Here is a 57671-nt window from a genome sequence, read left to right as displayed (position 1 = left end):
CGAGGACCCGTCGCCCGAGCCGCGGACCACGACGATCGGCACCCTCGACTTCGGCGACGGCCGGATGGGCCTCTACGACTTCGTCGACAACCAGTGGTGGAACCCGCTGCTCAGCCGGCGGATCGTGATCCGCGGCTCGCTCGGCGAGATCGCCGACGACAGCGTCACCCACCTCACCGAGGAGGGCGTGATCGTCTCGCCGATCTCCTACCGGCGCACCGGCATCGACATGAACCTCGAGGGCAACGAGGTGGTCACCGCCTCCTTCGAGGGCCGGATCGTCTGGCGGAACGAGTGGGTCGGGACCCGGCTGTCCGAGGACGACCTCGCCGTCGCCGACCTCCTCGAGGCGACCGGGCGGTGGGCCCGCGACGCCGGCCCCGCGCCCTACCCGCTGGCCGAGGCCTGCCAGGACCATCTCCTCGGTCTCGCGATCGAGGAGTCCGCACGAACCAGCGCCGATGTGCGCGTGAGCAAGGAAGCGTGGGCCTGATGCCTCTCGTCACCATCGAAGTCGCCGACACCGTCCCCGAGGAGACCCGGTTCGCCTACGCGGAGGCCGTCAACGCGGGCCTCGTCGAGGGCCTGGGCATGGATGCGGAGGACCGCTTCCAGGTCATCCATCCGCTGCCCGCGAGCCACCTCGTCGCCGACCCGCACTACCTCGGCGGCGACCGCCGCGACGTGGTCTACGTGCGCGTCCTGATGGTGCGCATGTACGACAGGGAGACCAAGGCCGCGATGTTCGAGGCGGTCGCCCGCCGGCTCGAGGCCGAGGGCGTCCGCCCGGACGACGTGTTCATCGCGATCACCGAGAACACGCTGGACGACTGGTACCCCGGCGCTCGGGGCGAGCGTGGCTGACCTCGGCGCGCGCACCCTCACGACCGACGTCCGGGTCGTCGACGAGCAGGGCCGGCCGGTCGCCGGCGTGGAGGTGACCACCGAGCAGCTGCGGCACGCGTTCGGCTTCGGCAGCATCGGCTTCGACTTCCTCGACTGGCTGGGCGGCCCGCCGCTCTCCACCGGCGGCGACGCCTCGGAGTTCTTCGGCGGCAGGGTCGACTCCGATCCGCAGCTGCTCGCCGACGCCTGGCTCGGCGTCTTCGACACGGTGACGCTGCCCTTCTACTGGCGGGCGTTCGAGCCCGAGCGCGGGCGCCCCGAGACCGAGCGGCTGCGCCGGACGGCCGAGTGGTTCGCCGCGCGCGGCGTCCGGGTGAAGGGCCACCCGCTGGTCTGGCACACGCTGGCGCCGGAGTGGCTGCTGCCGCTCGAGGACGCCGAGGTGGAGGAGGTGCTGCGCGCGCGGGTCCGCCGCGAGGTCGCCGACTTCGCCGGGGTCGTCGACGTCTGGGACGCGATCAACGAGACGGTGATCCTGCCGCGCTTCACGGCGGAGGAGAACGCGATCACCCGGCTCGCGCAGCGCCTCGGCCGGGTCGGCATGATCCGGCTGGCGTTCGAGGAGGCCCGCTCGGTCGGCTCGGGCGGGCGCTTCGTCCTCAACGACTTCGACCTCTCCAGCGAGTACGAGCACGTGATCGAGGAGTGCCTGGACGCGGGGATCGCGATCGACGCGATCGGCCTGCAGACCCACATGCACCAGGGCTACCGCGGCGAGGACCGGATCGCCGAGGTGCTCGAGCGCTTCTCCCGCTTCGGCCTGCCGCTGCAGATGACGGAGACGACCCTGCTCTCGGGCGACCTGATGCCGCCGGAGATCGGCGACCTGAACGACTACGTGGTCGACTCCTGGCCGAGCACCGAGGAGGGCGAGGCGCGGCAGGCGGACGAGCTCGTCCGGCACTACCGGAGCGTCCTCGCGCATCCGGCGGTCGAGTCGCTGACCTACTGGGGGCTGACCGACGACGGCGCCTGGCTCGGGGCGCCCTCCGGGCTGCTCCGCCGCGACGGCAGCCGGAAGCCCGGCTACGACGCGCTGCAGGACCTGATCCGCCGCGAGTGGTGGCACGCGGAGACGACCGCGAGGACCGGGGCGGACGGCTGCGTCCCGCTCCTTGGCTTCGCCGGGCGCTACCGGGTGACCGCCGGCGGCAGGTCTGTCGAGGTCGAGGTGTCGGCCGGGAGCGGCCCGATCGCGCTCGTGGTGCCGCGATGAGCATCGAGGCGGACGAGGAGCGCGTGCAGGCCGCGGCCGGGACCCGGCTCACCGAGCTGCGCGTCGCGGCGGCGGCGGCCGCGACTCCGGCGATGCTCGCCTCCTCGCGGCAGGAGCGGGCGGGCTGGCTCACCCGGATCGCGGCGCGGCTCGACGAGGCGCGCGACGAGCTGGTCGAGGTGGCCGAGGCCGAGACGCACCTCGGCGTCGAGCGGCTGCGGGGCGAGGTGGCGCGCACGACCGGCCAGCTGCGGCTCTTCGCGGACGTGCTCGAGGAGGGCTCGTACCTGGAGGCCTCGATCGACGTCGCCGGCACGATCGGCGGCGACGGCTCGCAGGAGATCCGCCGCTTCCTCCGCCCGGTCGGGCCGGTCGCGGTCTTCTCGGCCTCGAACTTCCCGTTCGCCTTCTCGGTCGCCGGCGGCGACACCGCGTCGGCGCTCGCCGCGGGCTGCCCGGTGCTGGTGAAGGCGCACCCCGGGCATCCGGAGCTGTCGCGGCGCACGGCCGCGGTGGTCGACCGGGCGCTCGAGGAGGCCGGCGCCCCGCGCGGGACCTTCGAGCTCGTGGAGGGGCGCGAGGCCGGGCTCGTCCTGGTCGCAGCGCCCGAGGTGCGCGCGGTGGCGTTCACCGGCTCGCTGCCGGGGGCGACCGCGCTGATGGACGCGATGTCCGAGCGCGCCGAGCCGATCCCGTTCTTCGGCGAGCTCGGCAGCGTGAACCCCGTGGTGATCACGCCCGGCGCGGCCGAGGAGCGCGGGTCGGCGCTCGCGGAGGCGCTCGTCGCCTCCTTCACGCTCGGCGGCGGGCAGTTCTGCACCAAGCCCGGCGTGGTCTTCGTGCCGGCCGGTGGCGGCACCGGGGCATGCTGGTCGAGCAGCGCGCAGCGCGTATCGAGACCCGCGTTCCGCCAGGCGGTGGCCGAGCGGGTCGAGAGCCTGCCGGGGACGGTGCTGCTCACCGAGCGGATCGCCGACTCCTTCGCCGCGGCCGCCGGCCGGCTGCAGTCGGCGGACGGGGTCCGTGTCCTCGCCCGTGGTGCACAGGCCGACGGGACGACGCCCGTGGTGCTCGTGACGACGATCGACGACTTCGTCCGGGACAGCGACGTCCTGCTCGAGGAGTGCTTCGGCCCGCTGACGCTGCTGGTCGAGTACCGCTCGCCGGAGGAGGTGCTCACCGCGCTCACCCACCTGGACGGATCGCTGACCGCCACCGTGCACAGCGCGCCGGGCGAGGACATCGGCGCGCTCGTCGCCGTCCTCGCCGAGCGCTCCGGCCGCGTCGTCTTCGGCGGTTGGCCCACCGGTGTCAGCGTCACCTGGGGCCAGCACCACGGCGGACCGTGGCCCGCCACGACCTCGCAGCACACCTCGGTCGGCGCGACCGCGATCCGGCGCTTCCTCCGTCCGATCGCCTACCAGGGGGCACCGGCCTCCGCGCTCCCGGCCGACCTCACCGACGCGGGCCTGGCCCGCCTCCCTCACCGCCGCGACGGCAGATCGGTCCCCCGATGAACGACGAGAACCCCGGCCGGCCCACGGGCCTCGGCCCGGTGATCCGCACCGGCCGCGCCGTCCGCAGCGCCCAGTGGTACGGCGGCGACGACCGCAACACGTACCTGCACCGGGCGTGGATGCGCCGCGGCACACCCGACCACGCCTTCGACGGCCGGCCGCAGATCGCGATCGCGAACACCGCCTCCGACCTCTCGCCGTGCAACTCGCACCTCGACGAGGTCGCGCAGAGCGTGAAGAACGGCGTCTACGAGGCCGGCGGGATCCCCTACAACCTGCCCGTGATCTCGCTCGGCGAGACGACCGTCCGGACCACCGCGATGCTCTGGCGCAACATGGTCGCGATGGCGGCGGAGGAGCTGTTCCGCGCCAATCCGATCGACGGCCTGGTGCTGCTCGGCGGCTGCGACAAGACCATCCCGGCGCTGCTGATGGCCGCCGCCAGCGTGGGGATCCCGGCGATCGTGGTGCCCGGCGGGCCGATGCTGAACGGGACCTTCCGCGGCAGCACGCTCGGCTGCGGCACCGACGTCTGGCGCCTGAGCGAGGAGGTGCGGGCGGGCGCGCTCGACAGCGACTACTTCGTGCAGTCCGAGTCCTCGATGATCCGCAGCCGCGGGCACTGCAACACGATGGGCACCGCGTCCTCGATGGCCTGCGTCGCGGAGGCGCTCGGCATGACGCTGCCCGGCGTCGCGGGCGTCCCCGCCTCGGACAGCCGGCTGCTGCAGTTCGCGCACGCGACGGGCAACCGCGTCGTCGCGATGGTGGCGGAGGAGCTCGCGCCGGCGGACGTGATGACGAAGGCCGCGTTCCACAACGCGATCGTGGCGCTCGCCGCGATCGGCGGATCGACGAACGCCGTGGTGCACCTGCTCGCGATCGCCGGCCGTCTCGGCGTCGAGCTCGACCTCGACGACTTCGACCGGATCGGCGCCGACGTCCCGCTGCTGGTCAACCTCCAGCCGGCCGGCGCGCATCTGATGGAGGACCTGTTCCGCGCGGGCGGCTTCCTCGCCGTGATGAACGAGGTGCGGCCGCTGCTGGATCCGACGGCGGTGACCGTGCTCGGCACGCCCTTCGTCGACGAGCTGCCGGGGCACGAGGTCTGGGACCGCGACGTGATCCGCACGGCCGAGGCGCCGCTGCTGCCCGCGGCCGGCATCGCCGTGCTGCGCGGGAACCTGTCGCCGACCGGCGCGATCATCAAGCCGGCCGCGGCCACGGCGGCGCTGCTGCGGCACCGCGGTCCGGCGGTCGTCTTCGACTCGGTCGAGGACATGCACGCGCGGATCGACTCGCCGGAGCTCGACGTCACCGCGGACTCGGTGCTGGTGCTGCGCGGCTGCGGTCCGCGCGGCTACCCGGGGATGCCCGAGGTCGCGAACATGCCGCTGCCGAAGCGCCTGCTCGACGCGGGCGTGCGCGACATGGTGCGGATCTGCGACGGACGGATGAGCGGTACGGCCTACGGCACGATCGTGCTGCACGTCACGCCGGAGTCGGCGGTCGGCGGCGCGCTCGGGCTGGTGCAGGACGGCGACCTGATCGAGCTCGACGTCCCGGCGCGGACGCTGACGCTGCTGGTGACCGACGAGGACCTCGCGGCCCGCCGTCCCTCCGCCGCGACCACGGCCGCCTACGCGGCGCCGGTCCGCGGCTGGGAGCGGCTGTACGTCGACCACGTCGAGCAGGCCGAGCGCGGCGCGGACCTGGACTTCCTGACCGGCGCGACCGGGCCCGGCGTCATGCGGGAGTCGCATTGATCGGGGCGCTGCGGAACCGCCCGATGCACGACGAGGGGACCACGATGACCGGCACGACAGGAGGACCGCGATGAGCACGCGGATGCGCGCGGCGGTGCTGCGGGAGTTCGGCGCGCCGCTGGCCGTCGAGGAGCTCGACGTCGCCGATCCCGGCCGGGGCGAGCTGCTCGTCGAGATCGACGCGGCGGGCGTCTGCCACTCCGATCTGCACTACCTGCGCGGTGATCTGCGCTGTCCGCTGCCGGTGGTGCCCGGCCACGAGGGCGCCGGCCGCATCGTCGCCCTCGGGCCGGACCTCCGCGAGGGCTTCGCCGTCGGCGACCGGGTGGCGCTGCTCTGGCGGCCGAACTGCGGCCGCTGCCGGCAGTGCGTCGCCGGCCGGCCGATCATGTGCGAGTACGGACCGGTGCAGGCCGCGTCCGGCGGGCTCCTCGACGGCACCAGCCGGCTCAGCGCCGCGGGCGAGACCGTGCACCACCTGCTCGGGGTGTCCTGCTTCGCGGAGCGGGTGGTCGTGCCCGAGCGGAGCGTGGTGCGCGTGCCGGACGACGTGCCGGCCGAGATCGCGGCGATCGCCGGCTGCGCGGTGATCACCGGGGTCGGCGCGGTGCTGAACGTGATCGGCGCGTGCCTCGGCGACGCGGTCGTGGTGATCGGCGCTGGCGGCGTCGGCCTCTCCGCGGTGATGGGCGCGCGGGCGGCCGGGGCGACCACCGTCGTCGCGGTCGACGTGGATGCGGACCGGCTGGCGCTGGCGAGGCGGCTCGGCGCGACGCACGTGATCGACGGGTCCTCCTCCTCTTCTTCGTCCGGCTCCTCCGGCGGCGACGCGGTCGAGCAGCTGCTCGCCCTCGTCCCCGGCGGGGTGCCCTGGGTGGTCGAGGCGGTCGGGCGGCCGGAGACGCTGGCCTCCGCCGTCGCGATGCTGCAGCCGGGCGGGACGGCCGTCGCCGTGGGGCTCGGCCGGGTCGGGCAGAGCGTGGGCATCCCGGTGAACGACCTGGTGCAGAAGCAGAAGCGCGTGGTCGGCTCGCTCTACGGGTCCTCGATCCCGCAGCTGGATCTGCCGCGGATCTTCGAGCTGTACCGCAGGGGTGCGCTGCCGCTCGACGAGCTGGTGGGGGAGCGGTTCGCCCTCGAGGACATCGGCGCGGCCTTCGAGGCGCTGGAGCACGGGAGCGTCGGGCGCTCGATCGTCGTCCCCGCGCGGGAGGGTGTGCGGTGAGCGCGTACGCCCGGTATCCGAGCCTCGAGGGCCGGACCGTGCTCGTGACCGGCGGCGCATCCGGGCTCGGCGCGGAGTTCGTGCGTCAGTTCGCGGCGCAGGGCGCGCGGGTCGGCTTCCTCGACATCGACGCCGAGCAGGGCGCGGCGCTCGCCCGCGAGCTGGGCGGAGCCGTCCGCTTCGCCGCCTGCGACGTGCGCGACGTCGCGGCGCTCGAGGCCGCGATCGAGGGGCTCACCGCCGAGCTCGGCCCGGCTCACGTGCTCGTCAACAACGCGGCGAACGACGCCCGGCACACCGTCGAGGACCTCGATCCGGCCTACTGGGACGACCGGATGGCGGTGAATCTGCGCCACCAGTTCTTCGCCGCGCGGCTCGTCTCGCGGGGGATGCTGCGCGCGGGCGCCGGCTCGATCATCAACCTCGGCTCGATCAGCGCGCACATCGACCTCGTCGAGCTGGTCGGCTACATCACCGCGAAGGCCGCGATCGAGGGCATGACTCGCGCCCTCGCCCGCGAGCTCGGCGCAGGCGGTGTGCGGGTGAACTGCGTCATCCCCGGCTGGATCATGACCGAGCGGCAGCTCGAGCAGGTCGTCACCCCGGAGGCGGAGCAGCAGATCGACCGCAGCCAGTGCCTCCCCGGCCGCCTCGTCCCGGCGGACGTCGCCCGCCTGGTCCTCTGGCTCGCGGCCGACGACTCCGCGATGTGCACCGCCCAGAACTGGGTCGTCGACGGCGGCTGGCTCTGACGCGCGCCGCCGCCCGAGGAGCCGCGGAGCGGCACGCCCCCCCCTGCATGCTGGCCGAGCAGCGGCGCAGCCGCCCCTGCATGCTGGCCGAGTAGCGGCACAGCCGCGTATCGAGACCCGGCGTCTTCATGCGTGTGGATCTCGATACGCCCTCTGCGAGGGCTGCTCGATCAGCATGGCTTCGCCGGCCCGGCATCGCAGGGCGGCGTCCCTCCCTTGCCGGTCGAGTAGCGGCACAGCCGCGTATCGAGACCGGACGTCTCCGCTCAGACGCCCCGCGGCGTCTTGTCGCGCAGCGACCACACCGCCGCGCTCGCGACGAGGAGCAGGAGGGCCCCGCCGCCGAGGGTGAGCGCGCTCAGCGGCACGCCGAGGTCACCGACGGCCCGCGGCTGGAACCCGCCGTGGAAGACGAGCCACGGCGCCGCGACGCTGGGAACGAGGTTCCGCGGGTCCCACGGCCCCAGGATCGGCAGCAGGTAGTAGGCCAGGGCGAAGACGGTGAGCGAGAACGCGCGCTCCCGTGTCAGCGTGGCGACGAGGAAGCCGAGCGCAGCGAACGCGATCCCGATCAGCGCGAAGGCGGCCGCCACTGCGCCGATCGCCGCGGGATCCGCGGACGGCGGCGGCGACGATCCGTCGACGGGGAACGGCCTCAGCTGCGCGGTGACGAGTCCGGCGACGGCCGCCGTCAGCACGAGCGCCGCGCCGAAGGTCAGGACGGCCACGACGAGGAGCGCCGCTTTCGCCGCGACGAAGGTGCGCGCCCGGCGGACCTGCGTCCATCGCACGATGATCGACCCGCCGCGGAGATCCGTGGTCGCCGCGAAGAGCCCCGTCGCGTAGCCGAGGAGCGGGGTCACGAGGAACACCGCGAGGCTCAGCCCCGTGCCGACCGCACCGAGCGGAGTCAGCGCCGCCGAGGCCGCCGTCGCCGCCTCGAAGTCGTAGCGCAGCGGATTGTCGATCTCCGTCCGCCCGTCCTCGTCCGTGGTCACGCTCACGGGCTCCGCCAGTGCCTCCTCGACGGAGTGCCCGGCCGAGCGGTACTCCGCGGCGGTCCTCTCGAACAGCGCCGCCGTCGACCGCGCGTTGCCGACGTCGGTCACCGCGCTCCAGACCGCGAAGACGGCGCCGGCGAGCAGGACGACGAGGAGGAGCCGGGAGGCGACCGCGCCGCGCAGCTCCCTCCGCACCTCGCCGCCCAGGGACCTCATCGCTCCTCGTCCCTCCTCTGCATCCGTCTCCTCCTCCTCGTCGAAGAACGACCGACCGGTGATCAGGCCTCATCGGCGTGGCCTTCTGTGTATGGCCACAAGCGTCCCCCAAGCCATCGGGGTCGGCAAGGGCGTGACGTGGAACGAGGGGCCGCAGCCGCGCCGCGTCGCGTCAGCGGCTCAGGGTGCGAGGGAGCAGCTGCAGGTGTGACCCGTCGTGCCCGGAGGGGTGGATCTCGATACGCGCCCTGCGGGCGCTACTCGATCAGCATGCTGCGGGCCCCCTGCGGTCTGCCGATCGGCATGGTCCGGCCGCTGTGCGGCCGGTCGATCAGCAGGCTGTCGCCGGCGGAGTGCCGTGGGGCGGGCGGGCCGTTCATGCTGGTCGAGTAGCGGCGCAGCCGCGTATCGAGACCCCACGTCTCCATGCCGGTGGATACGCCCTCTGCGAGGGCTACTCGATCAGCATGACTCTGCCGGCCCGGCATCCTAGGGCGGCGCCTCCTCCATGCCGGTCGAGGAGCGGCGCAGCCGCGTATCGAGACCCGCTGCCCCGGCGCCGCTACAGTGACCGGCATGACCCCCTCGCGCGTCCTCGCACCGGAGCCTCCCGCCGACGGCTCGAAGCCGAAGGGACCCGCGTCGTACTTCCCGAGCATCGAGACCACCTACGGCCGTCCGATCCAGGAGTGGCTAGACCTGGTGGACGAGCGGCTCGACTCCGAGACGCACATGCAGGTCGTCGCGTGGCTGAAGACCGCGCACGGCCTCGGCCACGGGCACGCGAACGCCCTCGTCGCGTACGTCAAGGCGGCCCGCGCCTGACCGTCGCCCCGTCTGCGCCCGATCCGGCTGCTGCTCTGCCGCCGAGGTCGCGCACAACATCAGCTGAGACGGGGGTCCCTCCTCTGACAGGGGAGGCCGGGTGCTCTCAGCTGATGTTGTGCGCCGGAGCCGGTGCCGTCGTCGGTGAGAGGTCCTCGAACGGCCGAGGCGTCCCCGTGCGACGGGCGGCCTCGGCTCCTCGGAGACGTCTCGCGGACGGCCCAGCACGGGCCGGTCAGCGGCCGGCGCGGCCGAACTCGAGGAGCTTCGCGAAGAGGTCCTCGAGGAGCCAACGGGTGTCGAAGGACTCGCAGACGCGGATCGGGTGGGGGCCGACGCCGGGCTGGAGGTCGCCGGCGGGGGTGAAGCGCGGGGCGGGGACGGCGCGCCAGCGGCCGCCGGCGGGGTTCATCACGGCGCCGATCGCGGGGCTGTCGCCGAGGGAGCGGAAGTCGAGCGGGCCGTAGGGGATCGTCGCGTTGAAGGCGATCAGCTGGTCGACGAGGTAGTCGCCGAGCGGGCTCGTGCCGCCCAGCCGCGTGCGCAGCTCGGCGTGACCGACGCCGACCATCGTGTAGACGGGCATCGGGATCTGCCAGACGGCGACTCCGGAGGCGAGCACGGCGTTCGCGGCGGCGACGTCGTTGATCAGGTTGAACTCCGGGTGGTAGGCCGCGATGCCCTCGTAGGGCGGGCCGCCCACCCAGACCACGACGACGTCGCGCTCGGCGATCGACGGCTCCGCCAGCAGCGCCGCGGCGACGTCGGTGAGCGGGCCGAGCACGGCGATCCACAGCCGGCCCTCGCTGTGAAGCGCCTCCTCGACGATCACGCGCGAGCCCTCGGACGCCACGGACTCCGCGGAGCTGCCGGCGACCAGCGCCGCGGACGCCCCGTCGACGACCCGCACGTCGGCCCCGGCGAGGGCGACCACGCGATCGATCTCCGCACGCGACTCCCGCAGGCTCCCGGGCCGGCCGAAGTGCGCCGCCACGAGCGCCCGGACGTCGAGCGTGGCGCTCAGCAGCGCCTGCACGATCGCGAACTGGTCGTCGGCCTCGTTCGCGGCGTCGGTGCTGACGATCAGCCGGTGCGGTGCCGGCCTGGCACTCACGCCGACTCCCGCTGCACGAGCGTCGTCGCGAGGATCGGCTGCCGGTCGACCTCGCGGCCCGCCACCACGGCGACCACGGTCTCCGCGGCGACGCGCCCCATGTCCTCGAGCGGCTGGCGGATCGTGGTCAGCGTCGGATCCGAGGTGGTCGCGATGACCACGTCGTCGAAGCCCACGACCGAGATGTCGGCGGGCACGCGCCGGCCGGAGGCCTGCAGCACGCGGATCGCGCCGTTGGCCATCAGGTCGGAGGAGGCGAAGACGCCGTCGAGGTCGGGGTGGCGCTGCAGCAGCCGCGCCATCGCGGCCGAGCCGCTCTCGAGGGTGAACTCGCCGTGCACGATCGGGCTGTGGTCCAGCCCCAGCTCGGTCAGCTCGTCGCGCCAGCCGCGGATGCGGTCGCGGGCCGGCTCCATGTCGTGCGGGCCGGCGATGATGCCGAGCCGGCGCCGGCCGGAGTCGGCGAGCGCGCGGGCGGCGAGCCGGCCGCCGCCGTAGTTGTCGGAGTCGATCACGATGGCGTCCTCGGCCAGCGCGACTCGCGGCCGGCCGACCCAGGCGATCGGCACGGGGGAGTCGGCGAGCGCCTGCGCGAGGTGCGTGATCTCGTGCTGAAGGATCACGATCGCCCCGTCGACCGCGCGCGAGCGGAGGAACTTGGGGATGCGGTCGCCGTCGTCGTGGTCCGCGGGCAGCAGCACCGGCTGCACCTCGGCGGCGTAGAGCCCCTTCGCGGCGCCCTTGAGCACCGAGGTGAAGAACGTGCCGGTGAGGCTGTCGAGCTCGTTGAAGGCGACGATCAGCGCGATCGCGCCGGAGCGGCCGCCGCGCAGCATCCGCGCGGCGCTGTTGGCCTCGTAGCCGAGCTGCTTCGCGGCGTGCTCGACGGCGGCCGACATGCGGACGTCGACGTTCGTGCCGCCCGCGAGAACCCGGGCGGCGGTGGCGCGGGACACGCCCGCGGCCCGTGCGACGTCCACGAGCGTGGGTCGGGTCATGGCTGCATCCTTCTGAACGAGGAGGGGAGCCGGCCGGGGCGCCGGATGCTCGATCTCCAGAGTCCCACGGGGACGCCTTCCCCGGGGCCGAAGCGGTCCGATTTGCGAAACTTCTTACAGATACTAGGGGAGATCGATATCTCACGCTGCGGTAACGACTCCGTGATCGCGCTTGCACGAGGGGGAAAGGCCAGCTACCTTGGCGTCCAAGAGATCGTTCTCTTGCTCCCGGTCTCCTCCAGCGAGACCCCCCGCGAATCCCCGACGAAGAGGAACAATCGTGAAAAGAAGACTGACGGCCGTGGCCGCAGCAGCCGCCGCCGTGGCCCTCGCCCTCACCGGATGCTCGTCCGGAAGCGGTGGCGGCGCGTCCGACGACCCGAACGCCGAGGCGACCTTCTGGTCCTTCACCGGCATCAACGCCAAGGACAGCGTCGCCGAGTACCTCGCCAAGATGCCCGACGCGAAGATCAAGCTCTCCGAGGTCGGCAGCACTACCGAGACCGCCACCGCCCTCACCGCGGCGCTGGCCGGCGGCAAGGTGCCCGACCTGGTCATGATCCAGAACGACGACCTGCCCCAGTTCGTCGCCAACAGCTCGAACTTCCTCGACCTGCGCACCCTCGGCGGCGACGACGTCGCCTCCGCCTACCTCCCGTGGGCCGCCTCCGCGGCGACCGCCGACGACGGCTCCGTCGTGGGCGTGCCCACCGACGTCGGCGGACTCGGCTTCGCCTACCGCGCCGACCTCTTCGAGGCCGCCGGTCTGCCGACCGACCCGGCCGAGGTCGCCGAGATGTGGAAGGACTGGCCGTCCTTCATCGCCATGGGCGAGAAGTACACCGAGGCGACCGGCAAGCCGTTCGTCGACAACATCGAGACCAGCGTCTTCTTCTCGACCGTCAACCAGGTCTCCGAGAAGTACTACTCGCCCGACGGCGAGCTCGTCTACGACACCAACCCGCAGGTGAAGGACGCGTTCCAGGTCGCCGTGGACGCCAAGGACGCCGGCATCAGCGCCGGCATCGCCGCCTGGTCCTCGGGCTGGGCTCCCGGCCGCGCCAACGGCGCCTTCGCCGTGACCATCGCGCCGTCGTGGATCCTCGCCGGAATCAAGACCGACGCCCCCGACACCGCCGGCAACTGGCGCGTCACGAGCGTCCCCGGCGTCGGCGGCAACTGGGGCGGCAGCGTCATCGCCATCCCGGCCCGCGCCGAGCACCCCGAGGCCGCCTGGCAGTACATCGAGACGATGATGTCCGCCGAGGGCCAGACCGACCACTTCGCGGCCTCGGGCACCCTGCCCGCCGCCACCGAGGCGGTCGCGAGCGACGAGGTCCGCAACTACACCGACCCGTTCTTCGGCGACTCGAAGATCGGCGAGGTCATGGCCACCTCGGTCGAGCAGTTCCCCTCCTTCTACAACGGTCCCGACACGACGCCGATCAACGGCGCCCTGCTGAACACCCTCGTCGAGCTGGAGGCGGGCAACGTCACCTCCGACAAGGCGTGGACGACGGCCCTCGACACGGCCAAGCAGGCCATCGGCGGCTGATCGCCCCACCCACCCGAGCGGCCCGGCGCCTCGCGCGCCGGGCCGCCCCTTCGACGGAGGTAACCCACGTGTCAACGGCGACAGCCATACGTCCCCCCAGGCAGCGCAAGCAGCCCAGCGTCCCGGTCCAGAAGGCCGCGAGGATCCGCAACTCCCTCTCGGAGCGGATCGCCCCCTACGCGTACGTCGCGCCCTTCTTCCTCATCTTCATCGTGTTCGGGCTCTTCCCGCTGCTCTTCACGTTCTACGTCTCGCTCTTCGACTGGAACCCGATCGGCGAGCAGACCTTCGTCGGCCTCGCGAACTTCCAGCAGCTCTTCGCGGACAGCCGGTTCTGGAACGCCCTGGTCAACACCTTCGGCATCTTCATCATCTCGACGGTGCCGCAGCTGCTCTTCGCGCTCTTCCTGGCGCACCTGCTCAACCACGCGCGACTGCGCTGGGCGAACTTCTGGCGCATGGCGCTGCTGGTGCCCTACATCACCTCCGTCGCGGCGACCGCGATCGTCTTCGCGCAGATCTTCGACAAGAACTTCGGCCTGATCAACTGGTTCCTCGGCGTCTTCGGACTGCCGTCGATCAACTTCCTGGCCACCAACTACGGCTCCTGGATCGTCATCTCGACGATGGTCTTCTGGCGCTGGTTCGGCTACAACACGCTCCTCTACCTGGCGGGGCTCCAGTCGCTCCCGCGCGAGATGTTCGAGGCCGCCTCGGTCGACGGCGCCTCCAGCTGGCAGCAGTTCCGCCACCTCACCATTCCGGCGCTGCGCCCGATCATCGTCTTCACCGTGATCATGTCGACCATCGGCGGTCTGCAGATCTTCACGGAGGCGCTCCTGGTGGCTCCCGAATCGGGCCTCACCTGCGGCGCCGGCCGGCAGTGCCAGACGCTCGCGCTGTTCCTCTACGAGCAGGGCTTCGGCCAGTTCAAGTTCGGCTACGGCTCCGCCATCGGCGTCGTGCTGTTCGTGATCGTCGTGGTCGTCTCGCTGATCAACTTCTACCTGTCCACCCGCACCCGGAAGGCGTCCGTCTGATGTCCGATGTGATCGATCAGGCCCTCCCGCAGGCCCGGGCCGTCGCCACCGGCGACACCCCGAAGACGCTGCCGAAGCGCCGCGGCAAGGGCGGCGGGGTCGGCTGGCCGACGTACGTCTTCCTCGTCGTCGCCGTGCTCGTCTCGGTGTTCCCTCTCTATTACATGTTCGTCATCGCGTCGGTCGGAGCGACCGCCGTCACGTCGATCCCGCCGCGCCTGTACCCGGGCACGAACTTCTTCGCCATCGCGGAGAAGGTGTTCGACACCGTGCCGTTCATCGCGTCGCTGTTCAACTCGCTGATCGTGTCGCTGAGCGTCGCGGTCCTCTCCGCGATCCTCTGCGCGATGGCCGGCTTCGCCTTCGCGAAGCTGCAGTTCCCGGGCCGCAACGTGCTGTTCCTGATCGTGCTGCTGACCATGACGGTGCCGGCACAGCTGAGCATCATCCCGCAGTACCTGATCGTCTCGGCCCTCGACTGGGTCGACACCCTCCAGGCGATCATCGTCCCGGGCCTGGCCAGCGCCTTCGGCATCTTCTGGATGCGCCAGCACATGTCCACCACGGTCAGCGACGAGCTGATCCAGGCGGCCCGCATCGACGGCGCCAACTCCTGGCAGCTGTTCTGGCGCATCGCCTTCCCGGTGGTCCGCCCGGCGGCGTTCGTGCTCGGGCTGATCACGTTCACCGCGGTCTGGAACGACTTCATGTGGCCGTTCATCGTGCTGAAGTCGCCGGAGCTGTTCACGGTGCAGATCGCGCTGAAGCAGCTGCAGGCCAACCGCTCGATCGACGTCGCCCTGGCGATGGGCGGCTCGTTCATGGCCACGCTGCCGCTGCTGATCGCGTTCTTCTTCGTCGGCCGCCGCATGGTGTCCGGGATCATGGACGGAGCGTTCAAGGGCTGATGCACGACGCCTCCACCACTCTCGTCCCCTCCGACCGCACCGACGAGACCGGGGATCGGAGCGGTGGTCGCGACTGGCGGGACCGCTCCCTCTCCGCGAGCGAGCGGGCCCGCCTCCTCACCGCCGAGCTCACGCTCGAGGAGAAGGCGGCCCAGCTCGGCTCCGTCTGGCTCACCGACTCCGCCGACGACTTCGCCCCGAAGCTCGAGGGCGGCCCCGAGACCGCGGCCGACCCGTTCGACGGCGGCCTCGGTCAGCTCACCCGCGTCTTCGGCACCGAGCCCGTCTCGGTGCCGGAGGGCGTGCGCCGGCTCCGCGAGCTGCAGGAGCGGGTCGTCGGCTCGCAGCGCCTCGGCATCCCGGCGATCGCGCACGAGGAGTGCCTGACCGGGCTCGCCGCGTACGGCGCGACCGCCTTCCCGACGCCGCTCGCCTGGGCGGCCACCTTCGACGAGGACCTCGTCGGCGAGATGGCGGAGGCGATCGGCTCCGACATGCGCGCCCTCGGCATCCACCAGGGGCTCGCGCCCGTGGTCGACGTCGTGAAGGACTACCGCTGGGGCCGCGTCGAGGAGACCCTCGGCGAGGACCCGTACCTGGTCTCGCAGCTCGGCACCGCGTACGTCGCCGGGCTCGAGTCGGCGGGGATCATCGCGACCCTCAAGCACTTCGCCGGCTACGCGGCCTCCCGCGGCGCCCGCAATCACGCTCCCGTGAGCATGGGGCCGCGCGAGATCGCGGACACCGTGCTGCCGCCGTTCGAGGCCGCGCTGCGGCACGGCGGCGCGCGCAGCGTGATGACCTCGTACACCGACATCGACGGCGTGCCCAGCAGCGCGAGCCGGCACCTGCTGACCACGATCCTGCGGGAGAAGTGGGGCTTCGAGGGGACGGTCGTGGCCGACTACTGGGCCGTGCCGTTCCTCCAGGCGATGCACCACGTCGCGGTCGACACCGCCGACGCGGGGCGCTTGGCGATCCGCGCCGGCGTGGACGTCGAGCTGCCGCAGACCGCGGCCTACGGCGAGCTGCCGCGCCTCATCCGCGAGGGCGTCGTCGACGAGCGGGATCTGGATCGCTCCGTCGAGCGGCACCTGCGGCACAAGTTCGAGGCCGGGCTGCTCGACGGCGGGCCGCTCGTCCCCGAGGGTGCAGAGTCGGTGGACCTCGACAGCGCGCGCAACCGGGCGATCTCGCTCCGGATCGCGGAGGAGTCGGTCGTGCTGCTGCGCGACGACGACGTGCGTGGGCTGCTCGCCTCGGGCACGGTCGCCGTGGTGGGTCCGGCGGCGGACCAGTTCCGCAGCCTGGTCGGCTGCTACGCCTTCCCGAACCACGTGCTCTCGAAGCACCCGGGGCACGACCTCGGGATCGAGATCCCGACCGTGCTGAGCGCCTTGCGCGCCGAGCTCGGCGAGGAGCGGGTGCGCTTCGCGGCCGGCGGGTCGATCACCTCCGCGGACACCTCCTCGATCGCCGAGGCCGTCATGACGGCGCGCTCGAGCGATGCGGCCGTGGTCGTCGTCGGCGACGTGGCCGGGCTGTTCGGCGACGGCACCTCGGGCGAGGGCTGCGACGCCGCCGACCTGCGGCTGCCGGGTGCCCAGGACGAGCTGGTCGCGGCGGTCCTCGCGACCGGCGTGCCGACCGTGCTCGTCGTGCTCTCGGGCCGGCCCTACGCGCTCGGCGCGTACGGTGCGGCGCGCGGGGTCGTGCAGGCGTTCTTCCCCGGAGCGGACGGGGCGGCCGCGGTCGCCGGCGTGCTCTCGGGGCGGGTCTCGCCGACCGGGCGCCTGCCCGTGCAGATCCCGCGGCTCCCCTCGGCGTCGACGACGTACCTGCAGCCGTCGCTCGGGCTCTCGAACCCGGGCATCACGGCGCTCGACAACACGCCGCTGCACCCGTTCGGCTTCGGGCTCACGCGGGGGGACATCTCCTACGAGGCGCTGTCCGCACCGGCCGTGCTGGCGGTGGACGGGGCGCTCGACGCCGCGGTCACCCTCCGCAACAGCGGCGAGGACACCGTCGAGGTCGTGCAGCTGTACGCCGCCTACCCGACCTCGCCCGTCGTGCGGCCGGCCGCGCAGCTGCTCGGCTACGCGCGCGTGCCGATCGCCGCGGGGGAGTCGCTGACCGTGCACTTCCACGTCGAGGCGGCGCGGCTCGCGGCGACCGGCGAGGACGGCGCGCTCAGCGTGGACCCGGGGCCGCTGCGCCTCATCGCCGGCCCGTCCGCGGCCGACGCGGCGCAGACCGCCGACGTCGCCCTGACGGGCGCGCGCCGCGTGCTCGCCGAGCGCGCCCTCCGCACCCCGTGGTCGGTGACCCGCGGCTGACCCACCGCCTGCCGGTCGAGCAGCCGCCGAGCGGCGGCCGCACATGCTGGTCGAGCAGCCGCCGAGCGGCGGCCGCACATGCTGGTCGAGCAGCCGCCGAGCGGCGGCCGCACATGCTGGTCGAGTAGCCCCGGAGGGGCGTATCGAGACCCACCCTCCTGGTGACGTCGGATCTCGATACGCGCCCTGCGGCCGCTACTCGATCAACATGAGGCGGAACGCCCCTTCATGGCGGTGGAGCGGCCGCAGCGCCCCCTTTCATGCTGGTCGAGTAGCCCCGTAGGGGCGTATCGAGACCCACCCTCCTGGTGACGTCGGATCTCGATACGCGCCCTGCGGGCGCTACTCGATCAACATGAGGCGGCTCCGCAAGGGGCCTGCGCCCGCCGCCCCGCGCGCCTACCGTGAACAGCAGCACCCCCGGCGCGAGGACGCGCGCGGGGCCGGACTTCTCGAGGAGAGACATGCCTGCACTGACCGACACCTTCACCCTGTCCAACGGGGTCGAGATCCCGAAGATCGGCTTCGGCACCTGGCAGATCGAGGACGGCGCCGACGCCTACGACGCGGTGACCACGGCGCTCGAGGCCGGCTACCGCCACATCGACACCGCCCGCGGCTACGGCAACGAGGCGAGCGTCGGCCGGGCCCTGCGCGACAGCGGGATCCCGCGCGACGAGGTCTTCATCACCACGAAGCTGCCCGCCGAGGTCAAGGACCACGCCGGCGCGAAGGACAGCTTCGAGACCACGATGGCGGCGCTCGAGCTCGAGCACGTCGACCTGTACCTGATCCACGCGCCGTGGCCGTGGTCGGACATGGGCTCGGACCACCGCGACGGCAACATCGCGGCCTGGAAGGCGATGGAGGAGATCTACGACTCCGGCCGCGCCCGCGCCATCGGCGTCTCCAACTTCTCCGTCGACGACCTGGAGTCGCTGATCGCGGCGACCGACGTGAAGCCGCACGCCAACCAGATCCGCTGGTTCGTCGGCAACACGCAGGACGAGACGACCGACTACTGCCGCACCAACGGCATCCTCGTCGAGGGCTACTCGCCGCTCGCGACCGGCGGACTGCTCGAGAACTCGGACCTCGCCGACATCGCGAAGGCGAACGGCGTCTCCGTGGCGCAGCTCTGCATCCGCTACCTGCTCGAGAAGGACGTCCTGCCGCTGCCGAAGTCGACCACCCCCGCGCGCATCCGCGAGAACGCCCAGGTCGACTTCCCCCTCTCGGCCGACGACGTCGCCCGCCTCGACGCCCTCACCGACACGGAGTCCTGACCCGCCCCAGAACTCAGAAGTTGCGGTAGTCGCGCCCGACTACCGCAACTTCTGCGTACTCGCGGCAGCACGCTGGTCGAGCGGCCGCGCAGCGGTCCCGCATGCAGGCCGAGCAGCCGCGCAGCGGCTTCCTTTTTTGCTGGTCGAGTAGCCGCGGAGCGGCGTATCGAGACCCCGCGTGCTTGCGGTGGCGGATCTCGATACGCGCCCTGCGGGCGCTACTCGATCAGCATGGGCAGCGTTGCGCCCCTCCCTACTTCTCCCGAGAACTCGGAAGTTGCGGTAGTCGAGCGCGACTACCGCAACTTTTGAGGAGTGGGCGGGGGCGGGGCGGGGCGGGCGCGGCGGGTCAGGCGAAGCGGAGCAGGTGCGCGCCGTGGGGCCCGAGGGTCAGCGCGACGGCGCCGTCGGCGACGGGGAGGGGCTCGCCCGTCCAGGCGTCGACGGGGGTGCCGGTGCAGCCGAGGTCGGCGAGGTGCGCGGAGTACTCGCGCGGGGCGTCGCCGAGCCAGAAGACGCCGCGCCACTGCACGTCGCCCTGCCAGGCGCTCCAGACGACGAGGTCGCCGTCGCGGACGATCTCGCGGCTGCCCTCGCTGGACAGCAGCGCGAGGACGTCGTCGTTCGTCAGCAGCGCCAGCGTCTCGGGCGGGGTGTCCGGCAGGTGCCCGCCCATCATCAGCGGCGACCGCAGCAGGCACCAGAGCGTCACCAGCGTGCGCTGCTCGGCGGGGGTGAACCGCGAGAGGCGGTCCTCGCCCACGTGCGCCCGCACGCCGATCCGGCCCAGCGGCAGCATGTCGGCGTCGGCCCACGCGCCCGGCCGCTGGTGCGGCGCCCAGCGCGCGGCGCGCTGGAACTGCTCCTGCAGGTGCCCCCAGTCGTCCCAGAAGTCGTCCGAGATCCGCCACATCTGAGCCGTGTCGCGGAGCAGCTCGAGGTTCTCCAGCGAGAGCTGCTTGCCGGGCGAGAGGCTCAGCACCATCGGCCGGCCGGTCGCGTCGATCGCGCGGGAGAGCGCGGCGATCTCGTCGGCCTGGATCGGCGGGTAGAGCACGTCGTCGAGCTTGACGAAGTCGACGCCCCACGAGGCCAGCTGCGCCATCACCGAGTCGTAGTACTGCTGCGCGCCCGGCACGGTCATGTCGACGCCGTAGTTGTCCGGGTTCCACGGGCAGACGTTGCCGCGGTCGGCGATGTCGTCGCAGGTCGCGTCGGAGCCGAGCACCGGCAGCGCGAGCTCGGCGGCCCGGCGGGGCACGCCGCGCATCAGGTGCACGCCGAAGCGCAGCCCGAGGGCGTGCACGCGCGCGGCGAGCGCGGTGAAGCCCGCGACGGAGGCGGACGGGAAGCGCCCCACCGCGGGCTGCGGCCGGCCCCAGTCGTCCAGGACCGGCTCCGACACCTCCTGGTAGTCGCTCGTGCCGGGGTCCGGCTCGTACCACTGGATGTCGACGACGACCGTGTCCCAGCCGTGCGGCAGCAGGTGCTCGGCGAGGTACTCGGCGTTGGCCAGCACCTCGTCCTCGGTCACGGAGGAGCCGAAGCAGTCCCAGCTGTTCCAGCCCATCGGCGGGCGGCGGGCGGCCTCGGTGCGTGTCGCGGCAGCGCTCATGGCGGTCATGCCTCCGACCCTGCCACGAGCGAGCCAGCCGCGTCGTCGGCCAGCTCCAGCGACACCGTCGCGAAGGAGTGCGGCGGCAGCGTCACCCGCAGCCCCGTCGCCGTGGTCTCCAGCCCCTCGAGCGCGACCGGGCTGACCGCGTCGGCGTCGCCCGGCCGGTTGTGCGCCTGCGGCGAGTCGGCGGTGAGGAGCCGCCCCGTCGCTCCGGTCACGGAACCGCCGCGGAAGGACAGCTCGATCTCCAGCGGCTCGTCGAGGTCGACGTTGGTCATCGAGACCAGCACGCGCCCGTCCTTCACCGAGGCGGAGGCGGAGGCCAGCGCGATCTCGCGCCCGTCGACCGCGTGGGTGGGCCCGGCGACCGTGGTCGGCAGCACCGTCGCGTCCTGGTGCCCCTTGTTCATCTCGAACACGTGGTAGGTGGGCGTCCGCACCATCTCGCCGCCGTCGGGGTCGGTGAGCAGCATCGCCTGCAGCACGTTGACGGTCTGCGCGATGTTCGCCATCGAGAGCCGGTCGGCGAAGGCGTGGAAGACGTCGAAGTGGATCCCGGCGACCATCGCGTCGCGGATGGTGTTCTGCTGGAAGAGGAAGCCCGGGTGCGTGCCCGGCTCGACGTCCCACCAGGTGCCCCACTCGTCGAGCACCATCCCGTACTTCTTCTCGGGGTCGTGCACGTCCATCACGGCGGCGTGCGAGCGCAGCAGCTCCTCGATGCCCTGCGCGGCGACGATCGTGCTCCAGTAGGTGTCCGCGTCGAAGTCGGTGGCGCTGCCCTTCGCGTGCCAGCTGCCGCCGATCGTGTAGTAGTGCACCGAGACCGACTCCCACGGCACGGAGGAGAACGGGTGCCCCTCGATCTCGGGGATCACCTCCATCAGCGTCTGCGTCCAGTGCGTGTCCGCGCCGTCGGCGCCGGCCGCGATGCGGTGCAGCGGCACGTCGTTGCCGCTCTGCACGAAGGTGCCGAACTGGCGGGCGAGGTCGGCGTAGGCGCCGGCGCGCATGTTGCCGCCGCAGCCCCAGGTCTCGTTGCCGAGGCCCCAGTAGCGGACGGTCCACGGCTCCTCACGGCCGTGCGAGCGGCGCAGGTCCGCCATCGGCGACTTCCCCGAGCCGGTGAGGTACTCGACCCAGTCGGCCATCTCCTGCACGGTGCCGGAGCCGATGTTGCCGGAGATGTAGGCGTCGGCGCCGAGCAGCTCGCAGAGCGCCATGAACTCGTGGGTGCCGAAGGAGTTGTCCTCGGCGACCCCGCCCCACTGGGTGTTGATCAGGCCGGGGCGCTCCTCGCGCGGGCCGATGCCGTTGGTCCAGTGGTAGCGGTCGGCGAAGCAGCCGCCCGGCCAGCGGAGGTTGGGGATGTCGAGGGCGCGCAGGGCCTCGACGACGTCCAGGCGGATCCCGCCGGCGTTCGGGACGGGCGAGTCCTCGCCGACCCAGAAGCCGTCGTAGATGCAGCGGCCGAGGTGCTCGGCGAAGTGGCCGTAGACGTGCTTGCTGATGGTGGCGCCGGGCCGGTCGAGGTCGACGGTGACGGTGGTGTTCACGGGGTGCTCCAGGGTGGTGGCGGGCGAGTCGGCAGTGGTCGGGGCGGCGCTCACGCGTCGACGCGGACGAGCCGCAGGACGATCGCGCGGTCGGCGTGGAAGGTCGGCAGGTCCAGGCCCGCCTCGCCCAGCAGGCTCCCCGAGTAAGCGGGGGCCGGGGCGTCGGAGTCGAGCGGCACGGTCGCCTCCAGCCAGCGCGGGCTCTGCCAGGGCGGGCCGAGCGAGCCGGGGCGCGCGGCCTCGACGCGGTAGCGGGCCCGCGGGTCCAGGCCCGGGAGGCGGACGCGGCGGCGCGAGTCCGCCGTCAGCGCGGGCGTGACCAGCGTGTAGAGCGCCTCGGAGCCGTCGGTCGCGACGACGCCGCGCAGCGACGGCGCGTCGGGATCGGAGTCGCCGCCGCCGACGACCCGCCCGGTGGCGATGAGCCCGCGGTGCTCGCGGTACGCCGCGATCCAGCCGGCCAGCACCGGCTTCTCCTCGGCGTCCAGCTCGCGGAGGTCCCACTCGAGGCCGAAGTGGCCGAGGAAGGCGATGGCGCAGCGGGTGTGCAGGTCGCTGGTGCGGCCGGTGACGGAGTTGACCGGCGAGGCGACGTGCGAGCCGAGCATCTCCGGCGGCACGAGCAGCCCGGTCCAGCGCAGCATCCGCGAGCGGTCCAGCGGGTCCTGGTTGTCGGAGGTGTGCACGCGGTCGGTGCGCTCGAGGATCCCGAGGTCGACGCGGCCGCCGCCGGAGGCGCAGCTCTCGATCTCGAGCTCGGGGTGCCGCTCGCGCAGCTCGTCGATCAGCCGGTAGAGCGCGAGCGTCTGCTCGTGCACAGCGGCGGTGCCGGTGGCCGGGTGCCCCGCATCGATCAGATCGCGGTTGTGATCCCACTTCAGGTACGCGACGCCGAGGTCGGCGACCAGCCCGTCGAGCACACCGAGGATGTGCGCGAACGCGTCCGGGTTGGTCAGGTCGAGCACCTGCTGGAACCGGAAGCGCGGCGGCAGCTCCTCCCGGGCGCGCAGGATCCAGTCGGGGTGCGCGCGGGCGAGGTCGGAGTCCTCGTTGATCATCTCGGGCTCGACCCAGAGGCCGAACTCCATGCCCCGGCCGCGGACGTGCTCGGCGAGGGGGAGGAGGCCGTCCGGCCAGGAGACGGGGTCGGGCGTCCAGTCGCCGAGGCCCGCGCGGTCGTCGCTGCGGCCGAGGAACCAGCCGTCGTCGAGCACGTAGCGCTCGACCCCCAGGGCGGCGGCGCGGTCGGCCAGCTCGGCGAGGGTCGCGAAGTCCTGCTCGAAGTACACCGCCTCCCAGACGTTGAGGGTGACCGGGCGCGGGCGGAGCGAGGAGCGCGAGACTCCGCGGAGGTAGGCGTGGAAGCGGGCGGCGGCGGCGTCGAGGCCGTGGCCGAAGCTGCCGGAGATCCAGGGGGAGGAGTAGCTCTCGCCGCTCGCGAGGCGCACCTCGCCGGGCAGGAGCAGCTCGCCGCCGCGGAAGGCGAGCCAGCCGTCGCCGCGCTCGACGGCGTGCTCGTGGTTGCCGCCGATGCCGACGTGGCAGAGCCAGACCTTGCCGTCGGCGGCGTCGAAGCCGGGGGTGCCGATCGCGACGACCGTCGTCGCGTCCAGACCCGTGCGGCCGCGCCGCGAGGAGCGCGAGTGGCTGCCGGTGACGACGGGGTGGCGCTGCGGGATCTTCTCGGTGCCCCAGCGGCCGGAGAAGTCCAGGATCTCGCGGGCCTCGGTGGGGATCCGGAGGGCGGGGTCGGCGCCGATCACCTCGAGGTGCCCGGTGCCGTCATTCCGGACGGAGACGCGGGTCCGGAGCAGTCCGGCGGGTGAGAGAACGATCTCCAGCACGACCCCGATTCCGGCCTGCGCGTCGTGCGCCTCGACCGTGACGGCGGCGCTCCCGGGCTGCACGACGGCGCCCTCCGCGAGGGCCTCGCCGTCCACCGAGACGGCGTCCACGGTGAGCCGCGGCGACCAGCCGGCGCCCTCGCGGTGCACCCGGAGGCCGGGCAGACCGGCCCAGCCGAAGGAGTGCTCGGGCAGGATCCCGGGCTCGTAGGGCACGTCGGAACCGCCGTCCATCCCCGTCCTCTCGGGAGTTCTTGCGAAACCGGCGAGGTCGTCGTCGCTCGCGTCGATCCGCGGACCCCAGTGCAGCAGGACGGGCAGGTCACCTCCCGACTGAGTGAGGAGGGCGGACACGTCATCGGCGACGAGATGGATCACTCTCGGGGATTGCATGATGACATTCCTACCGTCGATCCTGGTCTGAGTACAGTGAGAGATCGATCTCGACCACCGGCGATCCCGTCGTCGTCCCGCTCACTGCAGATCCACCCCGCTTCGATCCACCCACCCCGATCACTCACCGCCGAGGAGCATCCATGCCGCTGACCCACCCGGCCCCGCACGAGTCCCGCCTGGAGCGCGGGGTGCTCGACGCCCGGCGGCGGCTCAACCGCGACTACCTGCTCTCGCTGACCGACGAGGGGCTGCTGCAGAACTTCCGCATCGAGGCCGGGATCGGCGACCAGGGCTGGCACCTGCACCCGTCCCAGGAGTCGCGCGAGGCCCGCGGTCTCGACCGGCACTGGGGCTGGGAGACGCCGGGCTCGCAGCTGCGCGGCCACTTCCTCGGCCACTGGCTCTCCGCCGCGGCGCGCGAGGTCGCGGTCACCGGCGACCCGCTGCTCCGCGTCCGGATCGACTCCGTGCTCGACGGCCTCGAGCGCTGCCAGGAGGAGAACGGCGGCGGCTGGATCTGGGCGATCCCGCGCGGCTACCTCGACCGCCTGGCGACCGGCCGCCCGATCTGGGCGCCGCAGTACGCGATGCACAAGCTGCTGATGGGCCTGGTCGACCTGCACCTCGACCTCGGCGACGAGCGGGCGCTCCGGATGGCCCGGGCGGCGACGACCCCGCTGCTGGAGTGGGTCCGCGGCTTCGACGACGACGCGTTCCAGGAGATCCTCGAGGTCGAGACCGGCGGCATGCTCGAGGTCTGGGCCGACCTCCTCGCGATCACCGGCGACCCCGTCTACGCGGAGCTGCTCGAGCGCTACGACCGCCGCTCGCTCTTCGAGGGCCTGCTCGCGGGCCGCGACGTGCTCACCAACATGCACGCCAACACCACGATCCCCGAGGTGCTCGGCGCCGCCCGCGCCTACGAGGTCACCGGCGACGAGCGCTGGCGGCGGATCGTCGAGGCCTACTGGGAGCAGGCGGTCGTCCTCCGCGGCACCTTCTGCACCGGCGGCCAGACCTCGGGCGAGATCTGGACGCCGCCGTTCGAGTTCGCCGCCCGCCGCGGTGAGAAGACGCAGGAGCACTGCACGGTCTACAACATGATCCGGCTGGCCGACGTGCTGCTGCGCTGGACCGGCGAGCTCGCCTACGCCGACTACATCGAGCGCAACCTCTGGAACGGCCTGCTCGCCCAGCAGAACCCGAGGACCGGGATGGTCGCCTACTTCCTCCCGCTGGAGGGCGGCGCCCGCAAGGACTGGGGCAGCCCGACCGAGGACTTCTGGTGCTGCCACGGCACGCTGGTGCAGGCGCACACCCGCCACTCCGGGCTCGTCTTCTACCGCGGCGGCGACGCCGAGCTGACGATCGCGCAGCACGTCGACGCGAGCGTCCGCGTGGCGACCGCCGCGGGCGAGGCGGCCGTGCGGGTCGAGGTGCTCGACAACGCCGGCTACGTGGGCCCGGACGCGAACGCGGGGGCCGCGGGCGACGCGCATCGGCCCTCCGCCTCGCGGATCCGCATCGAGGTGGAGTCGGCGGAGGGGGTCGCGCTGCAGGTGCGGATCCGGGTGCCGGAGTGGACCGTCGGCGAGCCGGGCGTCGCGGGCGACTCCGCGCACGTCGAGCGCCTCGACGGCGCGCTCCTGCTGACGCACCCCGGAGGCCGCACCGGCGTCGACCTCGCCTTCGGCACCGAGATCCGCGCCGTGCCGATCCCGGACGAGCCCGGCACCGTCGCGTTCGTCGAGGGGCCGGTCGTGCTGGCCGGCCTCGTCGACCGCGAGGTGAGCCTCCGCGGCCGCCTCGAGGACGCTCCCGCGCTGCTCGCCCCCGACAACGAGCGGCAGTGGACCCAGTGGCTCCGCGGCTACCGCACCTTCGGCCAGCCCGCCGCGATCCGCTTCCGGCCTCTGCACGAGGTCGTCGACGAACCCTTCTCGCTCTACTTCCCGGTCTCGGCCGGGAGCTGATGGACAGGACCCCCTCCGTGACCTGCGCTCCGCGCTCATGACCGCCTCCACCACCACCGCTTCCGCCACTCGCGCGATGCCCCGCGGCCGGCTGCTGCTGCCGATCTTCGCGATGCTGGTCGGCTTCGGGCCGCTCACCATCGACCTGGTGCTGCCCTTCCTGCCGACGCTGCAGGACGACCTCGGCGTCTCGGTCGCGACCGCCCAGCTGGTCGTCACCGGCGCGACCTTCGGCTTCGCGGCCGGCCAGCTGATCTCCGGTCCGCTCAGCGACGCGGTCGGCCGCAAGTGGCCGCTCGGCGTCTCGGCGGCCCTGCACATCGCGGCGAGCCTCGTCGCGGCGATGACCTCGGACACGGCGGTGCTGCTCTCGGCCCGCTTCGTCCAGGGCGCCGCCTGCACCGCGGCCGGCGTGGTCGTCACCGCGATCGTCCGCGACCTCTACAGCGGCAAGCGGCTCGTGACGATGCTCGCGAACCTCGCCGTGATCGTCTCGGTCTTCCCGATCCTGGTGCCCTCCGTCGGCGCGCAGCTGACCAAGGTGATCGACTGGCGCGGCTCCTTCCTCGCGGTCGCCGCCTGGGGAGCGCTCGCCACCGTGATCGCGCTGCTGGTGCTGCCCGAGACGCTGCCCCGCGAGCGGCGGCACCAGGGCGGGCTCGGCCCGTCGCTGCGGAACTCGTTCGGGATGCTGAGGCGGCCGCGGGTGCTGGCGCTCGCCGCCGCGTCCGCCGCCGGCTGGTCGGTCGGCTTCGCCTACCTGGCGACGGCGCCGTTCCTCTACACCAACGTCTACGCGGTGGGGCCGGACCTCTACGGGCTGCTGTTCCTGGTCACCTCGCTCGTGACGATCGCGGTCGGGCAGACGACCGGCCGGGTGATCGTGCCGCGGTTCGGTCCCCGGTTCGCGATGTTCGCGTCGGCGATCGTCACGGGTGTCGGCGCCGTGGTGGTCGCGGTGCTCGCCCTCACCGGGACGCAGCCGCTGCTGGTCGTCGTCGGCGCGCTGACCTTCGCGCTCGCGGGGCGCTCGCTCGGCTTCGCGCCGGTGCAGTACCTCTCGCTCCAGGGCCCGTCGAGCGAGGCGGGCAGCGTCACCGCGATCCTCGGCACGGTCAGCTTCACCGCGGCCGGCCTGGTGATGCCGGTGATGGGCGCGTGGGCCGAGATCTCGCTGATCCCGTTCGCGATCCTCCTGCTCGTCGCGGCGCTCGTCGAGGGCGGCGTCGCGCTGCTGTTCCGGCCGGGCTCGCGGCGCTTCGATCCGGGCGCGCGGCGGCTCGAGGACGAGCCGGGGCCGGCGGAGTCGACCAGCCCCGCGGACGAGAAGCACTGACATGACCCTCCAGGAAGGAACCACCGTGGAACTCCGCTCCGGCGACTACACCCTGCGCGCCCGCGTGGGCGGCCTCGAGGTGCTCGCGGGAGAGCACGTCCTCTACGCCAATGACCGCCCGCTGCGCGTCACGGTGAAGACCGTCACCGCGATCAGCGAGTACTCCGGCGCGCCCTACGACGACGTCTCGATCGCGGACGGCGCGCTCACCGCCACAGGCACGATCACCGCGCGCTCGGGCTCGTCCTTCGCCGTCACCGACGTCTGGCGCGTCACGGGCGCGGGCTTCTCCGTGCACCGCGAGGTCGAGGTGCTCGCGGCCGGCGGCGACCTCGGCTTCTCGACGGCGATCTCGCTCGGGCTGACCGGGTCCGCCGACCTGCGCGACTACGAGTGCTTCGCGCCCGGCGCCTGGTACCGCGACAACGCCTTCGGCCCGGCCGACGCGATGGGCCGCGACCCCGGCAGCGAGTACTTCTGGCGCACCGAGACCCACTACGCGCTGCCGCTGTTCGCCGCGCAGAGCCTCGCCACCGGCGAGACCGTGGCGCTCTCGCGCTGGGCGGCCGACGTCACGCTGCCGCGCCTGGACGTGGTGCGCTCGGAGAACTTCACCGACCCGGAGTGCACGGTCGGCTCGATCGGCCTGAGCCGCCCGCAGGGCACCACGCTGAACTACCTGTACTACGGCTTCGGCGTGCGGACGCCGCTCGACGAGGAGCCCGCCGGCCTGTCGATCGACTACGTCTACCCCGGCGCCGACGGCGAGCGCCCGGTCGACAACCCCTACTCCGGCCTCGACTACGACGCGGCGCCGAAGTCCCTGCAGCGGGTCAACCACCCGGTCGAGGTCGGCTTCCGCCAGCGCTACGCGGTGGCCGTCGACCTCGGCCGCCACGACGACTTCGCGACGATGATGCGCGCCACCTGGCGCAGCGCCTACGCGCGCCTGCGCGACGACCTGTTCGAGGTCGACAACGAGCGGCACTTCCACCACGGCATGGCGATCCTGCAGCGGCTCACCCGCCGCTACGGCGACGCCTGGGGCCTGCCGTTCGCCTGCCAGCTGCCGGACCTGGACGTCTCGAGCGTCTCGTTCCAGTTCGGCTTCGTCGGGCAGCAGCCGGGCATCGGCTACCAGCTGCTGCGCTACGGCGACCGCGAGGGCGTGCCCGAGGCGTTCGAGCAGGGCGTCGGCATCGTCGACTTCTGGGCGCGGACGGCCCTGCCCGAGTCCGGCCCGCCGCGGATGTGCTTCAACCCCTCCCTCGGCGGCTTCGAGCCGTACCCGCACTACCTGCGGATGCTGGCCGACGGCGTCGAGGCGATCCTCGACGCCTACCTGCACCTGCGCGGCCTCGGCGACGAGCGGACGGTCTGGCTCGAGTTCTGCCGGCGGACGGCCGACTGGCTGCTCGAGGTGCAGGACGCCGACGGCAGCTTCCACCGCGCCTACAACGCGGACGGCTCGGTGCGGATGGACTCGCGCTCGAACACTCCGAGCGTCATCCGCTTCCTCGTCCAGCTGCACCTGGTGACGGGGGAGGCGCGCTACCGCGAGTCCGCGGTGCGCGCCGGTGAGTGGTCGTTCGCGAACATCCACCGCACCCTGGAGTACCGCGGCGGCACCTGCGACAACGCCGACATCCAGGACAAGGAGGCCGGCATCTACGGCCTGTTCGGCTTCCTCGCGCTCTACGACCTGACCGAGGAGCACCGCTGGCTGGAGGGCGCCGTCCGCGCCGCCGACTACACCGAGACCTGGACCTACGCCTGGTCCTTCCCGGTGGTCGTGCCCTGGGCGCATCCGTTCAACCGCTACTCGATCAGCGGCCAGAGCATCATCACCCTCGGCGGCGGGGCCGACGTGTACCTGGCGGCCTGCTCGTACAGCTACTACCGGCTGTTCCTGATCACCGGCGACGACCACTACCGCGACGTCGCCGAGTTCCTGCACCGCAACACCCGGCAGTCGACCGACGTCGACGGCAGCGTCGGCTACGCGATGCCCGGCCTCGGCCACGAGAGCGGCGACTTCGCGAGCCAGACGTTGCGCAGCCACCACCACTGGCTGCCCTGGTGCACCTTCGTCGAGGTCGACCCGTCCTCGCGCCTGCGCGACACCTTCGGCGTCTACGAGATCGCCGACGCCCAGCGCCTGCCCCCGGCCGAGCTGGCGTCCCGCAACCGCATCTACGACCGCTACGGGCGGGTGGGCGCCTGACGGCGGGCGGCGTGCGGCGGCACCTCTCGCGGAACCTCCGGCTCGCGGAACCGCCTCCGGCTCGCCGGATCCGGCTGTTCCCGCGTGCCGAGGCGTGTTTCACGTGCCGGAGGTCACCCCGGCGGACCTCCGGCTCGCGGATTCATGCTCGGCTCGCTGGATCCGCCCGTTTCCGCGCGCCGAGGAGTGTTTCGCGTGCCGGAGGTCACCGCGGCTGACCTCCGGCTCGCGGATTCATCCCCGGCTCGCTGAATCCGCCTGTTCTCACGTGCCCAGGCGTGTTCCACGTGCCGGACGTCCCCCGGCTGACCTCCGGCCGATCTCCGGCTCGCGGTTCCGCGTCCAGCTCGCTGGATCCGCGTGTCTCAGCGCGCCGAGGCGTGTTCCGCGTGCCGGAGGTCGCCGCGGCTGACCTCCGGCCGATCTTCGGCTCGCGGTTCCGCATCCGGCTCGCTGAATCCGTCTGTTTCGGCGTGCCGAGGCGTGTTCCGCGTGCCGGAGTTCACCCCCGCACCCTCAGCCGCGCCACTCCACGTCCACGCGCACCGCCTGCGCGCCGATCGGCAGCCCGCCCGACACCTCGCGCCCGTCGACCCGCAGCACCGCGCCGCGGAGCGTCCGCAGCCGCGTCCCGCCCGCCGGCGCCAGCCACTCCACGCCCGGCACCCGCCGCACCCACAGCGACGCCCGCCCCGGCTCCCACTCCAGCCGGTCCACGACCAGCCCGCCGCGCGCCCGGAGCCCCGTCACCGCACCGCGCGCCCACACCGACGGCAGCGCCGGGAGCACCGTCAGCGACCCGTCGTCCGACCCGAGCAGCATCGCCGCCACCAGTCCCGGCAGCCCGCCGCTCGCGTCGAGGTTGAAGATGCGCCCCGCGTCGTGCCGGGTCGTCAGCGTCGGCGACCAGTGCTCGACCGCGAGCCACTCCGCGCAGGTCAGCGCCGACTCCGCATCCCCCAGCGCCGCGGCCGCCGTGCCGACCTGCACCAGCCCGAACGCCATCTCCATCCGCCCCGGGGGAGCGGTCGGCGCCTCGGCCCGCCACGCGATCTTCGCCGCCACCGTCGCCGCCGCGGCGGCCCGCAGCCGCACCGCAGCCGGACCGTCGCCCTCGAACGCCGCATCGCCCCCGTACCAGAGCGGGTACAGCTGCGAGGCGTGCCGGTGCGCGATCTCCTCCGAGAACCGCGGATCGATCCACTCCGCGAGCGTGCCGTCCTCCGCCACGCGGTACTCCGGCAGCTCGGCGACCACGCGCGCCCAGCGCTCGTCGAGCGAGTCGTCGCCGCGGGCCCGCCCGAGCAGCGCGGTCGCCCGGGCGGCGTCCCGCAGCACCGCGACGTCGATCGTCGCGTCGACGGCCAGCGGGGAGCGCGCCCCGCCCGGCGTGTTCTCGGGGGAGTAGGAGGGCACGATCCGCCGCACCCCGTCGACCACGGTCGTCCCGGTCTCGGCGAAGCGGAGCACGCCCTCGGCCAGCTCCCACAGCCGGTCGTCCACGATCCCGCGGTCGCCCGTCGCGCCGACGGCGTCGGCGGCGAGGCGCAGCACCCAGCCGCCGCAGCCGGTCCAGAACAGGTGCGGGTAGCTCGCCGCGAAGTGGTCCGCGCGGCCGTGCGTCGACATCCGCGACGGCAGCAGCATCCCCTCCGCCCCGTAGACCAGGCGCGCGTTCTCGCGGTAGTCGTCGAGGTGCGGCAGCACCAGCTCCAGGATCGACAGCGCCAGCTCGGGCGTGCCGGTCGGGATCATCCCCGCCATCGCCCCGTTCTGCACGTTGCCGTTGAGCGTGTAGTCGGCCGACCAGGCCGGCCGCCAGGTGCCCTGCCAGACGCCCTGCAGCGTCGGCGGCAGCTCACCGGTCGAGGCGACGATGTTCGCCCGGCCGCTCAGGTACGCGAGCTCGACGACGCGGCGGCGCGCGCCCTCGTCGCCGGCGCGGGCCTCGTCCCAGAGGTCCTCGGTGAGCACGGCGGAGGAGGCGCCCCCTAGGTCGAGCGCGGAGGCGCCGACGAGGCGGCCGTGGCCGTCGCGCTGCGCCGCGCGCAGGTCGGTCCACGATAGGCCGTCCGCCACCGGCTCCTCGCCGGACAGCGAGAGGTCGAGGCGGAGGAGCCGGGCCGCGCAGGCCGCGACGGGCGCGACGGAGCGCGTGACGTCTCCCTCCACCTGCCACGGCGCCCCGCTGGCGGCGGTGACGACCGCGCGGACGCGCTCGCCCCCGGTCTCCGCGCTGCCGGTGCCGGCCAGGGCCACGAGCCGCCCGACCGCTCCGCCCTCGACGCTCGCCTCGACGACCGCCGACGCGTCCGGGACCCCGGTGTCGAACGAGGTCGCATCGCCCGCGCCCAGCCCGAGCTCGACGACGCTCTCGCCGTCGCGGTCGGACTCCACGGACAGCCGGACGCTCTCGCCGCCGTGTGGGGCGATCAGCCGCACCGCGTGCCGCCCGCCGTCGAGGTCGGTCCACTCGACCGCGACCTCGCCCAGCAGCGGGTCGATCAGGCGGCGGCTCGACGCGACGCCGCCGGCCGTGCGGATCGAGACGGTCGCGCAGATCCCGAGCGGATCGGTCCAGATCAGTCCGCCGTCGTAGCCGCTGGAGCGCGCGCCGCGGGTCAGCGCCTCGCTCGCCGCCTCGGCGTCGCCGGCCAGCAGGGCGCTGCGCAGCTCCTCGCGCACCCCGGCGAGATCGGGTGCGGCGGGTCGCGCGTTGACGGGCAGGAAGTAGCGCTCGTGCGCCAGGGACACGGTGAGCGCGTCGGCCGGCCCGTGGACGACGGCGCCGACGCGGCCGCTGCCGACGATCAGCCCCTCCTCCCAGGTGGGAGCGGCGGTGGCGGTGACGAGGAGGTCGGTGCGCGACGATGCGCTGTCGATCGAGGAGATGATCGGTTCCTTTCGGGCTCGAGGGAGCGCCTGATATGTTGCCTGGAACTTCAAATTACCTCTCCCGGTGCGACGGCGCACGGGAGTCGAGAGTAAGGACTCCGCGATGACGCGACCGATCACCCTCTTCACCGGCCAGTGGGCAGACCTCCCGTTCGAGGAGGTGGCCCGTCTCGCCGGCGAGTGGGGCTACGACGGCCTCGAGATCGCCTGCTGGGGCGACCACATCGACGTCGCCCGCTGGGACGACGCGGAGTACGTGCAGAGCCGGAAGGACATCCTCGAGAAGAACGGCCTCCAGGTCTTCGCGATCTCGAACCACCTCACCGGCCAGGCCGTCTGCGACGACCCGATCGACGCACGCCACCGCGACATCCTCAGCGACCGCGTCTGGGGCGACGGCGACCCCGAGGGCGTCCGCCAGCGGGCCGCGCAGGACCTCAAGGACACCGCCCGCTTCGCCGCCGCGCTCGGCGTGAAGCAGGTCAACGGCTTCTCCGGCTCGTCGATCTGGAAGGGCGTGGCGATGTTCCCGCCCGCGTCCGACGAGTGGATCGCCGCCGGCTACCAGGACTTCGCCGACCGCTTCAACCCGATCCTCGACGTCTTCGAGGAGGTCGGCGTCCGCTACGGCCTCGAGGTGCACCCGAGCGAGATCGCCTACGACTACTGGACCGCCAAGCGCACCCTCGAGGCGATCGGCCACCGGACGTCCTTCGGCTTCAACTTCGACCCGTCGCACTTCGTCTGGCAGCAGCTCGACAGCGTCGCGTTCATCCTCGACTTCGCCGAGCACATCTTCCACGTGCACGTGAAGGAGTCGATCGCCAACCTCGACGGCCGCAACGGCGTCCTCGGCTCGCATCTGCCCTGGGCCAACCCGCGCCGCGGCTGGACCTTCGTCTCGACCGGCCACGGCGCCGTCCCGTGGGAGCCCGTCTTCCGCGCCCTCAACGCGATCGGCTACACCGGCCCGACCAGCGTCGAGTGGGAGGACGCCGGCATGGACCGCCTCGACGGCGCCCCCGAGGCCCTCGCCTTCGTCCGCAAGCTCAACGCGATCACGCCCCCGGCCGACGCCTTCGACGCGGCCTTCTCCACCTCCCGCTGAGCGGGGCGATCGAGCGGCTGACGCCGCGCCCCTCTTCCATGCTGATGGAGTAGCCCGCGTCGCGGGCCACCCCATGCTGATCGAGTAGCCCGCGAAGCGGACGTATCGAGATCCACCGTCGCCGAGACGTCGGTCTGCAGCCCCGCCGTGCTGGCGACGTCGGGTCTCGATACGCCGCTCCGCGGCTACTCGACCAGCAAGGGGCGCGCACAACATCAGCTGAGAGCAGGGGGCATCGCCTGACAGCGGAGGCCATCCCTTCTCAGCTGATGTTGTGCAGCGCCGCAGGCCCTTCATGCTGATCGAGTAGCCCGCGCAGCGGGCGTATCGAGATCCACCGTCGCCGAGAGCGCGGTCTGCGGACCCACCGTGCTGTCGGTGGGTGGGTCTCGATACGCCGCTCCGCGGCTACTCGACCAGCATGTTTGCGGGGGTCTCTTCCACTGGGTCCGCCGTCACCGAGAGCTGGGTCTGCAGTCCCGCCCTGCTGACCATGTCGGGTCTCGATACGCCGCTCTGCGGCTACTCGACCAGCAAGGGGTCCGCACAACATCAGCTGAGAGCAGGGGGCGTCGCCTGACAGCGGAGGCCACCCCTTCTCAGCTGATGTTCTGCAGCGCCGCAGGCTCACTGCGGACGGAGCAGCCCGCGCAGCGGGTCCTTCATGCTGATCGAGTAGCCGGCGCAGCCGGCGTATCGAGATCCACCGTCATCAGGACACGGGGCCGGCAGACCCGCCCTCTCGACGACGCCGGGTCTCGATACGCCGCTCCGCGGCTACTCGACCAGCAGGGGTCGCACGAGATCAGGCGAGGCCGTAGCGCGCGCGGGTCCGCCGGACCAGCTCGTCCTCGTCGATCGTCCCGGAGACGTACTCCTCCGCATCTGCGCGGAACGCCTCGCTCGTGCGGAGTCCCGCCGATGTGGAGCTGTGGATCGCGCGATCGATGGAGGCACGGCGTCGAGCTCGCTCCTCCTCGAGGCTCCCGGTCTGCCTCTCGGTCCGTCTCGTCACCATTGCGGGTGTCCCGTTCCGCCCCCGGAAAGAGATCCAGCCCGCACCGGATGCACCGGGCGGGCTGAACTGTTGCGATGACGGTACCAGCCGAGCATCGGCCGACCGCGTCTGGCGCGAGCCGTCGCAGACACACGAACGGCCGGCCCCCCGCGGGGAGCCGGCCGTCGGTCGTGCAGTGTCCCTACAGCCCCTGCGCCAGGCGGTAGTACGCCGCGTTCGAGCGGATGTCGGCCTCGAAGCCGCGGAGGGTGGTCGACTCGTCGATGACGAGGAGCTCGACGCCGGCGATGCGGGCGAAGTCCTCCCACGCCTCCAGGCCGATCTGCGTCGTCATGACGGTGTGGTGCGCGGCGCCGGCCGTGATCCAGGCCGCGGCGCTGGTGCCGAAGTCGGGGGCGGGCTGCCAGACGGCACGGCCGACCGGCAGGTGCGGCAGCGTCTGCGGCGGCTCGACGGTGGTCACCTTGTTCGCGACCAGGCGGAAGCGCTCGCGCACGTCGCTCAGCGCGACGACGACCGCGTCGCCGGCGTCGGCGGTGAAGACCAGGCGCACCGGGTCCTCACGGCCGCCGATGCCCAGCGGGTGGATCTCGAGCGACGCGCGCTTCGACGACAGCGACGGCGACACCTCGAGCATGTGCGCGCCGAGGATGAGCTCCTCGCCGGGCGTCATGTCGTAGGTGTAGTCCTCCATCAGGCTGGTGCCGCCGGGCAGGCCGGCGCCCATCACCGCGGCGATGCGGATGAGGACGGCGGTCTTCCAGTCGCCCTCGCCGCCGAAGCCGTAGCCGTCGGCCATCAGGCGCTGCACGGCGAGGCCCGGGAGCTGACGCAGCCCGCCGAGGTCCTCGAAGCTGTCGGTGAACGCCTCGAAGCCGCCCTCCTCCAGGAAGGAGCGCAGGCCGATCTCGACCGCCGCCCCGTAGCGGAGCGACTCGTGGCGCTCGCCGCCGGGGAGCAGCTCGGGCACCACGTCGTAGCTCTCGACGTACTCCGCGACCAGCGCGTCGATGTCGGCGTCCGTCGCGGCGTCCACGCGCTCGACGAGCTCGTTCACGCCCCAGGTGTTGACGCTGACGCCGAGGCGGATCTCGGCCTCGGTCTTGTCGCCCTCGGTGACGGCGACGTTGCGCATGTTGTCGCCGAAGCGGGCGACCTTCATGCTCTGCGACGCCGACCAGCCGGCCGCGGCGCGCGACCAGATGCCGATCGACTCGGTGACGCGGGCGTCGCTGGCGTGGCCGACGACTGTCTTCCGCGGCACGCTCATCCGGCTGAGGATGTAGCCGTGCTCGCGGTCGCCGTGCGCGGCCTGGTTGAGGTTCATGAAGTCGAAGTCGATGTCCTGCCACGGCAGGGCCACGTTCGCCTGGGTGTGGAAGTGCAGCAGCGGCTTGGCGAGCGCGTCGAAGCCGTGGATCCACATCTTCGAGGGGCTGAAGGTGTGCATCCAGGTGATGACGCCCACGACGGAGTCGTCGGAGTTCGCCTCGATCATCGTGCGGCGGATCGCGTCGGAGCTCTTCAGCACCGGCTTCCACTCGATCGTGACGGGGATGTCGCTGGACTCGTTCAGCTGCGCGACGACGGCCTGCGACTGCTCGGCGACCTGGCGGAGGGTGTCCTCGCCGTAGAGGTCCTGGCTGCCGGTGAGGAACCAGACGGTGCGGGTCGCGAGGTCGGGGATGATGCTGCGGGTCATGCGAGTGCTCCGGTGGGGTTCTGTCCGTAGACGTTCTGGTAGCGGTCGAACAGGGCGTCGATCGACTCCTGCGGGATGGGGACGAGCTCGCCGCCCTGCCGCGCGATGTGCACGGTGCGGGCGACGTCCTCGGTCATCACCGCGGCCTTGACGGCGTCCTTCGCGTCCTTGCCGATGGTGAAGACGCCGTGGTTCTGCATCAGGACGGCGCGCGAGCGGTGCCCGGTGAGCGTCGAGACGACGCCGCGGCCGATCGAGTCGTCGCCGATGATCGCGAACGGGCCGAGCGGGATCTCGCCGCCGAACTCGTCCGCCATCGCGGTGATCACGCAGGGGATTGCCTCGGCGCGGGCCGCCCAGGCGGTGGCGTAGGTGGAGTGCGTGTGCACCTGGCCGCCGACCTCGGGCATCTCGCGGTAGACGTAGGCGTGCGCGGCGGTGTCGCTGGAGGGGCTGCGCTCGGACCCGAGGCTGCCCGGGACGACGGTGCCGTCGAGGTCGCAGAGGATCATGTTCTCGGGCGCGAGGTCGTCGTAGGAGACGCCGCTCGGCTTGATCACGAACAGGTCGGCGCCGGGTACGCGGCCGGAGATGTTGCCGCCGGTCCAGATGACGAGGCCGTAGCGGACGAGCTCGGCGTGCAGGCGGGCGACGTCCTCGCGGACGCGGGCGATCGCCGCCTCGACCTCGGGGCCGAACCCGGTGGGCGCAGCGGTCGTGCTGTCGGTCATGCGGTGTCTCCTTGCGTGGTGAGGGTGTCGACGGCCGTCTGCTCGACGGCGAGGCCGGCGCGGTAGCGCTCGAGGTAGGCGGTGAAGCCGGCGACGTCGGCGCTGTCGGGCGCCACCGTCTCGAAGCCGGCGTCGCCGAAGACCTGCTCGGTCAGGTAGGAGTCGAGGGTCGTCCCCTCCTGCAGGCGGAAGGCGGCGAGCACCGCCATGCCCCAGGGGCCGCCCTCGGAGGCGGTCGCGGCGACCGAGACGGGGGCGTCGAGCGCTCCGGCGAGGAAGCGCTGGGCGACTCCGGCCGTGCGGAACATGCCGCCGTGCGCGAACATCTCGTCGATCACGACGCCCTCGCCGGCCAGCACGCGCATGCCGAGCGCGAGCGTGCCGAACACGCCGTAGAGCTGCGCGCGCATGAAGTTGGCCAGCGTGAGGCGGGAGTCGGGGGTGCGCACCACGAGCGGGCGGCCCTCGACGAGTCCGGCGATCGGCTCGCCCGCGAGGTGGTTGTAGGCGAGGAGCCCGCCCGCGTCGGCCTCGCCGGCGAGCGCCTCCGCGAAGAGGGTGCCGTAGACGGCGTCGCTGTCGGAGGGGCCGCCCGAGGCCGCGGCGAACCGCGAGAACAGGCCGACCCAGGTGGCGAGCTCGCTCGCGCCGTTGTTGCAGTGCACCATCGCGACGAGGTCGCCGGCCGGAGTGGCGACCAGGTCGAGCTCGTGGTGCACGCTCTCGAGCGGGCGCTCCAGGACGACCATCGCGAAGATGCTCGTGCCGGCGCTGACGTTGCCGGTGCGCGGGGCGACGGAGTTGGTGGCGACCATGCCGGTGCCGGCGTCGCCCTCGGGCGGGCAGAACGGGACGCCGGCCTGGAGTGCGCCGGTCGGGTCGAGCAGGAGCGCGCCCTCGGCGGTGAGCTCGCCGGCCGCGGCGCCCGCGGGGAGGACCGTCGGCAGCAGCTCACGCAGCGGCGGCAGGGTGCCGGCGACGCGGGCGTCGTAGCGCTCGAGGACGGTCTCGTCGTAGTCGCGGGTCGCCGGGTCGGTGGGGACCATGCCGGAGGCGTCGCCGACTCCGAGGACCTTCTCGCCGGTGAGGCGCCAGTGCACGTAGCCGGCGAGGGTGGTGAGGAAGTCGATCCTCTCGACGTGCGGCTCGGAGTCGAGGACCGCCTGGTGCAGGTGGGCGAGCGACCAGCGCAGTGGGATGTTCGCACCGAACAGCTCGGTCAGCTCGGCCGACGCGGGGCCGGTGCTGGTGTTGCGCCAGGTGCGGAACGGGACGAGCAGCTCGCCGGCCTCGTCGAAGGCGAGGTAACCGTGCATCATCGCGGAGACGCCGAGCGCACCGACCGTGGTGAGGCGCGCGCCGTGGCGCTTCTCGGCGTCGGCGACGAGGTCGGCGTAGGCGGCCCGGAGCCCCTCGTGCACGGCGTCGAGCGAGTACGTCCAGCGGCGGTCGACGAGCTGGTTCTCCCACTCGTGGCTGCCGACGGCGAGGACCACGGAGGGGTCGGCCGCGTCGACGAGACAGGCCTTGATGCGGGTGGAGCCGAGCTCGATCCCGAGGGCGGTCGCGCCGCTCGTGATCGCCTCGGCGGGGGGCCGTCGCTGGTCCATTGCACTCCTCGCTGAGGGCCATGTGACCGTTCACAAAGCCACGGGCCAGCGTAGGCGAACGGGCGCGCGGTCGGCAAGCGCGCCGCTCCTGCGTGCTGGCAGCGGACGCCCGCAGGGCGCGACCTCAATGCTGATCGAGTAGCGCCCGGAGGGCGCGTATCGAGATCCACCGTCCGGCGAACTCGGGGTCTCGATACGCCGCTCCGCGGCTGGCGGTGCTCACTTCCGAGCCGCCCCCTGTGCGGCTCGGCGCGGTCGGCTCGGGCGTGTGGTGCGTTCTGTGGGGCGGGTCGCGTCGCGCTGTCTCGAATCGCTGGCGCGCGATTCTCGATCGCGCGCTCTGCCCTGCGTCGTGCTCATGCTGATCGAGTAGCGCCCGGAGGGCGCGTATCGAGATCCGCCGTCTTCATGCTGGTCGAGTAGCCCTGGAGGGGCGTATCGAGACCCGCCGTGCTCATGCTGGTCGAGTAGCCCCGGAGGGGCGTATCGAGACCTACCGTCGCGCGGCCCCGCCTCAGACCGCCCGCGTCGAGTCCCGCTCCACCAGCACCGGCGGCACCGGACGGTCGACGGCGGCCGGCTCGCCGCGCAGCTCCGCCAGCACCACGCCGATCGTGCGGCGGCCGACCTCGGCGAAGTCCTGCCGGATCGTCGTCAGCGGCGGTCGGTAGTGCGCGGCCTCGGGCACGTCGTCGAACCCGACGACGCTGAGGTCCTCCGGAACCCGCACGCCGCGATCCGCGCAGGCGTGCAGCAGCCCGAGCGCCATCTGGTCGTTCCCGGCGACCACCGCGGTGAGGTCGGCGACCTCGTCGAGCAGGCGCAGTCCCGCCCGGTAGCCGGACTCCGCGGTCCAGTCGCCGCCGATCACCGCGGCCGGCTCCAGCCCCGCCTCCGCCATCCGCGCGGTGAACCCGTCGAGGCGGGCGTGCGCCTCCACCCAGTGCTGCGGACCGGCGAGGTGGGCGATCCGGGTGTGGCCGAGCGCGAGGAGGTGCTCGGCGGCGAGCCGCGCACCCGCGGCCTGGTCGACGAGGAGTCGCGGGTCGGCCCCGCGCCCGGCCGCGCCCAGGGTGACGAACGGCACTCCGATCGCGAGGCTCTCGATCGCCTCGAGCGCGCGCTCCTGCGGGGCGAGCACGACGATCGCCTCGACCGCCTCGCGCTGGAGGTGCTCGAGCGCGGCGGCCAGCGACTCCGCGTCGGGCGCCGCGTTGACCACGGGCACCCGGTAGCCGGCGTCGCGCGCGGCCTGCTCGATCGCGGCCATCGCCGTGGCGGTGCCGTAGAAGCTGTGGCTCTCGGCGGCGAGGATGCCGATCAGCCCGGAGCGCCCGGCCGCCAGCGCCCGGGCCGCGGCGCTGCGCCGGAAGCCGAGGTCGTCGATGGCCGCGAGCACCTTGTCGCGGGTGCGCGGCCGGACCTGCGGGCTGTCGTTGAGCACGCGCGAGACGGTCTGATACGAGACGCCCGCGCTGACCGCGACGTCGCGGATCGTCGGCTGTCTCGGCATGGGGTCACCGTAGCGCCCGGCGCTCGCGGCCGCGTCGCCCTGCCCTGCTGGTCGTGCAGCCCCGCAGCGGCCTCTCGAGTGGTGAAGCGGCTCGCGTCTCGGTGATGAGGGAGAGGACGCGGCTGCGCCGCGTCATGCTGGTCGAGCAGCCCCGCAGGGGACGCTCCATTCTGGTCGAGTAGCCCCGCAGGGGCCGCTGCATGCTGGTCGAGTAGCCCCGCAGGGGCGTATCGAGACCCGCCGCACGCCAGAACATCAGCCGAGAGCGTCCCTCATCGCCCCTCGGCGATGAGAGCCACTCCTGGCCGATGTTCTGCGCGGCCTCCGTCCCGTCGCCCTCGTCCAGCCCCGCTCGCTACGGTGAAGCTGAGGATTCACTCACGCAGTCAGGAGCCGGACGTGGAGAACCAGCAGATCGCGGCGCTCGTCGCCCTCGTCGTCGCCATCGCGGTGGTCGGATCGGTCATCGCGACCGTCCTGCGGATGCGCGCGGGCGCCCCGGGAGCGCGCCCGGCCTCGCGGGACGGCGGCTCGACCGCCGCGACGGGCGACGGCAGCTCGAGCGGGTCGGGCACCCGCGACGGCCGCGCCGCCGACGGCGGCTCCCCGGACGGCGGCCCGTCGAACAGCGGAGGCTCCGACGGCGACAGCGACGGCGGCGGCGGCTCGGACGGTGGAGGCGGCGGAGGTGGCGGCGGCGACTGAGCCACGGCACCGCCCACCGATTCTGGGGGCCCGCCCCACTTCCGGCTCGCGCAATCACCTCCGGCTCGCTGAATCCGCCGATCTCCGCGAGCCGAGGCCCGTTCCACGTGCCGAAGGTGACGGGCCCGATCTTCGGCTCGCGGAGTCACCGCTGGCTCGCCGAATCTCGCGGTTTCCGCGTGCCGACGGTCATCCCACGTGCCGGAGACGACACCGGTCACGCCGGGTTCGCGCGAGCGCCCGCCGGCGTCAGTGCTGGTGCAGGACCGCCCAGGCGAGCAGCGAGTCGAGCCGGCGGATGTCCGCTCCGCGCCCGAGCTTCACCTTGATGTGCCCGGCCCGTGTCCACAGCTCGACCTCGGAGTTGAGGTCGAACGTGCCCGCGTTCTCGCTCGACCACATGTTGATCGAGCTGTACGGCAGCGAGTAGATCTCGACCTTCTTGCCGGTCAGCCCCTGGGCGTCGCGCACGATGAGCCGCTTCGTGGTGAAGGTGGCGGAGTCGCGGAGCGTGCGGAACGACGCGACCGCCTTCTCCCCCTCCACCAGGAGGGAGTCGACGTCGGCGGGGACCGGGATCTCCTGCGCGAGGGTCCAGGTGAGCAGCGGTGCAGTGTCCATCGCACCACCCTGGCCGAGGGGAGCCGCGCCCGCATCCGCCGCGCGCCGGAGCGCCCAGGCTCCGCTGATCCCGGCGGGAGATGCTGGGGCATGCCCCTCGCCGTCCCCGACGCCCTCGTCCCGCTCGCCCTGCGCCTGGCCCGCGCCAACCGCACGTTCGTCAGCGCGGACGGCGCTCGCCGGCGCATCCGCGAGAACGCCCTCCGACCCGCGCGCTACGGCCCGCCCCCGCGGCTGCGGCCCGGAGTCCGCGTCGACGTCGAGCAGGTCGGCGGCTGGCACGTCTACACGATCCGCCCGCAGCGGATCCGCGGCGGAGTCGTCTACGCGCACGGCGGCGGCTGGGTCAACGAGATCGCGCCGCAGCACTGGTGGCTGGCGGCGCGGATCGCGGACGAGGCCTCGGTCGCGGTGACTCTCCCGATCTACCCGCTCGTCCCGTTCGGCACCGCCCTCGAGGCGCGCGACGGCGTCCGCGCGCTGGTGCACCGGAGCCTCGACCGGTACGGCAGCACCGCGCTCGCCGGGGACTCCGCGGGTGGTCAGATCGCGCTGTCGACGGCGCTCGCCCTCCGCGACGAGGGTGTCGTCCTGCCGTCGACCACGCTGATCTCGCCCGCGCTCGATCTCTCCTGGAGCAACCCGCGCATCCCGGAGGTGCAGCCGAGCGATCCGTGGCTCGGCACGCCCGGCGGCCGCGTCCTGGCCGAGAAGTGGCGCGGCGAGCTCGATCTGCTCGACCCGATCGTCAGTCCGCTCTTCGGCGACCTCGCCGGCCTCGGACCGCTGAGCGTCTACACCGGCACCCGCGACGTCCTGAACCCCGACGCGCACGTCCTCGCCGAGAAGGCGGCGGCGGCCGGAGTGCCGTTCGAGCTGCACGAGGCGGTCGGCCAGCTGCACGTGTACCCGCTGGTGCCGACCCGCGCGGGCCACGAGGCGCAGCACGACCTGGTCGACGGCCTCCGGGCGGCGCTCTGACCCCGGGCGCGACCTCCGGCTCGCGGAATCGCCTCCGGCTCGCGGTAATCCCGCGGTTCCGCGAGCCGGAGCTGCTTCTGCGTGCCGGAAGGCGTCGGAGCGACGTCGGGCTCGCGGAAGCACCTCCGGCTCGTCGAAACGGGCCGATTCTGCGTGCCGAGGCTCGTTCCGCGTGCCGGAGGATGCGGAAGCGACGTCGGGCTCGCGAAAACACCTCCGGCTCGTCGAAACGCCGCGAATGAGCGTGCCGGAGCTCGTTCCGCGAGCCGGAGCTCGTCTCTGTCAGCCGGACGGCCCGATCGGCCCTCGGATTCCGCACCCGACGGCGCTCAGGACCCCGCTCGCCGGCCGGTCACACCCCGCCACCGTGCACAACTCAGGCTGGAAGCCCCGAGTCCGTCGAGAAACGGTCGGATCGGCCTTTCGAGCCTGAGTTGTGCGCGGATTCCCGCCGAGACCTACGCGCCCCAGCTCGACTGCGTGCCGCCGACGCGCTCCTCCGCCAGAGCCTGCGCGTGGCCCGACGCCGCGTACGCCGCCATCGGGTCGGCCGGCAGCCCGCGCTCCGAGCGCCAGGCCGCGAGGGCGGGGCGGACGTCGGAGTAGAAGGCGTCCATGAAGATCCCGTTCGCGCCGAGCACGTCGCCGGCGAGCTGGGCCTCCTCGAGGGCCGCGCGGTCGACGAGCAGCGCGCGCGCCGTCATCTCCTGCACGTTGAGCACCGAGCGGATCTGGCCAGGGATCTTGTCCTCGACGTTGTGGCACTGGTCGAGCATGAAGGCGACGGGCGAGTCCGGGCCGTAGCCGCCTCCGCGCACCACCTCGTAGAGGATGCGGAACAGCTGGAACGGGTCGGCCGCTCCGACGATCAGGTCGTCGTCGGCGTAGAAGCGCGAGTTGAAGTCGAACGAGCCGAGCTTCCCGAGGCGCAGCAGCTGGGCGACGATGAACTCGATGTTGGTGCCCGGCGCGTGGTGTCCGGTGTCGAGGCAGACCAGGGCGCGGTCGCCGAGCGCGGCGACGTGCGCGTAGGAGGTGCCCCAGTCCGGAACATCGGTGTGGTAGAACGCGGGCTCGAAGAACTTGTACTCGAGGACGAGGCGCTGCTCGGTGCCGAGGCGCTCGTAGATGGCGGCGAGGGAGTCGGCGAGGCGGTCCTGACGGCCGCGGATGTCCTGCTGTCCCGGGTAGTTGGAGCCGTCGGCGAGCCAGATCTTGAGGTCGCGCGAGCCGGTCGCGTCCATGATGTCGATGCAGGCGAGGTGGTGGTCGATCGCCTTCTGGCGGATCACCGGGTCGGAGTGCGTGAGCGAGCCGAACTTGTAGTCGTCGTCCTGGAAGGTGTTCGAGTTGATCGTGCCCAGCGCGACGCCCTTCGAGGCGGCGAACTCGCCCAGCGCCCCGTAGTCGTCGACCTTGTCCCAGGGGATGTGCAGCGCGACGCTCGGCGCGAGGCCGGTCAGCTCGTTGACCTTCGCCGCGTCCGAGATCTTCTCCTCGATGGTCCGCGGGGTGCCCGGCGTGCTGAACACCTTGAAGCGGGTGCCGGAGTTGCCGAACGCCCACGAGGGCAGTTCGATCGCCTGCTGCTCGAGCTGGCGGAGGATGTCGGGGCTGAGGTCGGTCACGGCGGGGTCCTTCTGTGCGGGGCGATCCGGCCGTGCGGTGGAGCGCCGACCGGGCGGCACCGTATGAATCGTTTCACAGCGCCGTGGGGCGAGCGTATCGCTCCGCTTCCCGGGCTGTCAAAGGCCTGCAGAGAGGGGCCACCCCCGTGGTGCCGCCGGATGAGATGATTCCCGGATCGCGCGCAGCCCTGCGATCCGCGACGACCCGAGGAGACGATGTGCCGTCCATCAGTGTCCGCGAGGTCGCCGCTCGCGCCGGAGTCTCGGTCGGCACCGTCTCGAACGTGCTCAACCGCCCCGAGAAGGTGGGCGCCGAGTCCGTCCGCCGGGTGCAGTCCGCGATCGCCGAGCTCGGCTTCGTCCGCAACGACGCGGCCCGCCAGCTCCGCGCCGGGCGCAGTCGCAGCATCGGGCTCGTCGTGCTCGACGCCGGCAACCCGTTCTTCGCCGAGCTCGCCCGCGGGGCCCAGGCCCGCGCCGCCGAGGCGGGGCTCTCCGTTCTCCTCGCGAGCACCGACGCCGAGGCCGACCGCGAGGACTCCTACCTCGATCTGTTCGAGGAGCAGCGGGTGAGCGGGGTGCTGATCTCGCCGCAGGGGGAGGGGTCGGCGCGGCTCGACCGCCTCCGCGCGCACGGCATCCCCTGCGTGCTGGTCGACCGGGAGTCGGGTGACAGCGCGTTCTCGTCGGTCGCGGTCGACGACGTCGCCGGCGGGCGGCTCGCGGTCGAGCACCTGCTCGGGCTCGGGCGCCGCCGGATCGCCGTGGTCGGCGGGCCGGAGTCGATCCGTCAGGTCGCGGACCGGTTCGCCGGCGCGCGCGAGGCCGTGGGGGCGGTGCCGGGCGCGACGCTCGAGGTGCTGCCGACGCCGGGGCTCACCGTGCTGGACGGCCGGGCCGCGGGCCGGGCGCTCGCCGAGCGCGCTCCCGCCGACCGCCCTGACGCCGTCTTCTGCGCGAACGACCTGCTCGCGGTCGGCGTGCTGCAGGGGCTGATGCTGCTGGGCGAGCTGCGGGTGCCGGAGGACGTGGCGCTGATCGGCTACGACGACATCGCCTTCGCGACCGCGACCATCGTGCCGCTGTCGAGCATCCGGCAGCCGAGCGCCCTGATCGGCGCGACCGCCGTCGAGCTGCTCCTCGAGTCCGAGCCCCGCCAGGTCGTCTTCCAGCCCGAGCTCGTCGTCCGCGCCTCGACCGCCGGCTGACCCTCCCGTCTGCCTCTCCCCGCGAGATGCCACTTGTGCACGCTTTCCTCGGCGTGTCGCGTACCCAAGTGGCATCTCGCGGAGACGGGCAGAACGGGGGACCTCCGCCCGGAGGCTGAGCGCGCTGGTAGCGTTTAGTGGGCCGGGTCCAAGAAACGCGGCTTCCCCTCCTGACGAAAGCCGCCATGACTCTGCGCCGTTCCGCCCTCGCCGCCCTCGCGGCCTCCGCCCTCCTGCTGACCGGCTGCACCGCCGCGTCCGACGGCGACGCCGGGGGAGACTCCAGCACGCCGGTCGCCGACGGCGTCCTCACCTACGCGACCGGCGACGCCGAGCCCACCTGCCTCGACCCGCACGTCGGCGGCAACTACCCGCAGGCGCTGCTCGCGACCCAGGTCCTGGAGTCGCTCGTCTCGCGCAGCGACGACGGCACCATCACCCCGTGGCTCGCGGAGTCGTGGACCGTCTCGGACGACGCGCTCAGCTACGACTTCACCCTCCGCGAGGGCCTGACCTTCACCGACGGCACCCCGCTCGACGCCGACGCGGTCGCCGCGAACATCGAGCACCTGCAGGACCCGGCGACGAAATCCTCGACCGGCTACCTCGCCGTCGCGAAGGTGGAGTCGGTCACCGCCGTCTCGCCGACCGTCGCCCGCTTCGCCCTCAGCGCCCCCGACAGCGCGCTGCTCGAGTCGCTCTCGCAGCCGTGGACCGCGATCGAGTCGCCCGCCGGCATCGCCCGCGGCGAGGAGGCCAACTGCGGGGCGCCCGTCGGCACCGGTCCGTTCACGGTGACGGAGTGGGTCAAGCAGGACCACGTGACCCTCACCCGCAACGACGACTACGACGCCGCGACCGGCCCGACCGGCGAGGGACACGACGGCCCCGCCTACCTCTCCAGCATCACCTGGCGCTTCATCCCCGACTCCGCCACCCGCTACGCGGCACTGCAGGCCGGCGAGGTGGACGTGATCGACAACGCCCAGCCCGACACGCTCGCGGCCGCCACCGACGCCTCCGACCTGGTCGAGATCGACGCGCCCCGCCCCGGCTCGGTGAACCGCCTCGAGCTCAACTCGGGCCAGGCGCCGTTCGACGACCAGAGCGTGCGCGAGGCGTTCATCCGCGCCGTCGGCGTCAACGACGCCATCGACTCCCTCTTCTTCGGCACCGCCGAGCGCTCGTACTCGCCGTTGTCGAGCAGCGAGGCGACCGCCTACTCCGACCCGTCGCTCTTCGAGGACGCCGGCTCGGACGACGAGATCGCCGCCGCGGAGGACCTCCTCACCGCCGCGGGCTGGGTCGACTCCGACGGCGACGGGATCCGCGAGAAGGACGGCGCGCCGCTCGTCCTGCGCCTGCCGGTCAGCACCAACCAGTCGATCCCGGCCGAGCAGTCGCTGTTCGAGCAGATCCAGGCGTCGGCGAAGGTCGCCGGCTTCGACGTGCAGATCAGCCTGCTCGACCTCTCCAGCTGGTACACCGCGCTCGCGGCGAACGAGTACGAGCTGGTCAGCGCGCCGTACACGAAGGTCGGACCCGACGTCCTGCGCACCCTCTACGCGTCCTCCGGCATCACCCCGGCGCCGAGCGGCTACTTCGCCAACCACGCCCAGGTGAACGACCCCGCCCTCGACGCCCTGCTCGAGCAGGCGAGCGCGACCGTCGATGAGACGGAGCGCGCCGACCTCTACTCGCAGGCCCAGCGGATCGTGCTCGAGGGCTACTGGATCCTGCCGCTCTACGACCAGCAGAACCACTACCTGCACCGCTCGGCCGTCCAGGGCGTCGCCGCCCTGGCCACCGTCTCGACCCCCTGGTTCGCGGACGCCTGGCTCTGACCCTCGGCGCCCGTCGGAAGGTGGATCTCGATACGCCCTCTGCGAGGGCTACTCGATCAGCATGATCCGCACGCCGGTCGAGCAGTGGCCCCCGTGCTGGTCGGACAGCCACGCAGCGGCCCCATGCTGGTCGAGTAGCCGCGCCGCGGCGTATCGAGACCCGCCGTGTCCAGCAGGGTGGATCTCGATACGCCCGCTCCGCGGGCTACTCGATCAGCATGGTTCGCCTGCTGGTCGAGCAGTGGAGCAGCGGCCTCCATGCTGGTCGAGTAGCCGCGAAGCGGCGTATCGAGACCCACCCGCCAGAACCCGCACCCCCGAGAGGAGCCTCCGATGATCCGCCGCCTCCTCCTCCGCCTCGGCGGCGCGCTCGTGGTGCTCTGGGCGGTCGCGACGGCCGTGTTCTTCCTCATCCGCCTGATCCCCGGCGACCCCGCGCAGGCGATCCTCGGCGGCCCCGGCTCGCAGGCGTCCCCGGAGGCGCTCGCCGCGGTCCGCGAGCAGTACGGCCTCGACCAGCCGCTCCTCCTGCAGTACCTCACCCAGCTCGGCCGCCTCGCCCGCGGCGACCTCGGCACCTCCTACTCCCTGCGCACCCCCGTCGCCGACCTTCTCGGCCAGCAGCTGCCCGGCACCCTCCTGCTGGCCGCTCTCGCGCTGACCCTCGCCTGGATCCTCGCCCTCGCCACCGCGCTCTGGTCCACCCGCGGCGGCCGGGTCGCCGCCGCGATCGGCTCCGGCCTCGAGCTGACCGCCGCCGCCCTCCCGCACTTCTGGCTCGCCACCGTGCTGATCGCCGTCTTCGCGACCGCGCTGCGCTGGTTCCCGCCGGTCAGCACCGGCTCCGCGAACGGCCTCGTGCTGCCCGCGCTGACCCTCGCGATCCCGCTCGCCGGCTTCCTCGGCCAGGTGATGCGCCGCTCCCTCCTCGACGCGCTGGAGTCGCCGTTCGTGCTCGCCGCCCGCGCCCGCGGCGAGGGCGAGCTCGGCATCCGGCTCCGGCACGCGCTGCGCCATGCGGTGCTGCCGGGCGTCTCGCTCTCGGGCTGGGCGTTCGGCTACCTGATCGGCGGCGCGGTGGTGGTCGAGACGATCTTCGCCCGGCCCGGCCTCGGCCGCACGCTGCTGGCCGCGGTGACCGTCCGCGACGTCCCCGTCGTCACCGGGGTCGTGCTCGTCACCGCCCTCGCCTACATCGTCGTCACCCTGGCGACGGACCTCGTTTCCCGCCTCGTCGACCCGCGCCTCGCCGCCGCTCGCCCGCAGGAGGCCCGCGCATGAGCGAGCTCGAGCTGCGCGCCGCCCGCCCCGCGCGCCGGGCCGCCGGCCGCCTCCGCGTCGGCGAGATGCTCGCCCTCGCCTTCGTCGTCCTCCTGCTGCTCGCGGCCGTCGCCCCCGGCTTCCTCGCCCCCTTCGATCCTCTCGCCATCGCCCCGCGCGACGCCTTCGACCCGCCCTCCGCCGCGCACCTCCTCGGCACTGACGAGTCGGGCCGCGACGTCCTGAGTCGCCTGATCTCCGGCGCCGGCGCCTCCCTCCTCATCGGCGTCAGCGCCACCGCCATCGGCCTGGTGCTCGGCGCCGTGCTGGGCGTCGCCGCGGCGTTCGGCGGCCGCCTCATCGACGGAGTGATCGGCCGGGTCCTCGAAGTCCTCTTCGCCTTCCCGGCACTGCTGCTCGCGCTGCTGGTCATCGTGGTCACCGGCCCCGGAGTCGTCCCCGCGACGGTCGCGGTCGGCCTCTCCACCGCGCCCGGCTACGCGCGCATCCTGCGGACCCAGCTGCTCGGCATCCGCGACTCCGGCTACGTCGAGGCGGCGCGCGTGCTCGGCCACTCCGCGCCGCGGATCCTGCTCGCGCACGTGCTGCCGAACACCTTCGGCCCGCTCGCGGTGCTGGCGACGCTCGGCGTCGGGCAGGCGATCGTCTGGGCCTCGGCGCTCAGCTACCTCGGCCTCGGGGCCGAGCCGCCGGCGCCGGAGTGGGGCGCGATGCTCTCCGCGGGCCGCACCTACCTCTCGAGCGCCTGGTGGCTGACGGTGTTCCCGGGGCTCGCGATCGTGCTGACCACGCTCGCGACCACGGTCCTCGGCGGCCGACTGAGGGGTGCGCGATGAGCGCCGCGGGCGCGGGCAGCGCCGCCGTCGTCGAGGATCTTCGCGTCGCCTTCGACGGCGTCGAGGTCGTGCACGGGGTGTCCTTCCGCATCGAGCCGGGGGAGTGCGTCGCGATCGTCGGCGAGTCCGGCTCCGGCAAGAGCGTCACCGCGCGGGCTCTCCTCGGTCTCAGCGGGGGAGCGGCGACCGGGAGCGTCCAGGTCGGCGACCAGGAGGTGATCGGCGCGGGCGCGCGGACGCTGCGCCGCCTCCGCGGTGCCGGAGTCGGCTTCGTGCCGCAGGACGCGCTGCTCTCCCTCGATCCGCTGCGCCCGATCGGCCGCGAGATCGGCGACGTGCTGCGCCTGCACTCCCGGCTCTCCGCGGCGGAGGCGTCGGCGCGGGTGGCCGAGGTGCTCGCCAGCGTCGGCATGCCCGACCCGGAGGAGCGGATGCGCGACCGCTCCGGCGAGCTCTCCGGCGGGCTCCGCCAGCGCGCGCTGCTCGCCGCCGCGATCGCCCTCGACCCGCCGCTGCTGGTGGCCGACGAGCCGACCACCGCCCTCGACGTCACCGTGCAGGCGCGGGTGCTCGAGCTGTTCGCCGAGCAGAAGGCGCGCGGCCGGGCGCTGCTGCTGGTCTCGCACGACCTCGCCGTCGTCGCCGGGCTCGCCGACCGGATCCTGGTGCTCGCGGACGGCCGGGTCGTCGAGGACGGCCCGGCGAAGCGGGTGCTGCGCGCGCCGGAGTCGGTCCAGGCGCGGACGCTCGTCGCCGCGGTCCCGGCCGGGCGGCCGCGCGGCTCGCGGCTGACGGATCCGGACGCGCCCGTCGTCCCGCCCGCGCCGCCCGGCGAGCTGCTGCTGCGCGCGGCCGACCTGGTCACCCGCTTCCCCCGCCCCGGCGGCGGCACCCGCACCGCCGTCGACGGCGTCGGCCTCGAGCTGCGCCGCGGCGAGACCCTCGGGCTCGTCGGCGAGTCCGGCTCGGGCAAGAGCACGGTCGCCCGGCTGCTGCTCGCGCTGCGGCGCCCGGATGCGGGCTCGGTCGAGTTCGACGGCGGCCCGTGGTCGGCGGCGACCGAGCGTGCGCGACGACCGCTCCGCCCGCGGATCGGCGCGATCTACCAGGACAGCCTGTCGTCGTTCGACCCGCGCTGGAGCGTCGGCCGCCTGCTGCGCGACGCGGGTGCGGAGTCGGTGCCGGCCCTGCTCGAGAGCGTCGGGCTCGCGCCGTCGCTGGAGCGCCGCTCCCCGCGCACCCTCTCCGGCGGGCAGCGCCAGCGCGTCTCGATCGCGCGCGCCCTGGCGACCCGCCCCGACGTGCTGATCTGCGACGAGCCCGTCTCGGCCCTCGACGTCTCCGTCCAGGCGCAGATCCTCGACCTCCTCGACGACCTCCAGCGCCGCCACGGCCTCGCGCTGCTCCTGATCTCGCACGACCTCGGCGTCATCGCGCACATGAGCGACCGCATCGCCGTCATGCGCGACGGCCGCCTCGTCGAGTCGGGCCCGGCCGCCGCCGTCCTCGGCGCCCCGCGCGAGGCCTACACCCGCCGCCTGCTGGCCGCCGCCCCCCGCCTCGACCGCCCCTGACGCCGCCCGTCCCTCCGCGACTAGCGGCTGACGCCGCCCGCCTTCGGTGGATCTCGATACGCCCGCTTTGCGGGCTACTCGATCAGCATGCATCCCGTCCGCGGGGGGGGGGCTTGCATGCTGGTCGAGTAGCCCCGCAGGGGCGTATCGAAACCCACGATCTTCAGCAGTGGTGCTGCATGCGGGTGGATCTCGATACGCCCGCTGCGCGGGCTACTCGATCAGCATGAATTGCCGCCCGCCGCTCCCCAGGTCGCCCCCCGCCGCACCCGCCCGCCCGCACCGGTGCCCCCGCAGGGCATCCCTCGCCGTGCTCCCGCGCCGTAGCGTGACTGGCATGACGAACGACCCCGAGGCGCGCGACTTCCTGACCTCCCGCCGGGCCCGGCTGACCCCCGAGCAGGTCGAGCTGCCCGCCGGCGGCAACCGCCGGGTCCCCGGCCTGCGCCGCAGCGAGGTGGCCCAGCTGGCCGGCGTGAGCATCGAGTACTACTCGCGGCTCGAGCGCGGCGACCTCCGCGGCGCGTCCGAGTCGGTGCTGACCGCGCTCGCCGACGCCCTGCGCCTCGACCGCGCCGAGCGCGAGCACCTCTTCGACCTCGCCCGCACCGCCGAGCGCTCGCCGCTGCGCTCCCGCCGGCGCGCGCCCGCCGCCGTCCGCCCGAGCATGCGGCTCGCGGTCGAGTCGATCACCTCGGCCCCCGCGTTCGTCCGCAACGGCCGGCTCGACGTCCTGGTCGAGAACGACCTCTTCCGCGCGCTCTACGCCGACCTCTACGCGCTCCCGGAGCGCCCGGTCAACCTCGCCCGCTTCGCCTTCCTGCAGCGCGAGCTGGCCGAGGCGTTCTACCCGGTCTGGAGCACCGCCGCCGACATCACCGTCGGCATCCTCCGCACCGAGGCCGGCCGCGCCCCGCACGACGCCGAGCTCCAGGCGCTCGTCGGCGAGCTGTCCACCCGGAGCGACGAGTTCCGCACCCGCTGGGGCGCCCACGAGGTGCGCCACCACGCCAGCGGCAGCAAGTTCTTCCACCACCCGATCGTCGGCGACCTGCACCTCAGCTACGAGGCGTTCGAGCCGCTCGGCGACCCCGGCCTCGACTTCCTGATCTACAGCGCCGAGCCGGGCTCGCCGAGCGACGACGCCCTGAAGCTGCTCGCGAGCTGGTCGGCGACCCAGAGCGCCGACACCCCCGCCGCGCACCCCGCCTCCGCCGACAGGACCGCCGAGTGAACCGCCGCACCACCCTCCTCTTCGCGATCGCGGGCGGCGTCGCCGTCGGCAACCTCTACTGGGCCCAGCCGCTGCTCGACTTCCTCGCCACCGACCTCGGCACGAGCACCGGATCCGCGGGCTGGCTCGTCACTGCGACGCAGCTCGGCTACGCCCTCGGCGTGCTCCTCTTCGTCCCGCTCGGCGACGTGCTCGACCGCCGCGTCCTCGTCCCCGCCGCGATGCTCTGCGCCTCCCTCGCCCTGCTCGCCTGCGCGCTCGCCCCGACCTTCGCCGTGCTCGTCGCGACCCTCGCGCTCGTCGGCCTGACCACCGTCGCCGGCCAGATCCTCGCCCCGCTCGCGGGCGACCTCGCCGACGACGCCACCCGCGGCAGGGTCGTCGGCACCGTCGTCTCGGGCATCCTGACCGGCATCCTCGTCTCCCGCACGATCAGCGGCCTCGTCGCCCAGGCCGCCGGCTGGCGCACCGTCTACGTGGTCGCGGCGGTCGCGGGCGTCGTGCTCGCGGTCCTGCTCGCCCGGGCCATCCCGTCGCTCCCGCCGCGCACCCGCCTGCGCTACCCGGCCCTGATCGCCTCGGTCTTCGCGATCGTCCGCCGCGAGCGCTCGGTGCGCTGGAGCCTCGCCCTCGGCGGCACGTCCTTCGCCGTCTTCACGATGTTCTGGACCTCGCTGACCTTCCTGCTCAGCGCCCCGCCCTTCTCCTTCGACGTCGGCACGATCGGCCTCTTCGGCCTGATCGGCCTCGCCGGCGCCATCGCCGCTCAGCGCGCCGGGCACCTGCACGACCGCGGCCTAGCGCTCCCGGCGATCGGCGTCGCCTGGGCGGCGGTGCTGCTGTCCTTCGTGATTGCGGGCGTCGGAGGCGGCTCGATCGTCGCGGTCATCGTCGCGATCCTGGTGCTCGACGTCGCGATCCAGGGCCACAACATCCTCGTCCAGTCGCGGATGTTCCAGGTCGATCCGTCGGCGCGCAGCCGGCTGAACACCGCGTTCGTCACGACCAACTTCGTCTGCGGCGCGCTCGGCTCGGCCCTCGCGTCCTTCCTCTGGACCCACGGCGGCTGGGGCGCGGTCTGCATCGCCGGCGCCGTGCTGAGCGGCTTCGCGCTCACGGTCTGGCTGCTCGGCCGCCGCTCGGCCCTGGTGCTCCCCGCGGCGCAGCCGGCGGTCTGAGCGCGGCGACCGCCGGGCGATCCGGTCGGGCCCTTCAGCTCAGCCGGGACGCTCCAGCCAGCCGGAAGGGCTCGCCGGGCGCGAGCACGTGCACCCGCTCCGGATGCGACACCGCGCGCAGCACGTCGGCCGGGTCGCCGTTGAACGGCGCGAAGTCCGGCGAGTCCACCGAGCCCCAGTGGTGCAGCAGCAGCTGCGACGTCGGATGCGCGTCCGCCATCTCGATCGCGCCCTCGAAGGTGAAGTGCCACTCGCTGTCCGAGAAGTCGAAGAGCATCACGTCGGGGCTCGGCCCGGTGAGGTGGTGCTCGCGGATCAGCCGCGAGTCGCCGGGTGCCCAGACCGTGCCGTCCGGCGTCTCGAGCCAGAAGCCGCAGGCGTCCTCCTCCTCGAAGAAGCGCTGCCCCGGCTCGGGGAACGCGTTCTGCCAGGCGTGGTCGGCCGGGGTCAGCCGGACGCCCACGCCGCCGACCTCGAACGCGTCGTCGATCCCGTGCCCGTGCGCCGGGAGTCCCTCGGCGGTCATCTCCGAGGCGACGTAGCGCGTCGAGTGGAACGCGGTGGTCACCGGCGCGAGCTCCCGGCAGGTGGGCCGGCTGAAGTGGTCGTTGTCGCTGTGGGTCACCAGCACCGCGTCCAGCCGCGGCACGGCGGAGGCGGCGATGGGGAAGTCGATCAGCACCGGCATGTCGAAGCCGCCGAGCAGCGGATCGATCATCAGCGAGGTGCCGCGCGAGGTGAGCAGGAACCCGGCCATGCCGAGCCAGCGCAGCGTCGTGCCGCCGTCGTCCTCGAACGCCTCGTCGCCGAAGAAGCGGGTCGGCCCCGCCACCGCCTGGCGGCGCTCGTCGTCCTGCGCGTGGGTCATCGTCGTCTCCGCTCGTCGAGGTCGTTCCGGAACCACCCTACGAGCGGCTCCGAGACGGAGCGGCGCGTGCTGCGGCGCGTGCTCATTCCGCGAAGACGCGCTTCGCGACGTCGATCGCCGAGAGTGCCTTGGGCCAGCCGGCGTAGAAGGCGAGGTGGGTGAACGCCTCGACGATCTCGGCCTCGGTCAGCCCGTTGTCGCGGCCGATGCGGATGTGCGCGTCGAGCTGCACCGTGCTCCCGCCGGTGAGCAGCGAGGAGAGCGTGAGCAGGCTGCGGTCGCGCTTGGCGAGCTCGGGGCGCTCCCACACGTCGCCGAAGAGCACGTCCTCGGTGAGCTGGACGATCTTCGGAGCGAGGTCGCCGATGGTGGCGCGGAGCGGGCTGGGAGTGGTCTCGGGCACGGGGTCTCCTCGGGGCGGGGGGAAGGGGGATCCCGACCACTCCACACCGCTGTCCCCGCGCGGGACAGGCCCTGCCGGAACGTGTACCGCCAGGGCCTGTCCCGCGCGCCGACCCCGGCCTAGCGTGGCGACGGAGGCGGACGCCCGGCCCGCCGCCACCGCGGAAGAAGGACCCCGATGAACATCGAACCGACGACCCCCACCGTCAAGAACCCGCCCGAGCAGTTCGCCGGCGACGTCTGGCTCGACACGATCGTCGTGCCGCACGACGCCGACCAGCGCACCACGATGGCCCGGGTGCGCTTCGCCCCCGGCGCCCGCACCGCCTGGCACTCGCACGCCCGCGGCCAGTACCTGCACGTGACCTCGGGCGTCGCCCGCTTCGGCGGCCGCGACGGCACGATCCTCGAGGTGCACGCCGGCCAGACCCTCTACACCCCGCCCGGCGAGGAGCACTGGCACGCCTCCGCGCCCGGCGTCTTCATGGAGCACCTCGCCGTGCTCGAGGCCGCCGACGATCCGTCGACGACGACGGCCTGGGCCGAGCACATCACCGACGCGGACTACGAGGGCAGCGGAGCCGAGGACCGCTGACGCCCGCAGAACATCAGCTGAGACGCCTTCTCATCGCCCATCGGCGATGAGCCGCACGTTCAGCCGACGTTCTGCAGCGGCAGGCCCCGGGGGTGCTACTCGTACCGCAGCGACTGCACCGGATCCGCCCGTGCCGCCCGCGCGGCCGGCAGCGTCCCCGCCACGAACGCGATCACCATCACCACGAGCACCACCGTCAGGATCGACACCGGGTCGAACGCGATCAGGGTCAGCCCCGGCAGGTCCGAGAGCAGCGAGCCCGAGAGCACCCCGCTCAGCCCGGTCCCGGCCACCACCGCCAGCAGCGCGCCGATCGCGCTGCCGAGGAAGCCGATGAAGGCCGCCTCGATGCTGAAGAGCGCGAACACGCGTCCGCTGCCCATGCCCATCGCCTTCATCAGACCGATCTCGCGGGTCCGCTCCTGCACGCTCATCAGCAGCGTGTTGACGATGCCGAAGCTCGCCGCCAGCAGCGCGATCACCGCGAAGGCGTTGAGCACCAGCACGATCCCGTCGACGACGGCCTTGATCGTGCCCAGCTGGTCCGCGACCGTGGTGCCGGTGTAGCCGGCGTCCGCGAGGCGGTCCTTGAGCGCGGTGACCTGCTCGTCGTCCGCCGCCGCGTCGAAGCGCACGCTCGCCTGGGCGAAGCGGTCGACCTGATCCGCCGGCACGCCGATGCTCTGGGTCGTGAACAGCGCGTCGGTGAGCGCGTCGTTCGTGACGAGGCCCCCGCCCGCTCCCGCGATGCTCTCCTCCGCGACGCCGACGATCGTCGCCTCGACCACGTGCGGCGTCCGCTGTGCGTCGGTGACGCCGATCGACAGCGTCGTCCCGACGGCCGCCGCGTCGTCCGCGAAGCCGAGCGGCTCGACGTAGGACACCGGCAGCACCGCCTGGAGCTGCGTCGACGCGTCGTCGAGGCCGGCCCCCGCGGCGAGCTGGACGGTCTGCCCCTCCACGAGGCTCCCGATCCCGATCACGTACTTCGCGCCGTCGCCCGCCGCCACGTAGTCGGCCGAGATCGACTTCACCGCCTGCACGTCGAGCACGCCCTCGACTCCGGCGAGCGTCTCGAGGTCGGCCGGGGTCAGCGCGACGACGGTCTGCCCGGGAGGCCCCGCCGCCCCGCTCGCGACCGCGTCGGGGTCGTACTCGACCGGCCCGGAGCCGAGGCCCGTCGCCGACTCGGAGGTCTTCGACACGGTCATCACGTCCGACGCGCCGACCCCGTCGACCGTGTCGTCGATGTAGGCGTTGATGCCGGTGCCGAGCCCGTTGGTGAGGGTCAGGGTGAACGCGCCGACGAAGATCGCGAGGATCGTCAGGAGCGTGCGCGTCCGGGAGCGGAAGGTGTTGGCGATCGCGGTCCCGATCAGGTCGACGGCCTTCATGCGGCCACCGCCGCGGAGTCCTCGACCAGCAGGCCGTCGCGGATCATCAGGCGCCGGTCGCAGCGCGCGGCCAGCTCCTCGTCGTGGGTGACCACGATCAGGGTGATGCCGTTCTCGCGGTTGAGCGCGAAGAGGATGTCCTCGACCACCCCGCCGGTCGTCGTGTCCAGGTTGCCGGTCGGCTCGTCCGCGAACAGGATGCGCGGGTTGTTGACGAGCGCGCGGGCGATGACCGTCCGCTGCTTCTGCCCGCCGGAGAGGTCGACGGCCCTGCTGCCGGCCTTGTCGTCGAGCTCGAGCTGGGCCAGCGCGGCGAGGCCGCGCCGCTTGCGCTCCGCCCGGCCGATCCCGGCGATCTTCATCGGCAGCACCACGTTGTCGAGCACCGACGCGTTCGGCGTGAGGAAGAACTGCTGGAACACGAAGCCGAAGGTGCGGTTGCGGGTGACGTCGAGCCGGCGCCCCTTGAGCGTGCCGGTGTCCACTCCCTCGAGCTCGACCACGCCGGTGCTGGGGGCGTCGAGCAGCGCGAGCAGGTGCATCAGGGTCGACTTGCCCGAGCCGCTCTTGCCGACGATGGCGACGCTCTCGCCCTCCTGGATGTCGAAGCTCACGCCCTTCAGCGCCTCGAAGCGGTTCTGGCCTCGGCCGTACGACCTGCGGACGTCTCTCACCGAGATGATGGGCGTGCTCATGGGACTCCCTCCGCCGCCCGGCGGGTTCCGGGGCGGCCCCTCCAGCCTGGGCGGCGCCGCCCGATCGCGCGTCCCTCGCAGGGTGTCCCCGCCGTACCGCGGTCGCGGTAGGCGGAGCACCGCGGCGGGGTGACGCCGCCGCGCGCGCACTCCGCCAGGATGTGGGGATGACGCCGCGGATGCAGGCCCACCCGCGGCTGCGGTCGTGGCTCGGCGACGCCCTCGCGGCCGCGATCCTCGTCGCCGCGGCGTTCGCTCCGTTCCAGGGGTCCGCTCAGCGGCCCTCGGGTCTGCTCGAGTTCGCGATCGTGCTCGCGCCGGCGGTCCTGCTGCCGCTGCGGCGGCGCCGGCCGATCCCGGTGCTCGCGGCGATCGTCGTGCTGTCCGCCGCCGCGGCGGTCCTCGGCCTGCTCGCGCCGGGGGTCGTCCTCGCGACGGCGAT

47 protein-coding genes (2 of these 47 cut by a window edge) are annotated in these 57671 nt (G+C 73.1%); 28 read left to right on the top strand and 19 right to left on the bottom strand.

Annotated elements, in window-relative coordinates; translation table 11 throughout:
• The 7 genes from C1I64_RS14040 to C1I64_RS14010 form a co-directional block, all read left to right on the top strand.
• A protein-coding gene (locus C1I64_RS14040; RefSeq protein ID WP_127887614.1) for a Gfo/Idh/MocA family protein crosses the window boundary here: on the top strand, positions 1-493 show its final stretch. Its footprint begins 581 nt before the window's first position; 493 of the gene's 1074 nt are visible here — the last part of the coding sequence; its start codon lies beyond the left edge, outside the window; the stop codon is at positions 491-493.
• Positions 493-864, top strand: a complete 372-nt coding sequence (locus tag C1I64_RS14035) for a tautomerase family protein (protein ID WP_127887613.1) — start codon at positions 493-495, stop codon at positions 862-864. The genes C1I64_RS14040 and C1I64_RS14035 overlap by 1 nt, the downstream gene beginning before the upstream one ends.
• Positions 857-2122: an endo-1,4-beta-xylanase gene (locus C1I64_RS14030; RefSeq protein ID WP_127887612.1), complete on the top strand. Its 1266-nt coding sequence runs from the start codon at positions 857-859 to the stop codon at positions 2120-2122. Before C1I64_RS14035 ends, C1I64_RS14030 begins: the two co-directional genes overlap by 8 nt.
• Positions 2119-3639 (top strand): aldehyde dehydrogenase (NADP(+)), encoded by a 1521-nt coding sequence (locus tag C1I64_RS14025; RefSeq protein ID WP_127887611.1) that lies wholly within the window; start codon positions 2119-2121, stop codon positions 3637-3639. Before C1I64_RS14030 ends, C1I64_RS14025 begins: the two co-directional genes overlap by 4 nt.
• Positions 3636-5405 carry an IlvD/Edd family dehydratase gene (locus C1I64_RS14020; protein WP_127887610.1) on the top strand — a complete coding sequence of 590 codons (1770 nt, stop codon included), beginning with the start codon at positions 3636-3638 and terminating at the stop codon, positions 5403-5405. The genes C1I64_RS14025 and C1I64_RS14020 overlap by 4 nt, the downstream gene beginning before the upstream one ends.
• A 70-nt stretch (positions 5406-5475) precedes the next feature.
• The gene (locus C1I64_RS14015; RefSeq protein WP_208645133.1) at positions 5476-6630 is read left to right on the top strand and encodes a zinc-binding dehydrogenase; all 1155 of its coding nucleotides are present in this window, start codon (positions 5476-5478) and stop codon (positions 6628-6630) included.
• A complete protein-coding gene (locus C1I64_RS14010) occupies positions 6627-7382 on the top strand; it encodes an SDR family NAD(P)-dependent oxidoreductase (protein ID WP_127887609.1) in 756 nt (251 codons plus the stop codon). Before C1I64_RS14015 ends, C1I64_RS14010 begins: the two co-directional genes overlap by 4 nt.
• A gap of 266 nt (positions 7383-7648) precedes the next feature.
• Here the strand turns inward: C1I64_RS14010 and C1I64_RS14005 are convergent, their stop codons facing one another.
• Together C1I64_RS14005 and C1I64_RS20165 are read right to left on the bottom strand one after the other, a co-directional pair.
• Positions 7649-8599 (bottom strand): hypothetical protein, encoded by a 951-nt coding sequence (locus tag C1I64_RS14005; protein ID WP_127887608.1) that lies wholly within the window; start codon positions 8597-8599, stop codon positions 7649-7651.
• Between the two features lie 257 nt (positions 8600-8856).
• Complete coding sequence (locus C1I64_RS20165; protein ID WP_164874553.1) at positions 8857-9027, bottom strand: hypothetical protein; 171 nt, start codon at positions 9025-9027, stop codon at positions 8857-8859.
• Between the two features lie 148 nt (positions 9028-9175).
• On the opposite strand from C1I64_RS20165, the gene C1I64_RS14000 reads away from it, so the two are divergent.
• On the top strand, positions 9176-9424 hold the full coding sequence (locus C1I64_RS14000) for a DUF4287 domain-containing protein (RefSeq protein WP_127887607.1): 249 nt from the start codon (positions 9176-9178) through the stop codon (positions 9422-9424).
• 235 nt (positions 9425-9659) lie between these two features.
• On the opposite strand, the gene C1I64_RS13995 is transcribed toward C1I64_RS14000, so the two are convergent.
• A complete protein-coding gene (locus tag C1I64_RS13995; protein ID WP_127887606.1) occupies positions 9660-10538 on the bottom strand; it encodes a nucleoside hydrolase in 879 nt (292 codons plus the stop codon).
• Positions 10535-11536, bottom strand: a complete 1002-nt coding sequence (locus C1I64_RS13990; protein WP_123446870.1) for a LacI family DNA-binding transcriptional regulator — start codon at positions 11534-11536, stop codon at positions 10535-10537. The genes C1I64_RS13995 and C1I64_RS13990 overlap by 4 nt, the downstream gene beginning before the upstream one ends.
• Positions 11537-11837: 301 nt before the next feature.
• Here C1I64_RS13990 and C1I64_RS13985 point away from each other — a divergent pair, with 301 nt between their 5' ends.
• From C1I64_RS13985 to C1I64_RS13965, 5 genes are all read left to right on the top strand, one after another.
• Complete coding sequence (locus C1I64_RS13985) at positions 11838-13091, top strand: ABC transporter substrate-binding protein (protein ID WP_127887605.1); 1254 nt, start codon at positions 11838-11840, stop codon at positions 13089-13091.
• A gap of 68 nt (positions 13092-13159) precedes the next feature.
• The gene (locus C1I64_RS13980) at positions 13160-14131 is read left to right on the top strand and encodes a carbohydrate ABC transporter permease (RefSeq protein WP_208645132.1); all 972 of its coding nucleotides are present in this window, start codon (positions 13160-13162) and stop codon (positions 14129-14131) included.
• Positions 14131-15039 (top strand): carbohydrate ABC transporter permease, encoded by a 909-nt coding sequence (locus tag C1I64_RS13975; RefSeq protein ID WP_123446868.1) that lies wholly within the window; start codon positions 14131-14133, stop codon positions 15037-15039. Before C1I64_RS13980 ends, C1I64_RS13975 begins: the two co-directional genes overlap by 1 nt.
• Positions 15039-17375: a beta-glucosidase gene (locus C1I64_RS13970; RefSeq protein WP_127887604.1), complete on the top strand. Its 2337-nt coding sequence runs from the start codon at positions 15039-15041 to the stop codon at positions 17373-17375. The genes C1I64_RS13975 and C1I64_RS13970 overlap by 1 nt, the downstream gene beginning before the upstream one ends.
• Positions 17376-17839: 464 nt before the next feature.
• On the top strand, positions 17840-18661 hold the full coding sequence (locus C1I64_RS13965; RefSeq protein WP_123706489.1) for an aldo/keto reductase: 822 nt from the start codon (positions 17840-17842) through the stop codon (positions 18659-18661).
• 349 nt (positions 18662-19010) lie between these two features.
• On the opposite strand, the gene C1I64_RS13960 is transcribed toward C1I64_RS13965, so the two are convergent.
• Genes C1I64_RS13960 through C1I64_RS13950 form a run of 3 tightly spaced genes read right to left on the bottom strand, consistent with a single transcriptional unit; the run spans position 19011 to position 24072 of the window.
• Positions 19011-20285 (bottom strand): alpha-galactosidase, encoded by a 1275-nt coding sequence (locus tag C1I64_RS13960; RefSeq protein ID WP_244209485.1) that lies wholly within the window; start codon positions 20283-20285, stop codon positions 19011-19013.
• Positions 20282-21889, bottom strand: a complete 1608-nt coding sequence (locus C1I64_RS13955; protein ID WP_425272911.1) for an alpha-N-arabinofuranosidase — start codon at positions 21887-21889, stop codon at positions 20282-20284. Before C1I64_RS13955 ends, C1I64_RS13960 begins: the two co-directional genes overlap by 4 nt.
• Positions 21886-24072 carry an alpha-galactosidase gene (locus C1I64_RS13950; protein ID WP_127887603.1) on the bottom strand — a complete coding sequence of 729 codons (2187 nt, stop codon included), beginning with the start codon at positions 24070-24072 and terminating at the stop codon, positions 21886-21888. The genes C1I64_RS13955 and C1I64_RS13950 overlap by 4 nt, the downstream gene beginning before the upstream one ends.
• 143 nt (positions 24073-24215) lie before the next feature.
• On the opposite strand from C1I64_RS13950, the gene C1I64_RS13945 reads away from it, so the two are divergent.
• The 3 genes from C1I64_RS13945 to C1I64_RS13935 are packed head-to-tail and all read left to right on the top strand — an operon-like array spanning position 24216 to position 29608.
• Entirely contained in the window at positions 24216-26048 is a 1833-nt protein-coding gene (locus C1I64_RS13945; protein WP_127887602.1) for a beta-L-arabinofuranosidase domain-containing protein, read from the top strand.
• A 37-nt stretch (positions 26049-26085) separates the two neighbouring features.
• Complete coding sequence (locus C1I64_RS13940; protein ID WP_127887601.1) at positions 26086-27384, top strand: MFS transporter; 1299 nt, start codon at positions 26086-26088, stop codon at positions 27382-27384.
• A 1-nt stretch (position 27385) separates the two neighbouring features.
• Positions 27386-29608: a glycoside hydrolase family protein gene (locus C1I64_RS13935; protein ID WP_208645131.1), complete on the top strand. Its 2223-nt coding sequence runs from the start codon at positions 27386-27388 to the stop codon at positions 29606-29608.
• Between the two features lie 516 nt (positions 29609-30124).
• Here C1I64_RS13935 and C1I64_RS13930 read toward each other — a convergent pair.
• Positions 30125-32581, bottom strand: coding sequence for a glycosyl hydrolase family 95 catalytic domain-containing protein (locus tag C1I64_RS13930; protein WP_164874552.1), 2457 nt, complete (start codon positions 32579-32581; stop codon positions 30125-30127).
• A gap of 25 nt (positions 32582-32606) precedes the next feature.
• On the opposite strand from C1I64_RS13930, the gene C1I64_RS13925 reads away from it, so the two are divergent.
• The gene (locus tag C1I64_RS13925) at positions 32607-33611 is read left to right on the top strand and encodes a sugar phosphate isomerase/epimerase family protein (RefSeq protein ID WP_123447059.1); all 1005 of its coding nucleotides are present in this window, start codon (positions 32607-32609) and stop codon (positions 33609-33611) included.
• An 805-nt stretch (positions 33612-34416) separates the two neighbouring features.
• Here the strand turns inward: C1I64_RS13925 and C1I64_RS20890 are convergent.
• From C1I64_RS20890 to C1I64_RS13905, 5 genes are all read right to left on the bottom strand, one after another.
• Entirely contained in the window at positions 34417-34629 is a 213-nt protein-coding gene (locus tag C1I64_RS20890; RefSeq protein WP_164874551.1) for an antitoxin VbhA family protein, read from the bottom strand.
• Between the two features lie 181 nt (positions 34630-34810).
• Positions 34811-36331, bottom strand: coding sequence for an L-arabinose isomerase (gene araA, locus C1I64_RS13920; RefSeq protein ID WP_127887598.1), 1521 nt, complete (start codon positions 36329-36331; stop codon positions 34811-34813).
• On the bottom strand, positions 36328-37062 hold the full coding sequence (locus tag C1I64_RS13915; protein ID WP_123732647.1) for an L-ribulose-5-phosphate 4-epimerase: 735 nt from the start codon (positions 37060-37062) through the stop codon (positions 36328-36330). The genes araA and C1I64_RS13915 overlap by 4 nt, the downstream gene beginning before the upstream one ends.
• On the bottom strand, positions 37059-38672 hold the full coding sequence (locus C1I64_RS13910; RefSeq protein ID WP_127887597.1) for a xylulokinase: 1614 nt from the start codon (positions 38670-38672) through the stop codon (positions 37059-37061). The genes C1I64_RS13915 and C1I64_RS13910 overlap by 4 nt, the downstream gene beginning before the upstream one ends.
• Before the next feature lie 514 nt (positions 38673-39186).
• A complete protein-coding gene (locus C1I64_RS13905; protein WP_123736321.1) occupies positions 39187-40185 on the bottom strand; it encodes a LacI family DNA-binding transcriptional regulator in 999 nt (332 codons plus the stop codon).
• A gap of 399 nt (positions 40186-40584) precedes the next feature.
• Here C1I64_RS13905 and C1I64_RS13900 point away from each other — a divergent pair, with 399 nt between their 5' ends.
• Positions 40585-40890, top strand: a complete 306-nt coding sequence (locus C1I64_RS13900; protein ID WP_127887596.1) for a hypothetical protein — start codon at positions 40585-40587, stop codon at positions 40888-40890.
• 249 nt (positions 40891-41139) lie between these two features.
• Here C1I64_RS13900 and C1I64_RS13895 read toward each other — a convergent pair whose 3' ends face one another.
• Positions 41140-41511 carry a PH domain-containing protein gene (locus tag C1I64_RS13895; RefSeq protein ID WP_123446854.1) on the bottom strand — a complete coding sequence of 124 codons (372 nt, stop codon included), beginning with the start codon at positions 41509-41511 and terminating at the stop codon, positions 41140-41142.
• 90 nt (positions 41512-41601) lie between these two features.
• Between C1I64_RS13895 and C1I64_RS13890 the strand changes: the two genes are divergently transcribed.
• Positions 41602-42492, top strand: a complete 891-nt coding sequence (locus C1I64_RS13890; RefSeq protein WP_127887595.1) for an alpha/beta hydrolase fold domain-containing protein — start codon at positions 41602-41604, stop codon at positions 42490-42492.
• 458 nt (positions 42493-42950) lie between these two features.
• Here the strand turns inward: C1I64_RS13890 and rhaI are convergent, their stop codons facing one another.
• Positions 42951-44120 carry an L-rhamnose isomerase gene (gene rhaI, locus C1I64_RS13885; RefSeq protein WP_208645129.1) on the bottom strand — a complete coding sequence of 390 codons (1170 nt, stop codon included), beginning with the start codon at positions 44118-44120 and terminating at the stop codon, positions 42951-42953.
• A gap of 218 nt (positions 44121-44338) precedes the next feature.
• Between rhaI and C1I64_RS13880 the strand changes: the two genes are divergently transcribed.
• The 7 genes from C1I64_RS13880 (at position 44339) to C1I64_RS13850 (ending at position 53275) form a co-directional block, all read left to right on the top strand.
• The gene (locus C1I64_RS13880) at positions 44339-45328 is read left to right on the top strand and encodes a LacI family DNA-binding transcriptional regulator (protein WP_243732844.1); all 990 of its coding nucleotides are present in this window, start codon (positions 44339-44341) and stop codon (positions 45326-45328) included.
• 185 nt (positions 45329-45513) lie between these two features.
• Positions 45514-47172 (top strand): ABC transporter substrate-binding protein, encoded by a 1659-nt coding sequence (locus C1I64_RS13875; RefSeq protein WP_127887594.1) that lies wholly within the window; start codon positions 45514-45516, stop codon positions 47170-47172.
• 333 nt (positions 47173-47505) lie between these two features.
• A complete protein-coding gene (locus C1I64_RS13870; RefSeq protein ID WP_127887593.1) occupies positions 47506-48453 on the top strand; it encodes an ABC transporter permease in 948 nt (315 codons plus the stop codon).
• Positions 48450-49289, top strand: a complete 840-nt coding sequence (locus C1I64_RS13865; RefSeq protein WP_127887592.1) for an ABC transporter permease — start codon at positions 48450-48452, stop codon at positions 49287-49289. The genes C1I64_RS13870 and C1I64_RS13865 overlap by 4 nt, the downstream gene beginning before the upstream one ends.
• Positions 49286-50863 carry an ATP-binding cassette domain-containing protein gene (locus C1I64_RS13860; protein WP_127887591.1) on the top strand — a complete coding sequence of 526 codons (1578 nt, stop codon included), beginning with the start codon at positions 49286-49288 and terminating at the stop codon, positions 50861-50863. The genes C1I64_RS13865 and C1I64_RS13860 overlap by 4 nt, the downstream gene beginning before the upstream one ends.
• A gap of 337 nt (positions 50864-51200) precedes the next feature.
• Positions 51201-52097, top strand: a complete 897-nt coding sequence (locus C1I64_RS13855) for a helix-turn-helix transcriptional regulator (protein WP_127887590.1) — start codon at positions 51201-51203, stop codon at positions 52095-52097.
• Positions 52094-53275 (top strand): MFS transporter, encoded by a 1182-nt coding sequence (locus tag C1I64_RS13850; protein ID WP_127887589.1) that lies wholly within the window; start codon positions 52094-52096, stop codon positions 53273-53275. The genes C1I64_RS13855 and C1I64_RS13850 overlap by 4 nt, the downstream gene beginning before the upstream one ends.
• 34 nt (positions 53276-53309) lie before the next feature.
• Here C1I64_RS13850 and C1I64_RS13845 read toward each other — a convergent pair whose 3' ends face one another.
• Together C1I64_RS13845 and C1I64_RS13840 are read right to left on the bottom strand one after the other, a co-directional pair.
• Entirely contained in the window at positions 53310-54143 is an 834-nt protein-coding gene (locus C1I64_RS13845; protein WP_127887588.1) for an MBL fold metallo-hydrolase, read from the bottom strand.
• 82 nt (positions 54144-54225) lie between these two features.
• Positions 54226-54546 carry a carboxymuconolactone decarboxylase family protein gene (locus tag C1I64_RS13840; protein ID WP_123705558.1) on the bottom strand — a complete coding sequence of 107 codons (321 nt, stop codon included), beginning with the start codon at positions 54544-54546 and terminating at the stop codon, positions 54226-54228.
• Positions 54547-54723: 177 nt separating this feature from the next.
• Between C1I64_RS13840 and C1I64_RS13835 the strand changes: the two genes are divergently transcribed.
• On the top strand, positions 54724-55140 hold the full coding sequence (locus tag C1I64_RS13835) for a (R)-mandelonitrile lyase (protein WP_127887587.1): 417 nt from the start codon (positions 54724-54726) through the stop codon (positions 55138-55140).
• Between the two features lie 95 nt (positions 55141-55235).
• On the opposite strand, the gene C1I64_RS13830 is transcribed toward C1I64_RS13835, so the two are convergent.
• Both C1I64_RS13830 and C1I64_RS13825 read right to left on the bottom strand, forming a co-directional pair.
• Positions 55236-56534, bottom strand: coding sequence for an ABC transporter permease (locus C1I64_RS13830; RefSeq protein WP_127887586.1), 1299 nt, complete (start codon positions 56532-56534; stop codon positions 55236-55238).
• Entirely contained in the window at positions 56531-57229 is a 699-nt protein-coding gene (locus C1I64_RS13825; protein WP_127887585.1) for an ABC transporter ATP-binding protein, read from the bottom strand. Before C1I64_RS13825 ends, C1I64_RS13830 begins: the two co-directional genes overlap by 4 nt.
• Positions 57230-57396: 167 nt before the next feature.
• Here C1I64_RS13825 and C1I64_RS13820 point away from each other — a divergent pair, with 167 nt between their 5' ends.
• Positions 57397-57671 carry the start of a sensor histidine kinase gene (locus C1I64_RS13820; protein WP_127887584.1) on the top strand. The gene runs 955 nt beyond the window's last position, so 275 of the gene's 1230 nt are visible here — the first part of the coding sequence; the start codon lies at positions 57397-57399; the stop codon falls past the right edge of the window.

It is taken from the genome of Rathayibacter festucae DSM 15932 (assembly GCF_004011135.1).
In the GTDB taxonomy this organism is placed as follows: domain Bacteria; phylum Actinomycetota; class Actinomycetes; order Actinomycetales; family Microbacteriaceae; genus Rathayibacter; species Rathayibacter festucae.
The sequence above is the reverse complement of the archived record's forward strand: the minus strand, read 5'-3'. Positions and strand labels throughout refer to the sequence as shown.

Bases quoted from the DNA above. Each gene is read 5' to 3' on its own strand.
- C1I64_RS14035 (WP_127887613.1), top strand. From the start codon at position 493: ATGCCTCTCGTCACCATCGAAGTCGCCGACACCGTCCCCGAGGAGACC.
- C1I64_RS14025 (WP_127887611.1), top strand. From the start codon at position 2,119: ATGAGCATCGAGGCGGACGAGGAGCGCGTGCAGGCCGCGGCCGGGACC.
- C1I64_RS14020 (WP_127887610.1), top strand. From the start codon at position 3,636: ATGAACGACGAGAACCCCGGCCGGCCCACGGGCCTCGGCCCGGTGATC.
- C1I64_RS14015 (WP_208645133.1), top strand. From the start codon at position 5,476: ATGAGCACGCGGATGCGCGCGGCGGTGCTGCGGGAGTTCGGCGCGCCG.
- C1I64_RS14005 (WP_127887608.1), bottom strand. From the start codon at position 8,599: ATGAGGTCCCTGGGCGGCGAGGTGCGGAGGGAGCTGCGCGGCGCGGTC.
- C1I64_RS20165 (WP_164874553.1), bottom strand. From the start codon at position 9,027: ATGGAGACGTGGGGTCTCGATACGCGGCTGCGCCGCTACTCGACCAGC.
- C1I64_RS14000 (WP_127887607.1), top strand. From the start codon at position 9,176: ATGACCCCCTCGCGCGTCCTCGCACCGGAGCCTCCCGCCGACGGCTCG.
- C1I64_RS13990 (WP_123446870.1), bottom strand. From the start codon at position 11,536: ATGACCCGACCCACGCTCGTGGACGTCGCACGGGCCGCGGGCGTGTCC.
- C1I64_RS13975 (WP_123446868.1), top strand. From the start codon at position 14,131: ATGTCCGATGTGATCGATCAGGCCCTCCCGCAGGCCCGGGCCGTCGCC.
- C1I64_RS13970 (WP_127887604.1), top strand. From the start codon at position 15,039: ATGCACGACGCCTCCACCACTCTCGTCCCCTCCGACCGCACCGACGAG.
- C1I64_RS13965 (WP_123706489.1), top strand. From the start codon at position 17,840: ATGCCTGCACTGACCGACACCTTCACCCTGTCCAACGGGGTCGAGATC.
- C1I64_RS13960 (WP_244209485.1), bottom strand. From the start codon at position 20,285: ATGACCGCCATGAGCGCTGCCGCGACACGCACCGAGGCCGCCCGCCGC.
- C1I64_RS13950 (WP_127887603.1), bottom strand. From the start codon at position 24,072: ATGCAATCCCCGAGAGTGATCCATCTCGTCGCCGATGACGTGTCCGCC.
- C1I64_RS13945 (WP_127887602.1), top strand. From the start codon at position 24,216: ATGCCGCTGACCCACCCGGCCCCGCACGAGTCCCGCCTGGAGCGCGGG.
- C1I64_RS13940 (WP_127887601.1), top strand. From the start codon at position 26,086: ATGACCGCCTCCACCACCACCGCTTCCGCCACTCGCGCGATGCCCCGC.
- C1I64_RS13935 (WP_208645131.1), top strand. From the start codon at position 27,386: ATGACCCTCCAGGAAGGAACCACCGTGGAACTCCGCTCCGGCGACTAC.
- C1I64_RS13925 (WP_123447059.1), top strand. From the start codon at position 32,607: ATGACGCGACCGATCACCCTCTTCACCGGCCAGTGGGCAGACCTCCCG.
- C1I64_RS20890 (WP_164874551.1), bottom strand. From the start codon at position 34,629: ATGGTGACGAGACGGACCGAGAGGCAGACCGGGAGCCTCGAGGAGGAG.
- araA (WP_127887598.1), bottom strand. From the start codon at position 36,331: ATGACCCGCAGCATCATCCCCGACCTCGCGACCCGCACCGTCTGGTTC.
- C1I64_RS13915 (WP_123732647.1), bottom strand. From the start codon at position 37,062: ATGACCGACAGCACGACCGCTGCGCCCACCGGGTTCGGCCCCGAGGTC.
- C1I64_RS13910 (WP_127887597.1), bottom strand. From the start codon at position 38,672: ATGGACCAGCGACGGCCCCCCGCCGAGGCGATCACGAGCGGCGCGACC.
- C1I64_RS13905 (WP_123736321.1), bottom strand. From the start codon at position 40,185: ATGCCGAGACAGCCGACGATCCGCGACGTCGCGGTCAGCGCGGGCGTC.
- C1I64_RS13895 (WP_123446854.1), bottom strand. From the start codon at position 41,511: ATGGACACTGCACCGCTGCTCACCTGGACCCTCGCGCAGGAGATCCCG.
- C1I64_RS13890 (WP_127887595.1), top strand. From the start codon at position 41,602: ATGCCCCTCGCCGTCCCCGACGCCCTCGTCCCGCTCGCCCTGCGCCTG.
- C1I64_RS13875 (WP_127887594.1), top strand. From the start codon at position 45,514: ATGACTCTGCGCCGTTCCGCCCTCGCCGCCCTCGCGGCCTCCGCCCTC.
- C1I64_RS13870 (WP_127887593.1), top strand. From the start codon at position 47,506: ATGATCCGCCGCCTCCTCCTCCGCCTCGGCGGCGCGCTCGTGGTGCTC.
- C1I64_RS13865 (WP_127887592.1), top strand. From the start codon at position 48,450: ATGAGCGAGCTCGAGCTGCGCGCCGCCCGCCCCGCGCGCCGGGCCGCC.
- C1I64_RS13860 (WP_127887591.1), top strand. From the start codon at position 49,286: ATGAGCGCCGCGGGCGCGGGCAGCGCCGCCGTCGTCGAGGATCTTCGC.
- C1I64_RS13855 (WP_127887590.1), top strand. From the start codon at position 51,201: ATGACGAACGACCCCGAGGCGCGCGACTTCCTGACCTCCCGCCGGGCC.
- C1I64_RS13845 (WP_127887588.1), bottom strand. From the start codon at position 54,143: ATGACCCACGCGCAGGACGACGAGCGCCGCCAGGCGGTGGCGGGGCCG.
- C1I64_RS13835 (WP_127887587.1), top strand. From the start codon at position 54,724: ATGAACATCGAACCGACGACCCCCACCGTCAAGAACCCGCCCGAGCAG.
- C1I64_RS13830 (WP_127887586.1), bottom strand. From the start codon at position 56,534: ATGAAGGCCGTCGACCTGATCGGGACCGCGATCGCCAACACCTTCCGC.
- C1I64_RS13825 (WP_127887585.1), bottom strand. From the start codon at position 57,229: ATGAGCACGCCCATCATCTCGGTGAGAGACGTCCGCAGGTCGTACGGC.